This window comes from Xenorhabdus bharatensis (genome assembly GCF_037996705.1).
In the GTDB taxonomy this organism is placed as follows: domain Bacteria; phylum Pseudomonadota; class Gammaproteobacteria; order Enterobacterales; family Enterobacteriaceae; genus Xenorhabdus; species Xenorhabdus bharatensis.
On record NZ_JBBMXG010000002.1, the window covers coordinates 173015 to 227260 of the forward strand.

General features: G+C 46.4%; 73 protein-coding genes (1 of these 73 running past the window's edge). 62 read left to right on the forward strand and 11 right to left on the reverse strand.

What is annotated here, in order from left to right:
* Window positions 1–65: 65 nt before the first annotated feature.
* Window positions 66–542: a helix-turn-helix domain-containing protein gene (locus AAC855_RS02510; protein ID WP_340608052.1), complete on the reverse strand. Its 477-nt coding sequence runs from the start codon at window positions 540–542 to the stop codon at window positions 66–68.
* 103 nt (window positions 543–645) lie between these two features.
* Between AAC855_RS02510 and AAC855_RS02515 the strand changes: the two genes are divergently transcribed.
* The 13 genes from AAC855_RS02515 to AAC855_RS02575 all read left to right on the forward strand — a co-directional run bounded on the left by AAC855_RS02515 (window position 646) and on the right by AAC855_RS02575 (window position 8165).
* Entirely contained in the window at window positions 646–837 is a 192-nt protein-coding gene (locus AAC855_RS02515; RefSeq protein WP_340608053.1) for a Cro/CI family transcriptional regulator, read from the forward strand.
* A 141-nt stretch (window positions 838–978) separates the two neighbouring features.
* On the forward strand, window positions 979–1377 hold the full coding sequence (locus AAC855_RS02520) for a hypothetical protein (protein ID WP_340608054.1): 399 nt from the start codon (window positions 979–981) through the stop codon (window positions 1375–1377).
* A 166-nt stretch (window positions 1378–1543) separates the two neighbouring features.
* Window positions 1544–2461, forward strand: a complete 918-nt coding sequence (locus tag AAC855_RS02525) for a replication protein (protein WP_340608055.1) — start codon at window positions 1544–1546, stop codon at window positions 2459–2461.
* Window positions 2458–3183, forward strand: a complete 726-nt coding sequence (locus AAC855_RS02530) for a replication protein P (RefSeq protein WP_340608056.1) — start codon at window positions 2458–2460, stop codon at window positions 3181–3183. The genes AAC855_RS02525 and AAC855_RS02530 overlap by 4 nt, the downstream gene beginning before the upstream one ends.
* A 23-nt stretch (window positions 3184–3206) precedes the next feature.
* Window positions 3207–3452 (forward strand): hypothetical protein, encoded by a 246-nt coding sequence (locus AAC855_RS02535; protein WP_340608057.1) that lies wholly within the window; start codon window positions 3207–3209, stop codon window positions 3450–3452.
* Between the two features lie 20 nt (window positions 3453–3472).
* On the forward strand, window positions 3473–3670 hold the full coding sequence (locus AAC855_RS02540) for a hypothetical protein (protein ID WP_340608058.1): 198 nt from the start codon (window positions 3473–3475) through the stop codon (window positions 3668–3670).
* Between the two features lie 207 nt (window positions 3671–3877).
* On the forward strand, window positions 3878–4324 hold the full coding sequence (locus tag AAC855_RS02545) for a DUF1367 family protein (RefSeq protein WP_340608059.1): 447 nt from the start codon (window positions 3878–3880) through the stop codon (window positions 4322–4324).
* Between the two features lie 20 nt (window positions 4325–4344).
* Entirely contained in the window at window positions 4345–4632 is a 288-nt protein-coding gene (locus tag AAC855_RS02550) for a hypothetical protein (protein ID WP_340608060.1), read from the forward strand.
* On the forward strand, window positions 4619–4978 hold the full coding sequence (locus tag AAC855_RS02555; protein WP_340608061.1) for a RusA family crossover junction endodeoxyribonuclease: 360 nt from the start codon (window positions 4619–4621) through the stop codon (window positions 4976–4978). The genes AAC855_RS02550 and AAC855_RS02555 overlap by 14 nt, the downstream gene beginning before the upstream one ends.
* Window positions 4979–5170: 192 nt before the next feature.
* Window positions 5171–5665 (forward strand): antiterminator Q family protein, encoded by a 495-nt coding sequence (locus AAC855_RS02560; protein WP_340608062.1) that lies wholly within the window; start codon window positions 5171–5173, stop codon window positions 5663–5665.
* 199 nt (window positions 5666–5864) lie between these two features.
* A complete protein-coding gene (locus tag AAC855_RS02565) occupies window positions 5865–6065 on the forward strand; it encodes a hypothetical protein (RefSeq protein WP_340608063.1) in 201 nt (66 codons plus the stop codon).
* A gap of 107 nt (window positions 6066–6172) precedes the next feature.
* The gene (locus tag AAC855_RS02570) at window positions 6173–7222 is read left to right on the forward strand and encodes a DNA-methyltransferase (protein ID WP_340608064.1); all 1050 of its coding nucleotides are present in this window, start codon (window positions 6173–6175) and stop codon (window positions 7220–7222) included.
* A gap of 187 nt (window positions 7223–7409) precedes the next feature.
* On the forward strand, window positions 7410–8165 hold the full coding sequence (locus AAC855_RS02575) for a Thoeris anti-defense Tad2 family protein (protein ID WP_340608065.1): 756 nt from the start codon (window positions 7410–7412) through the stop codon (window positions 8163–8165).
* Window positions 8166–8255: 90 nt separating this feature from the next.
* On the opposite strand, the gene AAC855_RS02580 is transcribed toward AAC855_RS02575, so the two are convergent.
* Both AAC855_RS02580 and AAC855_RS02585 read right to left on the reverse strand, forming a co-directional pair.
* Entirely contained in the window at window positions 8256–8615 is a 360-nt protein-coding gene (locus AAC855_RS02580) for a helix-turn-helix domain-containing protein (RefSeq protein WP_340608066.1), read from the reverse strand.
* A gap of 65 nt (window positions 8616–8680) precedes the next feature.
* Window positions 8681–8941, reverse strand: coding sequence for a type II toxin-antitoxin system RelE family toxin (locus AAC855_RS02585; protein ID WP_099122580.1), 261 nt, complete (start codon window positions 8939–8941; stop codon window positions 8681–8683).
* Between the two features lie 217 nt (window positions 8942–9158).
* On the opposite strand from AAC855_RS02585, the gene AAC855_RS02590 reads away from it, so the two are divergent.
* From AAC855_RS02590 to AAC855_RS02600, 3 genes are read left to right on the forward strand one after another with little or no spacing between them, the layout of a single operon-like run.
* Entirely contained in the window at window positions 9159–9455 is a 297-nt protein-coding gene (locus AAC855_RS02590; RefSeq protein WP_340608067.1) for a hypothetical protein, read from the forward strand.
* 46 nt (window positions 9456–9501) lie between these two features.
* Window positions 9502–9810 (forward strand): hypothetical protein, encoded by a 309-nt coding sequence (locus AAC855_RS02595; protein ID WP_340608068.1) that lies wholly within the window; start codon window positions 9502–9504, stop codon window positions 9808–9810.
* A gap of 11 nt (window positions 9811–9821) precedes the next feature.
* A complete protein-coding gene (locus tag AAC855_RS02600) occupies window positions 9822–9968 on the forward strand; it encodes a hypothetical protein (protein ID WP_340608069.1) in 147 nt (48 codons plus the stop codon).
* On the opposite strand, the gene AAC855_RS02605 is transcribed toward AAC855_RS02600, so the two are convergent.
* On the reverse strand, window positions 9965–10201 hold the full coding sequence (locus AAC855_RS02605; RefSeq protein ID WP_340608070.1) for a hypothetical protein: 237 nt from the start codon (window positions 10199–10201) through the stop codon (window positions 9965–9967). The two genes, AAC855_RS02600 and AAC855_RS02605, sit on opposite strands and share 4 nt — an antisense overlap.
* A gap of 160 nt (window positions 10202–10361) precedes the next feature.
* Here AAC855_RS02605 and AAC855_RS02610 point away from each other — a divergent pair, with 160 nt between their 5' ends.
* The 3 genes from AAC855_RS02610 to AAC855_RS02620 are packed head-to-tail and all read left to right on the forward strand — an operon-like array spanning window position 10362 to window position 11519.
* Complete coding sequence (locus AAC855_RS02610) at window positions 10362–10694, forward strand: phage holin, lambda family (RefSeq protein WP_340608071.1); 333 nt, start codon at window positions 10362–10364, stop codon at window positions 10692–10694.
* Entirely contained in the window at window positions 10675–11076 is a 402-nt protein-coding gene (locus tag AAC855_RS02615) for a structural protein (RefSeq protein WP_340608072.1), read from the forward strand. Before AAC855_RS02610 ends, AAC855_RS02615 begins: the two co-directional genes overlap by 20 nt.
* Window positions 11073–11519 carry a lysis protein gene (locus AAC855_RS02620; RefSeq protein WP_422824339.1) on the forward strand — a complete coding sequence of 149 codons (447 nt, stop codon included), beginning with the start codon at window positions 11073–11075 and terminating at the stop codon, window positions 11517–11519. The genes AAC855_RS02615 and AAC855_RS02620 overlap by 4 nt, the downstream gene beginning before the upstream one ends.
* Window positions 11520–12044: 525 nt before the next feature.
* Here the strand turns inward: AAC855_RS02620 and AAC855_RS02625 are convergent.
* Window positions 12045–12191 (reverse strand): hypothetical protein, encoded by a 147-nt coding sequence (locus AAC855_RS02625; protein ID WP_340608074.1) that lies wholly within the window; start codon window positions 12189–12191, stop codon window positions 12045–12047.
* A 123-nt stretch (window positions 12192–12314) separates the two neighbouring features.
* Here AAC855_RS02625 and AAC855_RS02630 point away from each other — a divergent pair, with 123 nt between their 5' ends.
* The 33 genes from AAC855_RS02630 (at window position 12315) to AAC855_RS02790 (ending at window position 42196) form a co-directional block, all read left to right on the forward strand.
* Complete coding sequence (locus tag AAC855_RS02630; protein ID WP_340608075.1) at window positions 12315–12857, forward strand: KilA-N domain-containing protein; 543 nt, start codon at window positions 12315–12317, stop codon at window positions 12855–12857.
* A gap of 185 nt (window positions 12858–13042) precedes the next feature.
* Entirely contained in the window at window positions 13043–13642 is a 600-nt protein-coding gene (locus AAC855_RS02635; RefSeq protein WP_340608076.1) for a hypothetical protein, read from the forward strand.
* 1 nt (window position 13643) lies between these two features.
* Entirely contained in the window at window positions 13644–15116 is a 1473-nt protein-coding gene (locus AAC855_RS02640; RefSeq protein ID WP_340608077.1) for a terminase, read from the forward strand.
* Window positions 15117–15128: 12 nt separating this feature from the next.
* On the forward strand, window positions 15129–16556 hold the full coding sequence (locus tag AAC855_RS02645) for an anti-CBASS protein Acb1 family protein (protein ID WP_422824340.1): 1428 nt from the start codon (window positions 15129–15131) through the stop codon (window positions 16554–16556).
* Entirely contained in the window at window positions 16513–17481 is a 969-nt protein-coding gene (locus AAC855_RS02650) for a phage minor head protein (protein ID WP_340608078.1), read from the forward strand. The genes AAC855_RS02645 and AAC855_RS02650 overlap by 44 nt, the downstream gene beginning before the upstream one ends.
* A gap of 20 nt (window positions 17482–17501) precedes the next feature.
* Window positions 17502–18875, forward strand: coding sequence for a DUF2213 domain-containing protein (locus AAC855_RS02655; protein ID WP_340608079.1), 1374 nt, complete (start codon window positions 17502–17504; stop codon window positions 18873–18875).
* A gap of 5 nt (window positions 18876–18880) precedes the next feature.
* Window positions 18881–19309, forward strand: a complete 429-nt coding sequence (locus tag AAC855_RS02660) for a hypothetical protein (RefSeq protein WP_340608080.1) — start codon at window positions 18881–18883, stop codon at window positions 19307–19309.
* Between the two features lie 11 nt (window positions 19310–19320).
* Window positions 19321–20412 (forward strand): major capsid protein, encoded by a 1092-nt coding sequence (locus AAC855_RS02665; protein WP_340608081.1) that lies wholly within the window; start codon window positions 19321–19323, stop codon window positions 20410–20412.
* Between the two features lie 9 nt (window positions 20413–20421).
* On the forward strand, window positions 20422–20673 hold the full coding sequence (locus tag AAC855_RS02670; RefSeq protein WP_340608082.1) for a hypothetical protein: 252 nt from the start codon (window positions 20422–20424) through the stop codon (window positions 20671–20673).
* Window positions 20651–21019 carry a DUF7370 family protein gene (locus AAC855_RS02675; RefSeq protein WP_340608083.1) on the forward strand — a complete coding sequence of 123 codons (369 nt, stop codon included), beginning with the start codon at window positions 20651–20653 and terminating at the stop codon, window positions 21017–21019. Before AAC855_RS02670 ends, AAC855_RS02675 begins: the two co-directional genes overlap by 23 nt.
* 2 nt (window positions 21020–21021) lie before the next feature.
* Entirely contained in the window at window positions 21022–21369 is a 348-nt protein-coding gene (locus AAC855_RS02680; protein WP_340608084.1) for a hypothetical protein, read from the forward strand.
* 1 nt (window position 21370) lies between these two features.
* A complete protein-coding gene (locus AAC855_RS02685; protein WP_340608085.1) occupies window positions 21371–21739 on the forward strand; it encodes an HK97 gp10 family phage protein in 369 nt (122 codons plus the stop codon).
* Window positions 21739–22110, forward strand: coding sequence for a phage tail termination protein (locus tag AAC855_RS02690; protein ID WP_340608086.1), 372 nt, complete (start codon window positions 21739–21741; stop codon window positions 22108–22110). Before AAC855_RS02685 ends, AAC855_RS02690 begins: the two co-directional genes overlap by 1 nt.
* Window positions 22111–22159: 49 nt before the next feature.
* Window positions 22160–22678: a hypothetical protein gene (locus tag AAC855_RS02695; protein ID WP_340608087.1), complete on the forward strand. Its 519-nt coding sequence runs from the start codon at window positions 22160–22162 to the stop codon at window positions 22676–22678.
* 64 nt (window positions 22679–22742) lie between these two features.
* Complete coding sequence (locus AAC855_RS02700) at window positions 22743–23429, forward strand: DUF6246 family protein (RefSeq protein ID WP_340608088.1); 687 nt, start codon at window positions 22743–22745, stop codon at window positions 23427–23429.
* A gap of 297 nt (window positions 23430–23726) precedes the next feature.
* Window positions 23727–24536, forward strand: a complete 810-nt coding sequence (locus AAC855_RS02705) for a phage antirepressor N-terminal domain-containing protein (protein ID WP_340608089.1) — start codon at window positions 23727–23729, stop codon at window positions 24534–24536.
* A gap of 178 nt (window positions 24537–24714) precedes the next feature.
* Complete coding sequence (locus tag AAC855_RS02710; protein WP_340608090.1) at window positions 24715–25347, forward strand: hypothetical protein; 633 nt, start codon at window positions 24715–24717, stop codon at window positions 25345–25347.
* Window positions 25348–25390: 43 nt separating this feature from the next.
* On the forward strand, window positions 25391–25564 hold the full coding sequence (locus tag AAC855_RS02715) for a hypothetical protein (protein ID WP_422824341.1): 174 nt from the start codon (window positions 25391–25393) through the stop codon (window positions 25562–25564).
* Between the two features lie 14 nt (window positions 25565–25578).
* Window positions 25579–25830: a hypothetical protein gene (locus tag AAC855_RS02720; RefSeq protein ID WP_340608091.1), complete on the forward strand. Its 252-nt coding sequence runs from the start codon at window positions 25579–25581 to the stop codon at window positions 25828–25830.
* 507 nt (window positions 25831–26337) lie between these two features.
* Complete coding sequence (locus tag AAC855_RS02725; RefSeq protein ID WP_340608092.1) at window positions 26338–27126, forward strand: ORF6N domain-containing protein; 789 nt, start codon at window positions 26338–26340, stop codon at window positions 27124–27126.
* A gap of 178 nt (window positions 27127–27304) precedes the next feature.
* A complete protein-coding gene (locus tag AAC855_RS02730) occupies window positions 27305–27616 on the forward strand; it encodes a hypothetical protein (RefSeq protein WP_340608093.1) in 312 nt (103 codons plus the stop codon).
* Between the two features lie 12 nt (window positions 27617–27628).
* On the forward strand, window positions 27629–28456 hold the full coding sequence (locus AAC855_RS02735; protein ID WP_340608094.1) for an AI-2E family transporter: 828 nt from the start codon (window positions 27629–27631) through the stop codon (window positions 28454–28456).
* A 108-nt stretch (window positions 28457–28564) separates the two neighbouring features.
* Window positions 28565–31852, forward strand: a complete 3288-nt coding sequence (locus tag AAC855_RS02740) for a tape measure protein (protein ID WP_340608095.1) — start codon at window positions 28565–28567, stop codon at window positions 31850–31852.
* Between the two features lie 56 nt (window positions 31853–31908).
* The gene (locus AAC855_RS02745; RefSeq protein ID WP_340608096.1) at window positions 31909–32283 is read left to right on the forward strand and encodes a helix-turn-helix domain-containing protein; all 375 of its coding nucleotides are present in this window, start codon (window positions 31909–31911) and stop codon (window positions 32281–32283) included.
* A gap of 162 nt (window positions 32284–32445) precedes the next feature.
* Window positions 32446–32709, forward strand: a complete 264-nt coding sequence (locus AAC855_RS02750; RefSeq protein ID WP_099122554.1) for a type II toxin-antitoxin system RelB/DinJ family antitoxin — start codon at window positions 32446–32448, stop codon at window positions 32707–32709.
* Window positions 32696–32977, forward strand: a complete 282-nt coding sequence (locus AAC855_RS02755) for a type II toxin-antitoxin system YafQ family toxin (protein ID WP_340608097.1) — start codon at window positions 32696–32698, stop codon at window positions 32975–32977. Before AAC855_RS02750 ends, AAC855_RS02755 begins: the two co-directional genes overlap by 14 nt.
* Before the next feature lie 54 nt (window positions 32978–33031).
* Complete coding sequence (locus AAC855_RS02760) at window positions 33032–33367, forward strand: phage tail protein (protein ID WP_340608098.1); 336 nt, start codon at window positions 33032–33034, stop codon at window positions 33365–33367.
* Window positions 33364–34068 (forward strand): phage minor tail protein L, encoded by a 705-nt coding sequence (locus AAC855_RS02765; protein WP_340608099.1) that lies wholly within the window; start codon window positions 33364–33366, stop codon window positions 34066–34068. Before AAC855_RS02760 ends, AAC855_RS02765 begins: the two co-directional genes overlap by 4 nt.
* A 2-nt stretch (window positions 34069–34070) precedes the next feature.
* Window positions 34071–34784 carry a C40 family peptidase gene (locus AAC855_RS02770; RefSeq protein ID WP_340608100.1) on the forward strand — a complete coding sequence of 238 codons (714 nt, stop codon included), beginning with the start codon at window positions 34071–34073 and terminating at the stop codon, window positions 34782–34784.
* On the forward strand, window positions 34727–35305 hold the full coding sequence (locus tag AAC855_RS02775; protein WP_340608101.1) for a tail assembly protein: 579 nt from the start codon (window positions 34727–34729) through the stop codon (window positions 35303–35305). Before AAC855_RS02770 ends, AAC855_RS02775 begins: the two co-directional genes overlap by 58 nt.
* Window positions 35305–39918, forward strand: coding sequence for a TipJ family phage tail tip protein (locus AAC855_RS02780; protein WP_340608102.1), 4614 nt, complete (start codon window positions 35305–35307; stop codon window positions 39916–39918). The genes AAC855_RS02775 and AAC855_RS02780 overlap by 1 nt, the downstream gene beginning before the upstream one ends.
* Window positions 39918–40952 carry a DUF6453 family protein gene (locus AAC855_RS02785; protein WP_340608103.1) on the forward strand — a complete coding sequence of 345 codons (1035 nt, stop codon included), beginning with the start codon at window positions 39918–39920 and terminating at the stop codon, window positions 40950–40952. Before AAC855_RS02780 ends, AAC855_RS02785 begins: the two co-directional genes overlap by 1 nt.
* A 23-nt stretch (window positions 40953–40975) precedes the next feature.
* Window positions 40976–42196 carry a phage tail fiber protein gene (locus tag AAC855_RS02790; protein WP_340608104.1) on the forward strand — a complete coding sequence of 407 codons (1221 nt, stop codon included), beginning with the start codon at window positions 40976–40978 and terminating at the stop codon, window positions 42194–42196.
* A 49-nt stretch (window positions 42197–42245) separates the two neighbouring features.
* On the opposite strand, the gene AAC855_RS02795 is transcribed toward AAC855_RS02790, so the two are convergent.
* Window positions 42246–43094 (reverse strand): phage tail protein, encoded by an 849-nt coding sequence (locus AAC855_RS02795; RefSeq protein ID WP_340608105.1) that lies wholly within the window; start codon window positions 43092–43094, stop codon window positions 42246–42248.
* A 413-nt stretch (window positions 43095–43507) separates the two neighbouring features.
* On the opposite strand from AAC855_RS02795, the gene AAC855_RS02800 reads away from it, so the two are divergent.
* Window positions 43508–45451 (forward strand): right-handed parallel beta-helix repeat-containing protein, encoded by a 1944-nt coding sequence (locus AAC855_RS02800; RefSeq protein WP_340608106.1) that lies wholly within the window; start codon window positions 43508–43510, stop codon window positions 45449–45451.
* A gap of 110 nt (window positions 45452–45561) precedes the next feature.
* Here the strand turns inward: AAC855_RS02800 and AAC855_RS02805 are convergent, their stop codons facing one another.
* The 5 genes from AAC855_RS02805 to AAC855_RS02825 form a co-directional block, all read right to left on the reverse strand.
* Entirely contained in the window at window positions 45562–45843 is a 282-nt protein-coding gene (locus AAC855_RS02805; protein WP_340608107.1) for a helix-turn-helix domain-containing protein, read from the reverse strand.
* The gene (locus tag AAC855_RS02810) at window positions 45840–46160 is read right to left on the reverse strand and encodes a type II toxin-antitoxin system RelE/ParE family toxin (protein WP_340608108.1); all 321 of its coding nucleotides are present in this window, start codon (window positions 46158–46160) and stop codon (window positions 45840–45842) included. The genes AAC855_RS02805 and AAC855_RS02810 overlap by 4 nt, the downstream gene beginning before the upstream one ends.
* A gap of 425 nt (window positions 46161–46585) precedes the next feature.
* Window positions 46586–46768: a helix-turn-helix transcriptional regulator gene (locus AAC855_RS02815; protein ID WP_340608109.1), complete on the reverse strand. Its 183-nt coding sequence runs from the start codon at window positions 46766–46768 to the stop codon at window positions 46586–46588.
* Between the two features lie 255 nt (window positions 46769–47023).
* Window positions 47024–47422 (reverse strand): hypothetical protein, encoded by a 399-nt coding sequence (locus tag AAC855_RS02820; RefSeq protein WP_340608110.1) that lies wholly within the window; start codon window positions 47420–47422, stop codon window positions 47024–47026.
* Window positions 47423–47698: 276 nt separating this feature from the next.
* On the reverse strand, window positions 47699–48310 hold the full coding sequence (locus AAC855_RS02825) for a helix-turn-helix domain-containing protein (RefSeq protein WP_099111676.1): 612 nt from the start codon (window positions 48308–48310) through the stop codon (window positions 47699–47701).
* 182 nt (window positions 48311–48492) lie between these two features.
* On the opposite strand from AAC855_RS02825, the gene AAC855_RS02830 reads away from it, so the two are divergent.
* From AAC855_RS02830 to AAC855_RS02870, 9 genes are all read left to right on the forward strand, one after another.
* The gene (locus tag AAC855_RS02830) at window positions 48493–48729 is read left to right on the forward strand and encodes a helix-turn-helix domain-containing protein (RefSeq protein WP_340608111.1); all 237 of its coding nucleotides are present in this window, start codon (window positions 48493–48495) and stop codon (window positions 48727–48729) included.
* 46 nt (window positions 48730–48775) lie between these two features.
* Window positions 48776–49558 (forward strand): helix-turn-helix domain-containing protein, encoded by a 783-nt coding sequence (locus AAC855_RS02835; protein WP_340608112.1) that lies wholly within the window; start codon window positions 48776–48778, stop codon window positions 49556–49558.
* Window positions 49559–49573: 15 nt separating this feature from the next.
* Window positions 49574–50158 carry an ATP-binding protein gene (locus AAC855_RS02840; RefSeq protein ID WP_340608265.1) on the forward strand — a complete coding sequence of 195 codons (585 nt, stop codon included), beginning with the start codon at window positions 49574–49576 and terminating at the stop codon, window positions 50156–50158.
* Window positions 50155–51516, forward strand: coding sequence for a replicative DNA helicase (locus AAC855_RS02845; protein ID WP_340608113.1), 1362 nt, complete (start codon window positions 50155–50157; stop codon window positions 51514–51516). The genes AAC855_RS02840 and AAC855_RS02845 overlap by 4 nt, the downstream gene beginning before the upstream one ends.
* An 18-nt stretch (window positions 51517–51534) precedes the next feature.
* Complete coding sequence (locus AAC855_RS02850; RefSeq protein WP_340608114.1) at window positions 51535–51972, forward strand: antiterminator Q family protein; 438 nt, start codon at window positions 51535–51537, stop codon at window positions 51970–51972.
* Window positions 51973–52128: 156 nt separating this feature from the next.
* Window positions 52129–52557 (forward strand): DUF7832 domain-containing protein, encoded by a 429-nt coding sequence (locus AAC855_RS02855; RefSeq protein WP_340608115.1) that lies wholly within the window; start codon window positions 52129–52131, stop codon window positions 52555–52557.
* A gap of 158 nt (window positions 52558–52715) precedes the next feature.
* Window positions 52716–52916, forward strand: coding sequence for a hypothetical protein (locus tag AAC855_RS02860; protein ID WP_099111682.1), 201 nt, complete (start codon window positions 52716–52718; stop codon window positions 52914–52916).
* Between the two features lie 99 nt (window positions 52917–53015).
* Window positions 53016–54053, forward strand: coding sequence for a DNA-methyltransferase (locus AAC855_RS02865; protein WP_340608116.1), 1038 nt, complete (start codon window positions 53016–53018; stop codon window positions 54051–54053).
* 152 nt (window positions 54054–54205) lie between these two features.
* A protein-coding gene (locus AAC855_RS02870; protein WP_340608117.1) for a DUF2829 domain-containing protein crosses the window boundary here: on the forward strand, window positions 54206–54246 show its 5' portion. Its footprint extends 784 nt past the window's final position; the window shows 41 of its 825 coding nt (coding positions 1–41); its start codon is at window positions 54206–54208; the stop codon falls past the right edge of the window.

Consider the following 54246-nt stretch of genomic DNA (forward strand, 5'->3'; position numbering starts at 1 on the left):
GGCAGCCTATAGTTGAAATTTTTGGTGGGTTATTATCTTGGCTGGTTGTTTTTTTGCACTTTTAACTAATTTGTTTTTTTGCTACGTCTTGCTAATAGTTCGGCAAAAATGGCATCAAAATGCGCTGATTTTATTTTCAGCTCACGCAAAAACCTATCTGCTTCTTCTGAAGGAAGACTGTCAAATAAGTCCAATATTTCCTTCTGTTTTTTTGTTAGCTTATCACCATTGCTGGATAAATTTAAAGATTCGACATCTTTGCTTGATGCGCGTGTATACTTAGCCATTTCCGCGATTTCTGCTGCTAATGCTGGGCTAAAGTCATCGACTGTAATCTCTAAAATTTTTGCAAATCTAGCGGCATGCAAAACTCCAATAGCGTTCTTTGCATTTAATAACTGCGCAACAGCACTCTGCCCCATGCTTAGCTTTTCTGCCAGCACTTCTTGGGACAGACCTAATTCTTTTTTCTTTGCCTCATATATTGCTTTAAGGCGTCCAGCGTCCGATATTTGTTCGTCGCTCAGTGGGATTTTCTTCATCACTCGATTCTATAACTTAAAGTCATATTTACCAATCACCGTTAGTGTTGACTATTTTATTACTATAGGTGATACTTCATGCCAAATCTAACAGGAGAATTGCATGGAAAGAATTCCGTTATCAGATTTTGTATCCCAAAAAGGGCAGGAGGAAACAGCCTCTCTATTTGGGGTCAATCAAAGTGCTATTAGCAAGGCTCTGGCAATTGGACGGAAAATTACTGTCATCGTCCATAGAGATGGACGAATTGAAGCTGAAGAACTCCGGCCTTTTCCGTCTCACCGCCGAATTTAAATATTAGTTTGCATTGCTCTTTAACAATCTGTCAGTAACCGCCCTGAATATGTGTTAGGGCAATTTACCGTCATCTATCTCAAGGTAGCTGATTTATCTGTTTAACACTTAAATCAAATTTAACTATAGGTAATTTAACTTATGGAACACGCAATCACACGCAATACACGTAATGAGAGTAAAAAATTTATAAGTAATCATTTGCTCTCTTCGATATTGCAGCCCATCAGAGATGTGACGCAAAAGGTTATAGCTAATAAATTAGACGTAGCTACTTCAACCATCACTCGACGAATTGTTCATCTCCAACATACAACTGAAATCATGGCTCACGCTGGAATAATCGATGTAGTGAAAGATGGTGAGCGAAAGATTGGCGAGGAAGAATATCGATACTGGCTTATTCGGATGATGCAAGCCTCTGTCCAGAACTTGGAATTTAATTTCAATGGAGAGGTAAAGATATCTTACGAGGAATATCGGTATTTGCTTAAGCAGCAAATTGAGTTATCAGAAATAAAACTTAGGGATGTTATATGAAAAAGCCCCATCTAGTGCGAATAGATGAGGCCGTGTAAAACATTCATAGAGTGGAAAATTTTACGGAGCAATTATACATGAAAACCAAATTTAATGGTAGGGAAGCCGTATGAATACAGCAGAGATTTATGATTTTAATACGGCTCGAAAAACTAGGAGCAACAGGGTGGAAAACCAAAAATCTGGTTTTGTCCCTTTGTACCGGAGCATCAGAAATAAACCGTGGGCTAAAGACGTGTTTCTCAGAACGTTGTGGGACAATTTGCTTATGGAGGCAGCCAGACAACCGCGTGTATCTAATTTCAAAGGAAAGGCATGGCCTTTACAACCCGGTCAATTAGTCGTAACGGCGGCTGATCTGGGGCTATCTCTGTGTGACCGCAATGGGAAGCCAACCAGCCGTGATGCAGTAGAACGGATGCTAGCATTTTTTGTAAAAGAGGGAATGATTTCCATCGAGGGGGAGAAGCGGAAAGGCCGCGTGATCACCATCACAAATTATACCGAATATGCTCAAATTTCACACGATTTACCCGCACATAAGACCGCACATATAGCCGCACATGACAAACCCAGTAATAACGCGGCCTCAGAGCACACCCCCGCACATGGAGGCGCACATAAGCCCGCACATCATGAACAAGAATATATATCTAATAATAAATTATTAGATGATCGTCCGAGAAAATCTAAATCGTCTGGCAGGGCGAATTCGGATGCTGCGGTCAGTTCTCCCAAAGGTGACAAATGGGGAACAGCCGAAGACCTGACTGCTGCTGAGTGGATTTTCCAGAAAGTCCTGATAGCCAAACCAAACGCTAAGCAGCCCAACTGGGCTGCATGGGCCAATGATATTCGGCTGATGAGGCAATCTGATAACCGAACCCATGCGGAGATCTGCCATCTGTTCAAATGGGCGAATCGAGACCCGTTCTGGTACTGCAACATCTTGTCGCCTGCCAAACTACGAGAAAAATGGGACACACTCGAAGCCCAGAGCACGCAGCAAAACCGGAAGCAAAGAGCGCCAGAATCAACAGGAGACTGGAATAACCGCGAAGAGTGGGAGGACGAATTTATATGAATACTCACCTTGCCAGAGTGATTCAGGATCGGAATGGGGCGGCATTGGCAAAGATGGCTGGAGCGGTGAAATCGCCGGATAAAGTTGTCAACAATGAAGCCGAAAAACTGGTCGATAACCTGTTCAAAAACCTTAAGCAAGTCTTCCCCGCTGCTGTATTTACGATATTCAAAGACTCCAGTGATGAAGGTGCTGCCAAGCGTCAATGGATCGCGGCATTCGCTGAAAATGGTATTCGTACCAAAGAGCAATTGTCTGTGGGAATGCGTCAGGCTCGTGCCAGTGAATCCCCGTTCTGGCCTTCGCCCGGACTGTTCGTGAAATGGTGCAAACAGGGAGAGGCCATCGCAGTTGGTCTACCCACTGAAGATGAGTTGTATGACATGTTCTGCGATTACTGTAAGCGTCGTGGTTGGGGAGATTATCAATGGCAATCCAATGCATGTTATTGGATGGTGACAAAAATTCATTCTGACATGATGCGTCAGAATCTCACTGATTCAGAAGTGAAAAAATTGTTTAGCCGTGAGTTGAAGGCGATGACGAAGCGGATTCTGGCAGGCGAAAAGATACCTGAACCCGTTGTTCAGATAGAGAAAAAATATGCCCCTGTTGATCACTGCAGGGCATTGGAAAGGATCAGAGGGCTCAAGAAAATGCTGGCAAGAGACATACAGGATGATATTGATTCATATCGCAGAAGAGAATGGCGCAGAGGCTGAATAACACGATAGGAAATGTTGAGATGACAACCATTTTTCACAAAGAGAATGATTGGTTCCAAACGCCCAATGTAGAGCAACAGCATCGTTTGATGACTAGTAAAAACAGAGCATTTTGTTTTATTGATCAGCATTGCTTAGACCGCAAAATCAGGCGGTGTTACCCCAGAGGGCGAGCTTATCTAAAATTCGAACGTTTGGAGTACAGAGCCAGTAGCCGATGTAAACAGATTGATTATTCACCTGAGAAGCTACGGGCATTCGCTTAACCCCACCAGAAGAACTTTAGATGACACAGCAAGAAACACCAGACACCAAACAGCTAATCGAACGTACCAACCACGTATTCCTGAAAATTATCTCGCAAATTTGTTTGATCATGACATTGGATGAATCGGACGAATCTGACCGACTGGAGGCATTGCGTCTGGCGAAACATCAGAATGCTGAAATCGAAAAATGGTTATTGAAAGAAAATGCGGGATGAAAATCAAAATAATCTCGTTGAATTGATTAATGCCGTTATTTCGCTGTGAGATTAATACAGGGAGGATTAAATACTATAAGTCATAACATTGGGTTAGTTGAAGTTAAAACTCATTAGAGTTAATTACAGGCCGCTTTATGGGTATGGTTGAACAATGGTCAGATTAATGTATTCAGGCATGAAATCAGAGGACAACATGGAGACCAAATGGAAATACAGGTGGTCAAATCGCCGGGAGGGATATTTGTTCCCGCATTCGAACACGACTTACCCCGGTTAACCAAATTCAAAAATGGCGAGATGTACACCGCCGATATCAAACTCACCAGAAACCCCGCTTTTCACCGCAAAATGTTCGTCTTTTTCAAGTTCTGCTTTGAGCACTGGTCTGCTGATAAGGCGGGATTGGATTGCATGGATGAACATAGCCAGTTTACCCGATTCAGAAAGGATTTAACCATTCTGGCGGGGTTCTATGAACAAACAGTCAGGCTCAATGGCGAGATACGGACAGAGGCCAAGAGTCTGTCTTACGCCAACATGGAACCGGATGAATTTGAACGGTGTTACAGCGCCATGATAAACGCTGCCCTCAGACATATTTTCAGGGGCTGCAATCAGATAACCGAGAATCGGTTGTTGTCATTTTTTTAATTTAAGCAGGAGCAAAACAGGTGAAGCAACAAACTTACCGTAGCAGAAAATGGCTGGCAGCCGTTGGTCAGATTGAATGTTGTGTCCGATGTGGACAATATGGCATTCAGGTCGCTCACAGAAACGAAGGGAAAGGCATGGGGCTAAAGGTTGATGATAGTCTCACGGCGGCTCTGTGTCCTGAATGTCATTATGCGATCGATAATGGCCCAGAGATGAGTAAAGCAGAGCGCCGACACGAGATGGACAGGTCTATTGTTCTGACCGTTAAGGAGCTGACCAGGAGGGGATTGGTTGGGGTACTATGAATTAAAGCTACCGTGGCCACCAACAGTTAACCATTACTGGAAACACTCAAAATGGGGTCACTACATAACCGATAAGGGCAAAGCGTACCGACAACAAATAATAAAACTCATCGAGCAGCAGAACTTAGACATCCTCACAGCATCCCGCATCAAAATAAAAATAATCGCCCATCCTCCAGATAGACGCCGAAGAGACATCGATAATCTGCCAAAAGCAGTCTTCGATTCGCTGACTCATGCCAATTTCTGGGTCGATGATAATCAGATTGATGATATGCAGATCATGTGGGGTGATCTGGTTAAGGGCGGCTGTCTCGATGTCCAGATATGGGAACTGGAGACATGATATTTACAGACTTACATATAGCAATAGAAGAAGCCAGATCCCTACACGGAGCGACAAAGAGGCATCACATGGTCATTCAGTGTGACCACGCACGGATGAAAATAATACAGGAACGAAAAATAAGAATGACAGGCAAGTCAATTATGTACTCAACGAAGTACGACAGATTTCACTCAGTAATGGAGAATTAAGATGAGCTATGTAGGCTGCAAAGAGCTAACGGATAAACAACGAAGCTGGGTTGATAATTGGATGCAGTTATTCGGTGCGTGGGTTCATTCCGGGAGATTGGATGTCCGCCAAGTGAACATGATCTACAAGTTCATGGCGAGCGTGGAGCCTATTAGCACTAAGAGTAGGCCCATGTGCAGTGATGATGAAGGTATGCTGATTTCGCAGGTTGTCGATACCGTCATAGCCATTGACAAAGAAGCATACTCAATATTACTCAGCTACTACGTTCATAGGGCGTCAAAACTATCAATTTCTAAGTTTTTACACAAGCATGCAAAACCAAGATTAATGCAGTCAAAGGGAGGTAGTAAATTAAGAAGCCCCTCCCTTAGGTCAATTAGAAGAGAGGTAAGTGAAAAGATAGAAGCCAGCCTGTATCTTTTGCATGAACCTCTTCGAAATGCATTTAATTGCTACGAACGCGCATCAAAAATCAAGAAAATTACAAAATAGCGTTGACAAACTTGGCCAACTAATTGATACTTTCTGGTAAGGTCGCCTTAGTTACGTCTTAGGGTGTTCCAACAGATTGAATAGCCTCGCCCTTGCGAGGTTTTTTTATACCTGAAATAAACATAAGACTTGCTGTTGTGATTGGTCAGAGTTACATGTGTGTTCACGCCGAATAACTGACCAAAGGTTTAAAATTATCATGCTAAAACATGAAGATATGACAACAGCAGCTTCCTGCGTTTTAGAAACAGTGCCTCTGTATGACTGGGCGTCTGTTTCAGATATTTCTACCTTAACGGGGCTAACAAGGCCACGTTGCCAATTGCTTTTAACTCAATTTTGTCTGGCTGGTCTGATGGAAAGCCGGGACAATGAGACGTTTTTCAAACGTTGCCCTTGATGGGGCAATGTCTTAAGCGGTGAAATGTTGGCTGGTGATGCAATAACGCCAGCCTTCACCCTGTGGCTTTCCTGAGAACCCGTCAGCGTCGATGTATGGAATAGCCAGTGAATTTAAGTAGTACCACATTAATTAACGACGACTCTCTGAAATTTATCAAAACCCTGCCGGATAACTGTATTGACCTGATTGCGACTGACCCGCCTTACTTTCGGGTCAAAGACTGCAGTTGGGATAATCAGTGGAACGATGTGACGGCTTACCTTGCGTGGCTGGATGAACTACTGGCTGAGTTCTGGCGGGTGCTGAAACCCAACGGCAGCCTGTATATGTTCTGTGGTTCACGTTTGGCCTCCGATACTGAGCTGCTCGTGCGTGAACGCTTTAATGTGTTGAACCATATTATTTGGGCGAAACCATCTGGCCCGTGGCGCAGGCAGAATAAAGAAAGCCTGCGGATGTATTTTCCGGCCACGGAACGCATTATTTTTGCCGAACATTATCAAGGCCCTTATCACCCGAAAGGCGATGGCTATTCCCGCCAATGCCGGGAACTGAAACAGTCGGTATTTAAGCCGCTAATCGATTATTTTCGTGATGCCCGGAAAGCGTTAGGCGTCACGGCAAAAGAAATTAATACCACCACCGGGAAGCAAATGGCCAGTCACTGGTTCAGCGACAGCCAGTGGCAGTTACCCAATGAAGCGGATTATCAAAAACTGCAGGTGTTATTTGACAGTATCGCTAAAGAAAAGCATCAGCGTGGCGAACTGAACAAGCCATACCCTGAGTTGGTTGAATCTCATCTTACCCTGTCGCGTCAGTGTGACGAATTACGGCAGGAGTACGGCTTAATGCGCCGTTCGTTCTCAGTCACAGCAGAAGTGCCTTATACCGATGTCTGGCAGTTTGCGCCTGTGCAGTATTATCCGGGCAAACATCCCTGCGAAAAACCTGCTGATTTGATGACGCACATTATTCAGTCCAGTAGCCGGGAAGGGGATCTGGTCGCCGATTTCTTTATGGGTTCCGGGGCGACACTGAAAGCCGCGTTGAAACTGAATCGCCGCGTGTTGGGTGTGGAATTGGAAGAGGAACGGTTTAAGCAGACCGAGCAAGAGATAAGCGAAATATTTTCTGTCAGTAGTAAACTTTGAGTTTACAACTCACTGAATCACGCACTCGACTAACCGACAGATATTTGTAATATGCGACCCTATTTTAAGGCGTATTGATTTTGTTACAGGTTATTCAATTGAGATAAAAAACCGACCTCAGTAATATTAACTGGCTAGTTAGCAGTAGGATGAAATGACCTTTAACGAATAATAAAGTGAGGGATTTATGTCTGACGTTAATAAGCCAGAGAAAACGAATACTAATCAAAATTGCTTTATCAATCCTGAACAATACAAAAATCATGATGCAGTTGCACCTGTTGGCTCATATCCTTGGGCGATGATTCAATTGTATTTAGGAAATCTTATGTATCGCAATGATTGGGATTATCCTAATGAATATATAGGACTTATTCCTAAATCAGAAAAAACTGATGATAAGTTGGATTATCTTATTAAAAAACGTAAACACAACAGCTTTGATAGTTGGCAACCGCTCCAAGAAGATATGATGGCGTGTGATTGGGGACAGATAGATTATATGTTGTCTTTTGATCTTGAAATAGAGGGAAGCACATATGAAGGTGGGCAGGATTGGGGATACCTTGCTGATGGTGAATTTGAAGGTCTAAATGAGCGTGCTTTCGGTACGTTGACCAGAGTCCAAAATAAAACAGATATTGAAAAAATTTCGCTCTTTTATTGGGAGGAGAGAGTAAAGGACACCAAGGGATTATGGTGGAAAGTATCTTCTGAAAATAGTAAAGACGGTTATCAGAAGATGAACGAATTATTTAGCAAGAATCTTTCTATAACTGTTGACGGTATAACTTATAATCTAGGCACTACAACCCCTCAAGAACTAAAAGGCAAGGGTGAGTTTGAATACGTTGGCGCTTACTTTACTGCTGAAGCGCAAGAGTTAAGTGTCATATTAAAACAAATAGGCCAAATTAAACGTTTTTACTGCAATTGGGCTTAACCGCAAAAACACACTGAATTCAAAGCTGCGCATTGCCTGGCTTTTTTGCATTTCAGCCAAAGTAAACGGCCCCTGAGTGGGGCCGTTGGGTTATGGAATGAGTTGTTCTGGCGTGCAGTCGTATAGTGCAGCCAGTTTTTCCCGTGTGCGCTTCTGGGGTCGCTCTGATGCCTCCCACTGAGATACGGTGGATTGAGCTGTGTTGAGCTTTTCAGCGACTTCATACTGAGACAGCCCACGATAGATGCGCCAAGCCGCCAGAATAGAAACATCCTGGTCAACCATGATAGACACAACACCGTTAGGCACGGTCACATCATCGTATTTTGACGGAGTGTAGGGCACATCCTCCCAATCTCCCTTTGCGCTGATAAGTTTTTCGTATTCAGCTACTGGCAGGACAACATACAGTGGTTTTCCTGCTTCATCGTTTATGTATTGCATTGTCATATATTCATCCGAGTGGCTAAGAGTCGCGGTGAATTTAATAATGAGGAAATGGCGGGTTACCCCGCCTAGTACGTTGTCGATGTTCTCCGTTTGACTGCCATTATCGAGCAGATAACCGGTTCGCCGTCAGTGATTTCGAAGATTATCCTGTAGTCACCGACCCTCAGTCTGTACTGGTTATCAAGGTCATGAAGCTTCTTGATGTCCAATGTTACTGCAGGAAAGGTTTCAAGTTGGTTAACCTTCTCATTGATAGCTTTCCGGTATCTGGTATCGATTGAAAGCAACTGTTTTCGTGCTTTCCTCGTCCATTGAACCGTAACCATCGTTTCCTCATTTGTTAAAGAACATATCCGCTTGGGATGATTAGATAATAAGATTTAAATCGTATTCGATCAACTAAAAATGCGATTTAAATGCGATATTGTTTTCAGGGCTACGCTATTTGCGTGGTCTTTTTAATTATGCCACCGCAATCACTCACAGAACCTCAGTATTTCTTATTGCGGCTGGCACCCTATTAACTTACTAGTGAGGTTTATCATGACATTATTTTTTGAAGTTGGGATGCCAACAACAACGACTAGCCTCATGTCTGCTGGTTGTCATCGTGATGTCGGAATTGGCTCTTTTACTGTCAATATGCTGACGGAAAAGCAATTAGCCGCTGATGTCAAAGTATCAGGGTTTTGCGGACATGAAGATTATGAAAATAAACTTATCGTAAAGTATAAAGAAACCTTTGATCCTGAAAGCACATTTGCTGAGTTTTTTGAGCGCGCTGAAAATTACGCAAAACAATACTGCAACCAAATTGGGCTGGCAGAAAAAGCGGCCTAGAGGCCATGTTGTTGGATCTTTCGTTAAGGCAATAGCGAGGTGAATAATGAAGATTGAAGTGGCTTTTCCTAAGATGAATTCTAGGGCGAAATTTAAGAATAATGAAGGCATAACACAGCAAAGTATATTGTCTTTTTCGTCTGAGCGAGTCGCAGTGCTAGAAGCTGATGTGTATGTTTATCCGCAAGAAAACGATGAAATGCCTTCTAATAAAATCCCGCACGTAAAACTCTTTTATGTTGAGCAATACAATGAAAAATCGACGTTTTCAGAATTTGAGCTTAGAGCAACAGAATGGGCTAAGAGTAAGTCATTAGAATTTGCTAACCATATGATGATGCAAATAACTCACTAGTGAGGTAAATAATGGAAAAGCGAATTGAAGAACTGGAAAGAAAGGTTGTTGAGTTGGAAAAACAGCTCGCTGATATTCAAAAATCAGTGAGCTGCGATATTGATGCTCTAAAAACAGGTTCAGCTGTAATTAGACACGCAATAATTAGCAAATCTTAAGACAATTCTTTTATGGTTACGTTTAGCTTATTAATACTGTTGGCTAACTCAGTATAGACTTGCTTTACTGTTGAGTTTTGATGTTGATCGGCAAATTGCTTGAGATTGACTATCACATCATTTTTAACTGACGGAATAGCTGTATCCAAGCTAGCTAGTGTAATAGACAAAGCAGATTCAAGTGCTTCAACTTTTAAAATTAAAGCTGTTAAATCAATAGATTGATAAGACATTTAAAATTCTCATTTTGAAGCTAATCAGCCATCACTTCGGTCAGTTAATATTCGGCTGATACAGTAGCATACCTTAATTATTAACTTATTACATTTCTCACAGGGGCGAACCTATTTCACCCCACGGACACCCATTGTTCTGATGGGGTGGAATATGAAAATGAAAGAAAATCCTGATATCTGGGTGCATCTCGGTGACTGGCTCATCTCGATAAGAGAGCAAGGTATCGGAGCAACCCTCGCGGGGACAATGGCATTTCTTCGCGGTCGTTATCAAGGCGGTGGGTGGTTAAAGGTGTCAATTGATGCCTTTATGTGTGCCATGTTCGCCTGGTTCATTCGTGATGTATTAAATCTGTGTGGTCTGAATCCTGACTTAGCCTACATCGGTAGTGTAGTGATTGGTTATTTGGGGACAGACTTTATTGGTCAATGGCTGCGTAAGGCGGCGGAGAAGAAAGCGGGAGGCAATAATGACGAGAGGCATTCGTAACAATAATCCCGGCAATATTGATCACAATCCCGCGAATAAGTGGCAAGGTCAATTGCAGCATGATCCGAATCTTGAAAAGCGGTTCTGCCGGTTCGAGTCTCCTGAATATGGCATTCGGGCACTGATGAAGTTGCTGTGTAATTATCACAAGGGCGGGCACAACAGCATATCTAAGATGATCAACCGCTGGGCACCTTCCAATGAGAACAATACTACGGCTTACATTAATGGTGTTGCTAAGGCGCTTAATGTTGACCAGTTCGAGAGAATTGAAATCAACAGATCCACACTGATTGCACTGGCTAAGTCGATTATCCGGCACGAGAACGGCAGGCAACCTTATTCCGATGATATTTTCATACGGGCATTTGAGATGCTATGAAAGCCTACGAAAAGATAGTGTTCATTATTATAGTTGGGCTAATTGTTTGGGTTAGTTGGTTAATGGCACTGTCAAACAAATTGAATCAGTTAAATGAAAAACTCACAACTGACCTTAATGAACAAGTCGCCATCAACACCCAGCAGCAAGAGCGCATCAAGTACCTTGCAGAACTGGACAAGATCCACACTCAGGAACTCGCCAATGCCAAGACTGAAATTGACAGGCTGCACGTTGCTTCTCTTGCTCATCCTGAGCGGGTGTACATCAAAGCCAAGTGTCCCGTGCCTGAAACCACTGCCACCTCCGGCATGGATGATGCAACCACTGCCCGACCTACAGACTCCGCTGTCCGAAATTATTGGTTACTCAGAGAGCGAGTTGCAACCTTAGAGCAAATGATTCTGGGATTGCAGGAGTATGTTAGGACGCAGTGTGGGTGAGGCATATTGATTGCTTTCTGCAATTGAATAGTCAATAAGGTTCGACTAGCCTCCCTCTAAATCGTACCGGTCGAGCTGTTGTAAGATTTCTCCGCGGTGGCTGAGTAAGATATTCAAAATCGGCATGAGAGCCTATATATGGCAATATGAACTTGAGATAATACTCCAAATCTATATCAAACGAATGATATCTCAGTATAAACGAAAGAGAACCTTCTGGAGTAAAACCTAACATACGTATTTTACGGGTAACTCCGGCTGATGTGCTACTGTTCGAGGGCTTCCTTAGGTCAAGAATATTTGTGTGTCCGCTAATCCTTAATGATGTAAGCCCATTAACCCGGGAAAATTCTGACACGTATCGTGAATTATGAAACCGACCAATCAAATACCGGGGATGAAAACATATCAAATATCGAGGATCTACATTAGCGAAATAGCAAAAGGATTCAATCATTCCCATAGTACCTAGCATGATGATCTCCAGCAGGAACAAAATAATTACGATAACTTCATATCCTTATTTTACTCCAACAACAAGCGAATAATGCTTAACCATTTGTTACTATCTGGAACTAAAGCCAATATTTCTTTACCCATTCCCTGAGTGGTTAAAGGAATACCCCAGGCCATCACATCCCGTGGTGGTTTTTTTATCTGAATTCCGCGCATTCGTACGCGCACATCTAATCTGAGAACCTTCCAGAAAGTGAGCTTGAGAAAACCGCTAATAGCGTAGTTGTCTCGGGGTGGTCTTTCTGTACGAACAGGTTCACTTTCTATAAGGGACTACGCATGAAAACACTGACTTTGTTTAATACCCCAGTTCGCATTAATGACGATGGAATGATTTGTTTAACTGACATGTGGCGTATTGCTAAAGCCAGAGTAGAGGCGGGTGATAGTGAGTTCTTAGGTGGCCGGGACATTGAAAACCTTCGTCCGGGCAAATTTAAACGACTCGAATCGACCCGATTAATTATCAACGAGTTATCTAAATGGGATTCAAAAGCCCATTTAGAAACGGCTAAAGGAAAGCACGGCGGTACATTCGGAAGTCGGTTTGTTGCCTATGAATTTGCTGGTCATATTGATCCGGCATTCAAAATCGGTGTGTATGCCGTTCTCGATAAATATTTTTCGGGTGAGTTGATCTCAGTGGCGAGTTACATGGCAGAGGCCAATATGGCGGCGCATACCTACATCCAAGAAGCTGCCGTTGTTAGCGATTGTGCTCGTACATTGCATTATTGGGGGCGAGGTGGCCGTAAGGCTCATCTTCTCAGTAATAAGCAACAGGCTGAAAACAGGTTACAAATTGCCATGCAATACAAATAACGAGCTGTATCTGCAGTTTGAACCGAGGGTGGTATTTGAAATGTGATCCTTTGACGTGATCAGTAGTGGATATTGCCGAGGGCGTCACTTTAATCTGTCGAGCAGAGGACGTTTTTGTCCTCTGGCGCTGAAATCGAACGAAGTAAATAAAATCAAGTGATTGTAATTAATGGTGAGGAACAAAAATGGCTAAACCAGATTGGGAGGCTATCGAATCGGCTTACCGGGCTGGTTTGCTGTCTCTTCGGGAAATTGCCTCTCAGCATGGCATATCAGAAGGTGCAATCCGCAAAAGAGCTAAGCGTGACGAATGGACAAGAGACTTAGCCGCAAAAGTCAAATCCCGCTCTGATGACATGGTACGCAAAGAAGAGGTACGCAATCAGGTACGCAATGAAATAACACTCTCTGAACGCGTACTGATTGAAGCCTCTGCGGAGGTGATTACTAAGGTTCGCATGGAGCATCGCGGTGATATCCGTCGAGCCAGAGAGATTGCCAATGCGCTGTTTGATGAACTGGGTGCGGAATGTGCCGATATCGATGCGTTGAGGCAATTAGGGCAACTGATGCAAGAACCGGATGATAACGGGCGAGACAGGCTCAATGAACTCTATCACGCCATTATCAGTCTGCCTGAACGGGTGAAATCGATGAAAGCCTTGAGCGAGACACTCAAGAATTTAGTTGGACTGGAGCGTCAGGCCTACGGGCTGGATGATATACAGACGAATAAAGCGGTTGATCAGTTATCGAATTTAATGGACGAACTCGCTAAGGGATAACATGAAGCCGGCACATTTAGCGTTACTGCGCGATAAGCTCTGGCGACTCAACAATCTCTACTGGATAACCAACAAAGAAGGCCGTCCGGTCAGATTCAACATGACCCCAGAGCAGTTGGAGTACTTCGAAGGTATTCATACCCGTAACATCATTCTCAAGGCTCGTCAGCTGGGGTTTACCACCGAAGTCTGCATTATTCAGCTCGATGCCGCCTTATTCGAATCCGCCCGATGCGCCCTGATTGCGCATACCTTAAATGATGCCAAGCGCCTGTTTCGGGAAAAGGTCAAATATGCTTACGACCGATTGCCTGACGAGATTAAGGCGGCGAATCCGGCCAGTAATGATGCGGCAGGAGAGCTGGTCTTTCAAAAAGGCGGATCGCTGTATGTCTCCACGTCGTTTCGTGGCGGCACATTACGTTATCTGCATGTGTCTGAGTTCGGCAAGATTTGCGCCAAGTTCCCCGACAAGGCGCGTGAGATTGTCACCGGGGCGTTTGAGGCGGTATCAACCGATTGTTTCACCACGATAGAAAGCACGGCAGAGGGGCGAGCAGGTTATTTCTTTGACTATTGCCAGACGGCGGAGAAAGCCCTGATACAAGGCAAACGACTCTCTAACCTCGACTGGAAATTCTTTTTCTTCTCATGGTGGAAGAATCCACTGTATGCCATTGATCCGGTAGAACCCACACCACAGCGATTGTCTGATTACTTCGCTGAACTGAGAATAAAGCACGGCATCACCCTGACCGAACGCCAGCAGGCATGGTATCTCGCCAAAGAGAAAACGCTGGGCGATGACATGAAGCGGGAATATCCCTCGATCCCCGCAGAAGCCTTCCAGCAATCGGTCGAGGGTGCTTATTACGCCAGACAATTCCGCTGGCTGTACGAAAACAAACGCATTGGCAAATTACCGGATAATTCCCATCTGCCTGTCCATACGTTCTGGGATATCGGTGTCGGGGATTCCACGGCGATCTGGTTTGTGCGTGAAGTCGGGGGAGAGTTTCACGTTATCGACTACTACGAGAATTCAGGTGAAGGGCTGCGGCACTATATGAAGGTGCTGAAAGACAAAGGTTACACCTACGGCGAACACTGGGGACCCCATGATATCGATAACCGGGAGTTCGGTGCAGATGCGAAATCACGCCGGGAACTGGCGCGGGAAGGGTATGAAATCGACGGTCAGCGTTATTCGCTTATCTTTAAGGTCGTACCCAAAGTGGCGGTAGATACCGGTATCGAATCTGTGCGTGAAATACTGCCTAAGTGTGTCTTTGACGAGGAGAAATGCAGTGAAGGCATCTCCCATCTGGAAAGCTACCGTAAAGAGTGGGATGACAAACGCGGCTGCTGGAAAGACAAGCCCTTGCATGACTTCACGTCACATGGCGCTGATAGTTTCCGTTATTTTGCGGTGGCTAAGAATAACCGTAAGGCAGTCGGTGCCTTTTTCTTTTAAGGAGCGTCTTTCGTGAGTGAAAGCAAAACAGAATTTCTGGTCAACAGTCTGGCGGATACACTGGCTAAGCGGAGGCTGTATGTCTCCGGTGGTGTCAGTGGTAATACCAAACGCACCAATATCTATGCGGAGTTTGGCTATCCCGAACGACTCACCTTTCGTGAGTATTACAACGCCTATGAACGTCATGCGGTGGCACATGCGGCAGTACATCGTCTGCTGGATGGCTGCTGGCAGGATAATCCGACTCTGATTGAGGGCGAGGAGCAGAAAGAATCCAGCGTTACCAGTGCATGGGAAAGGGAAGTGACTAAGCTGCTCAAACCGTTCTGGGCGAAAATTAAAGATGCCGATCGCCGTAATATGATTGGGCATTACTCCGCCCTGTTGATTCAGGTGAAGGACAATCAGGCATGGCATGAGCCGATTGATACAGCAGTAGTGTCCCGCTTAAGAATGGAAGCGCTGGTGAACCTGATCCCAGTCTGGGAATCGCAGCTTACCGTGGCGGAATGGGATTCGGATATCAACTCAGAGACCTACGGACAACCGACGATGTTTAACTTTGATGAACGTCCGGTCGGGCAGGTGGATGTTCAGGGGCCCGCCAAGCAACTGGCGATCCATCCCTCCCGTGTCATTATCCTGTGTGAAGGGGCCGAGGATGGCGATATCTTTTCCGGTACGCCGTTACTTCGGGCAGGCTATAACAAGCTGCTGGATATTGAAAAAGTGTCCGGGGGCAGCTCAGAAGGTTTTCTGAAGAATGCTTCCCGTCAGATTGGGGTGGAGTTTGATAAAGAGACAAACTTACACGATATCACTACGGCAGCGATTAAGGCGGGTTATCCCGATTTGGGCGCCGCACTGGAAGATAAAATCAGTAAGCTCAACCGGGGAACGGATTCTGCTGCGGTCATGCAGGCCGGCAAGCTGAATGTCTTGTCAGTCACACCGGGTGACCCCACACCCACATGGGAAGTGACGACCCGTGAGTTTTGCGCCTCGGTGCAAGTGCCATTTACGGTGCTGTTTGGCACACAAACCGGAAAGCTCGCCGGTGATAAAGACGATACCACATGGAAAGTGCGTCTGAATGGTCGTCGCTGGGGATTTCTGACCCAGTATATTACCCGGTTGCTACGACGGTTGTGGGAGATTGGTGTGATCACTCCGCCCGGCTCTGGGGAAGTCACTATTGCATGGTCTGACATGCTCGCCGCCAGTGAGCAGGAGAAGATCGACAATATGATCAAGATGGCAGAAGCGGCCCTGAAAACCCAGCAGGCATTTGGCACTCCGATATTTACCGCCAATGAAATTCGCACTGTGGGTGAGCTGGAGCCATTAGAAGACGAACCGGAACCCCAGGGCGCAGCAGGAGATCCGCTGACTGATGAAAAAGAGCAGAATCGGCACCCCGATCATACCGAGAAATAAGCGCGACCCCACTCAGTCATACCGCCCCGTCAATAAGCTGTTCCGGACTATTGAACAGCGGTACTACGGCATCAAACACGCCCTCAGACAGCTATTCGATCGGCAATTAACCGGCAGAATGCAGGCAAACAATGCCACGCTATCACATACCCTGCATGGCAACACACTCTATCAGGTCAATGCGGGGCGTTTTATCTATGACCTGTCAGCCCCTGAACTGGCCTTATTGCTTGAGCAGATACAAACCATTCTGGACGACTATCTGTTGGCAGGCGGTCAGGACCAGCTCTGGGTTTTTGACTATGTGGCACAGGCGTACCAGCGTGGTACTGTAAACGCGTATACCAATCTGTCGGCGCAGTCCGCCGTTTATGCCCAGCACACCACGCTTTCAGCGCTGTTATCCATGCCTGCTTATCAGAATCAGGTGGCGGTGGCGCTCGTAGCCACTTACAGCGACTGGAAAGGGCTATCTGATGCGGCAAGGGCAGATTTATCCCATGTGATTGCGGAGGCGATTGCGCGAGGGATTAATCCCAGAGAAACCGCGAGGATTATCAGCAAACGCCTTGATGTGTCGATGAGTCGGGCGAAAAACATTGCCCAGACAGAACAGGTCGGCGCATTGCGGCAGGCTAACTGGAACGAAATGGCATGGGCCAAAGAGCGGTTAGGGTTAAATACCCGGCTGCTGTGGTTATCAGCCCTGAAACCGACGACCCGACAATGGCATGCAGTCCGGCACGGAAAACTCTACACCCAACAGGAAGTCGAGGAATTCTATGCCAAAAACGGTAATCGCTACCGCTGCTACTGTGCGCAACAGCCCGTGGTGCTGGACGAGGACGACACATTATATAACACCGGCCTGACCGCGCGGCTGGACGAAGAGCGCCAAAGCTGGCAAGGCAATTCAACTCAGTAACCATTCAACAAGGTGACAGCATGGGATCCTTTGGAATTCATATTAAGTCACTGGCCTTAAACTCCGCCAATATCGCAACAGAGACCCTTGATGGGGATGTGCATATCGTCATTCGTGGCGTGGTGCCTGTCGTGGATGATGTGGTGATGAACGGAGGGTTATATCCCGCCAGTGAAATTAACAAAAGTTATCAGTCAATGGAGGGGAAACAAGTGCCTTACGGCCACCCCAACATTGATGGTCAGTATATTTCGGCTGATATGCCCCGTGCGGTAAATCAGTTTCATATCGGTGCCTGGGCGGAGAATGTCCGCAAAGACGGTGACCGGGTCATGATGGATGTGAAGGTTAACCGGCGATTTGCCGAATCCTCGGATAAGGGAAAGGAATTCTTATCCCGTGTGGATGACATTATCGCCGGGAACAGTACCGACCCTATCCATGTGTCCACCGGACTATTGCTCCAGCGGGAACAGAATAAGGGGAAATCAAAAGGTAAGGCGTATAGCTGGATTGCCCGGAATATGCACTTTGACCATATCGCCGTGCTCCCCGCCAGTGAGCCGGGGGCCGCGACACCGGAAGAAGGCGTGGGGATGTTTGTGAACGCTGACGGTGAGCGCCTTGAAGTCGAACAGGTCAATCTGTCTGATGCCGCCAATTGCACGCAGGAGAGGCTGATTGATAAGACGAAGTTCTTCTTCAGCAATGCCGCCAATTTCTCCTTCGACGACATTTATGCTGCCCTGAGAGCGCAGTTAAAAACGACTTACACCGAGGATGACTGGCCTTACCCGGAGACAGTCTGGCCGGACAAATTCATCTATTACCACACCGGTAAAACCTACCAGCAAAAATACCTCATGAACGACGACGGCACCGCCGAATTCGTGGGGGAGTCGGTGGAAGTGGTACGCAAACCCACGGAATACGAAGCAGTCAAAACCAATAAGGAACACAACCCGATGAAAGAGATGATCATCAATGCGCTGAAAGCGGCAAATCAAGTCACAGACGGCAAATCCGACGAGGAACTGCTGTCTGCTTATAACGCTCTTAAAGAGAAAGAAAAACAGGCGCAGGACAGCAAAAAGAAAGAAGACGATGAGAAGGCGAGGCAAGCCGCCAATAACGCGGCTCAGCCCCCGGAATGGTTTAAACCTTTTGTGGAGAAACTCACGGCGATTGAGTCTGGTCTGACCGCCAATGCGGACAAAGAAAAAGCCGACAAACGTGCGGCAGTCAAAGCCAAATTCGGTCTGGATGATCTGGCGGTTAACGCGCTGGATGGCGCAGCCCTCGATGGCCTGTATGCCCAGTGTCAGTTCTCAATGGGGCTGAATGCCGCCTTTACCCACACCCCGACTGAATCCTTCACCTCAATGCCGGAGTAATCAACATGGCAAAAAATGGAAAACGCGTTATTCATGCGGGCGGTTTATTCCCTAACCCGATGCTGAACAGAGAAGGGGCGGCAGCCGTCGATACGCTGCCCGGCACGATTGGTTATTTTGACAAAGGCAAATTTCACGCCTCAGCGGACGGCAAAGAAGCGGCCTTGCTGTATGTTGCCAATATCGATTACCTGCGCTGCCAGACGGTGGATGATCCCATCAAGGCAGGCGAAGTGGTCGTGAGTATGCAGCCGATGGCGGGGATGTTCCTGAATCTCCGGGCCACTGCCGGAACGTACAAAAAGGGGCAGGCCGTGGCCGTCGCAGAAGGCCAAATCACAACGGCAAGTGAAGGTCTTACTGCCTTTGCCTATATCGAAGAAGACACCATCACAGCAAAAGCGGACGATCTGGTTCGCGTGGTTTTTAAATAAGGAGAGAGTCAATGCTGGTATTTTCAACTAAAAAGGCCACCGAAACCGGAAACCTTGACGTCAACCAAATGCAGTTCCGTGAACTCGAAGCGGCCCGTAATGCTTCGGCACAGGCCGTGGCTGATTTCGTTGCCCGTACCCGCTGGCGAGGGGATGCGGCTAACACGCCAACACTGGATGCAGTTAATGCTATCGACGATATCCGCCGCCTGTATCGCACCTATGACCAGACCGTATTGGCCGAATTTGAGCCGAACACTGAATGCACGCTGTTGAATGACCTGATGCCGCTGTCCCGTTCGGTGCGTCTGGAAGAGTCGGTGTATGAGTACGCCCGCACCGGAGGTAAAGGCTGGGCGCATACCTCTATGAGCGGTCAGATTGGTGCGGCACTGGATGCGCGGACGTATTCCTTTGATGGCACGATGGTACCTATCCATGATTCCGGCTTCAAATTCCAGTGGCGCGACCCGATTTTCAACAAAGGTTCGGCGCTGGCATCACTGGCGGATGCGCAACGCGGTTCGGTTGAGAATGTGCGTCGTCAGTACATGGATTACGTCTTTAACGGCTTCCGTGATGAAGAGGGCAACTACATTCAGTTTGACGGCAAGACGTGGAAGGGCCTGAAAGCCGATGAACGTGTGGGTATGGTGGATTTGGGCGCAGGTGGCCTGAATATCGACTTTACCCAAGCCGAGGCAAAATCGATCCGCGAAGGGGCCATTGCCTTGCGTGACACTTTGCGCCTGAAAAACAACATGTACGCCGAACAGACGTGGTATGTCTCCGGTGACATCCTGTCTCACTGGGAGAAGATTTACTTTGATGTGAATGCGACCCGTACCGTACTGGAAGAAGTGCAGAAGCTGACCGGCATCAAAGCCATCAAAGAAGATTTCGAGCTGAAAGGCAATGAAATCATGGTGGTGCCGCTGGGCGCGGGGGTGATTGCTCCTATCGTCGGGCAGGCGTTCGGTACCGTTGCCGATCCGCGTCCACACTACAACTCTGACTACGTGTGGCGCACATGGGGTGCGGCAGGCCTGATGGTCAAGACCGATATCAACAACCAGCACGGTATCTTGTTCGCGAAAGGCTAAGGAGCAGTTATGGCACGGGTTAAAGTGATTGCGGGTAATCTGTTTTCGGGGGCCAGTCTCCAGAATCTGGCAGTGGGGGATGTGGTTGAGGTGGATCAGGCGACGGCGCAGCGTTGGGCACAGATTGGGTTGGTCGAATTCATTGAGGACAGTGTATTTGAAGTGGCTACACCCCATCATCCTCCTGAGTCTGACCCAGAAAAGCCCCCCAAAGGCAAAGGGAAGAAGGATAAACCCGATGGTGACGATAACGCTGAATGACATCAGGCCGATGATCGCCGAGCTGGGGTTTACCCTGCCTGATCCCGTACTCGAACTGCTGTTGGATCAGGTTAATGCAACCGCCGGATGCATGGCGACTCAGGGTTATGCTGAACAATTGCAAAAGTTACTGCTTATCTATGCTGCTGTGCGTCTGGCCTCCCTGTCCGGGGCCAGAAAAACTGCCTCGCAAAGTGCGTCGTCGGGCGCGTCCCGCTCATTTGTTTATGACTCATCCGGCACGGATTACCTGCTTAAACAGATGAGAACGTGGGATACGTCCGGTTGTTTGTCTGGCCTGCCGCTGGAGAGTCAATCGGTCGGCTTCTTTGATGTGGTGGGGTGAGGATGAGCAGCATTGCTAACTGGGCGTATACCGCCCCGTGTACCTTCTGGAAGCTGTTGGGCAATGATGAATACGGAAGCCCGCTCGGTTATGACGCGCCGAAAATCATCTGGTGTGATTATCAGGGCGGACTCGCCAGCAAGCTATCCGGTGTCGGGACTGAACTGATTGCCAAAAACACCTTCTGGACGGAGTTTGCGGATGCATCTATCGGGGATTATATCCTGATTGGGGAATCTTCCCAGTCAGACCCGATAGCAGCCGGGGCCAGTGCCATTCAATATGTCACGTTTGATGCCGACACCTTCGAGCGCCTTGCCGATGACTATATCTTAGTGACAGGCGTCTGATATGGGCGTCAAAGTCACGGGGATCCGTGAAGCCCAGTCCCGCCTCAATGCCTTAATTGGTGATATCCGCGGGCGCAAGGTGGTTCGCGCTGTGTATAAGGCGCTGTATATTGGCAGTACACAGGCGGCCCTCTATACCCCGATTGATACTGCCACGCTGATTAACTCCCAGTTCCGTGATGTGCGCTTTGATGGCGTACGGCTCACAGGGCGTGTGGGCTATTCGGCAAACTATGCCATCTATGTCCATGATCCGGCTGTGAGGCAGGATTTTCGCCGGGCTACGGCGAAGAAAGCCTTTCTGAAATCCGGCTTTGATGAGATGCGGAGGGAAATCGATAACGCGGTCGCACAGGAGCTGAAACTCTGATGGTCTTTGAACAATTCCGCCATTATCTGTCAAAAGCAAACCTGACTGACGGTTTTAAAATCCAGATGCTGAACTGGATTGAGCAAAAAGGGGATGGCGGCCAGACCCCATATATGGTCTTTCAACCCGCGGGCGGCACAGGTCGGCTGGATGATTTAGGCGCGGATGACCATGTGCAGGTCATTCTGGTGAGTGGGCAGAACAATCCCCAGCCCGTTATCCAGCGCGCACAGGACATTCTGAATTATGTCGCGGCCCACCCTGATGATGCGTGTCTGAACGGCGTCTTTAATCTGGGTGGCCTGACCACCCCCATTCCTACCCAGGAGAACCGGTATGTCATCCGGCTACTCTTTCGCTGTACATCCTAATCAGGTCGCTTCTCGCGGCCTTTTATTTTTATCATAAGAGGTTATTCACATGGCTAATTGCCCGGTAGAGACCAATAAACTGATTGGTCGTCATGCCATTATTCGTATTGCTAAAGGGTGCCCTGACACCGCGCCGAAACAATCTGATTTTTTACGACTTGGGGCGCTGACCACCAAATCCTTCGACCTGTCACCCAATACCCTGACTTCTGAAGCCGATGATTCAAAAGGGCTGGTCGAAAGTGTCGTCACCAGTATGGACTTAACCATCAGCTTTGACGGGGAGTACCGCAAACAGGATAAGAAAGACGATTTTGGCCCGTTGCGTCTGTTGAAGGAAATCCCGCAGGAAGTGCAGGCCGGTCGCCAGCCCGCTTACTGGGTGCAGATGGACTTCACCGGCGATCATGCTTTCGTGCTACAGGGCTATATGGTGTTTACCTCTTGGTCATCGCAGTTTGGTGCGAATGAGATTGCCACCTATTCCGGTGAGTTAAAAGTCAGTGATGCCGACTCGGTGGACTGGCTGATTGAAGAAGTGCCGGCAAAACTCCCCAAAGTGGGATAACCGTCGTTCCTTGATATCACAAAGGGTACTGATGCAGTGCCCTTGATCATATTCAGGAGGCTTTATGACACCCATGCTTGAAATCGGGGAGATGGTGATCTCCACAGAGAAAAAAGATTTTTCACTCAGTCCCTCATTCGCTGCCATGACCCGTCTGGGCACCCCCCGGCAAATCGTGGAAGCCTATACGGTGCTGAACGGGGCAAAGGCACAGGCACTCATTCAACGGGCAATGCTGGCTTACGGCACGCTCCCTGACTGGTTAATCACCCTGATGGGAAAACCGGTATTTGGTCGCCCGGTGTTGTCTACGGCGATGTCCGTGATACAGGCGTGTTGTGAAGAAGAGATCGACGCACTCATCGGTGAATGGCGACCCGGGCAAAAAGGCATGGTGTACCGTCCGGGCAGTATGCCGGTTAAGGACATTATCCCCATAGCCAAAGAGCTGATCACCCACGGAGTGATGGGCAAAGTGAAGCTGCGAAAACTCCAGCGCCATGAAGGCACGGAGGCGTATTCTGACCAATTTAACGCGATGGAATATATCAATGCGGCGCGGACGCATTTTGGTATGTCACGTCAGGAAGCGGAACGGTTAACCATGACGGAGTTCCAGATGATGCTGAAAGCCAAGTTTCCGGAAGAAAAAGGCTTCACCCGTGAAGAATACGATGCCGTGATTGCGGCGGATGATAAACGCACCCGTGATCTGCTCAGTGGTAAACGCAGACTGGTGAGTATGAAATAATCAAAAAGAGCTATGACCTATAACGCCTTGAAAAATAATTATTATTGAAAGGCGAATGACGGGGATTTGATAGAATTCGCTAACTTATTAATGGTTTTTAGTGATAACAATCGGTAAATACCTACTATTTGTGTACAAATAGTTGATTATTCGAGGTGTATCCCAATTTAAAGTGAACTTTCTTTACAAAATGTGACAATCACGCAATTAATAGCGTCCTATCGAAATGACGAAGCCCCTAACTATAGCCGTAGTCAGGGGCTTCTGAATTGTCCAGTATGAATTAGGAACCCAGACGTGAGCATTGTAACAGTTAAGGAAAGCAGTCCAATCATCAACGTTCCATTTTATGGCGCAGATCTCTTTATCGTGAATTATAACGGTGAGCCGTATGTCCCCATGAAGCTGATTGTTGAGGGAATTGGAATGGACTGGAAAAGCCAGCTAGCCAAGCTAAACAAGCGGTTTAAATCAACTATGGTGGAAATCACCATAGTTGCCGCAGATGGTAAAAATAGGGATATGGCTTGCCTTGCTCTCCGTAAACTTGCCGGTTGGCTAGCCACTATTAATCCAAATAAAGTCAAAGTATCCATCAGAGATAAAGTCATCCGGTATCAGGAAAAGTGTGACGATGTGCTTTACGAATACTGGACAACGGGAGAGATTAAGGCGAAGAAAAGTACAACCCAAGATCGCACGCCTCTTCGTGGGTTGGTTAATAAGTTGATGGGTAAATATGGGGTAAATAGTAAAAAGTTATTCCAAATGGTTCATCATGAATTCGGGGTAAAGCATATCAATGAGCTGACAGGTGAGCAGCTACCTTCTGCAATTGAGTATCTGGCTGCTAAAGCCGTTGACGGTGAGTTTTTAGGGAAAGAGGAAACACCAATTCCTCATGGCTATTCAGGTTTCACTGGTCGCTTGCTCGTGGAACTGGAGAACGGCGAGGTGCATTACACTCAGGTGCTGACGCCGAAACATCACGTTTCTACATTAGATGACTTCATGGAGGTCGCTCAACGTGCTGGCTATCTGATGATACATAAAGAAGATATGAGGCCAATGATGAGAGCATTGGAAGGTTACAAGTCCAGCATGTAACGCTAAGCCAAGGATGGCTAAAACCTGAAATAAATTGATACTTTTTAATGCAATTCGATGGTTAAACAAACAATCCTCATATAGCCTCGGCTATTGAACCATCGGTTCAAAGAGTCTAATATTACCTCAGTTATATTTATCTATGGGCTGAGTTTGAATCTTTGGGTTGGGAGGCTAAATGCCATTGCATCTTAAAAATATAGATAAAATTGCTGCTGACTTCAGTCACCTGAATGAGTCTAAGCGCAATAGCGATCTGTATGATGCTCTTGCTCCACTGGCTCATGAGATCGTAAAAGACGTTGATGAATTAATTCTACCTCCAGGCTATCGTCTCATTCGAATCGATAAGCGATTGAATATAAATAAGCCTCATTTTGAGTTAGCTTTATTGTGTGACGTTACACATGAAGTCGTTTATTACAACAAAGTCATAATAACTGATGATGTAGAGTTGAAGTGCAGGCCAGTATCTCAAGTGTTACTTTGGCGCACAAAGAAACCTAAGCATAATGGAGCGCTTAACGGTTTCGCTTCAAAAGTATTTTTCCATTACCTGATTAAAAGTTATGACGTGATAATTTCTGATGTTAATCAGACGCATGAAGGAATGTCATTCTGGCAAGGTAGGATGTATGAAGCGCTGGAATACAAGCTATATGTCTACGGTTATGATGTGATGAGTGGTGAGGTCAGGCAAATAGTTAATCAAGATGAAGTTGGTGACTACCAATCTTGGTTATGGGGAAGTGAAGAGCATCACCCACACCGATTAGCCATCATATCGAAAATAGTACTACCGAATAATTAACCCGTCACTGAACGGGTTTTTCGTGCTTAAAATAGGTGTAACAATGGATAAAAATTTATTTTCCAGACTCACTGAAAGCATGATCCAGATGAATGAAATCATTGAAGGTAAACGGGTTCCCTCGCGTGAGGCGGCTGTTGAAGCAGTGAAAATAAAAAGCATTAGCCACCAAGCAACCTATTATGAGAAAAACAACTCATTCAGAACTCCCGATTAAGCGGCTGCATAACCATGCGGTCGCGCAACAATTACGAGGGTTCATTTATGGAAGTAAGAAATCGTTCTATCAGACGACATCATATGTATCGCTTAAAAGCAAAGCGTCAGCAATATCATAATGCTGCTGGAAATTCAGATAAGGTATCGGCGGGTATTTGCTATGTAACGCCTTGCTTATGCTCCTGCTGGATGTGTGGGAATAGCCGTGATGTATTCGGTATGAGCATCAAGGAAATTCGTGATAGAGCCAAATATACAGATTAGTATACCAACCCGCCTAGCGCGGGTTTTTTATTTCTAATGCTGTCTAATTGTAGATTTTTGCGATTGAAATGTTATTTATAGATGTGATAATTTATTGTCTGATTAAACACATAAAATATATACTGCTCTTTAAAATATGATGAGTACCAAGCCCTGAATATGTGTTGGGGCATCCTCTTACGCAAGAGATTATCACTGTTCGTCAGAGTCGTGATATGACAATTTAACCTATTCTTTAAAAATCATGGTGTACGGATTAAGTACACACCTTCACAGAAGTAATGTTTCTATTATTGTTTTAAATAGAAATTATAATGTGAGGTAGCAAATCTATTGCTTGAAAAAACGCTGATCTCATTCATTTTATAATCTGAACTTTATGCTTAAGCCTATGCAAATTTTTGCATTGGGCGTTTTTGCATGGATTTTTCTTACCCAATTAACCAAATAAAAAAGCCAGTATTTCGCTACTGGCTTTTGGCATCCTTTTGAAAGGAGAAAACAAATATGTTGGATATGAATTTAGCAAACCAAGCTGCTATTGTCACGTATCAGAATAGCCATGTTCCTGTTATCGTTTATCGAGACCAACGAGTGATTACAACTGAGCAATTGGCTAACGGGTATGGAGCTGAAATAAAAAGTATTCAGAACAATTTCAACCGTAATCAATCTCGCTTTGCGGAAGGGAGGCATTTTTTTAAAATTGAAGGGCAAGAACTCACTAATTTGCGGACCTCTTTTAGTGGAGCACAAATTTCGAACAAAGCACGAGTCCTTTATCTCTGGACTGAGCGCGGTGCGTCACGCCATGCAAAGATGCTTGAAACCGATCAGGCTTGGGATTACTACGAGTTACTGGAAGAAACCTATTTTCGTGTTCGCAGTGAAATGCCACGCGCGATTTTACCCGGTAACTATATTGAGGCACTAGAATCGCTTTTAAAATCCGAAAAAGAGAAAGCAACAATTGCAGCGGAGCGTGACGAGGCGATTGAAACCAAAGCATGGATTGGTCACAGGCGTGAAGCCACCGCAATGGCGACAGCTTCAGCGGCAGTTCGTGAGAAAAATAAACTGGCAGAGCGTCTAGGTGAAAGTAAAAATCGTGCAACAGTATTGGCCGTTGAAAGAGCAACGGAAAGAAAGTTTCAATGGCAACCCCTGAAGAAATGGTGCAAGGAAAACAACATGGAACCTCATACTGTACCCGATGAACGATTTGGTAAGGTCAGATCATGGCCTGCCGCAGCTTGGTTGGCGGTATATGATATCGATTTGTCAAAACTGCTTTAATACATAAGACTACTTTACTCGTTTTTTTCATTCCTAATGCCACTTAACTGCGGATTTTTGCGTTCTTTTGCTCTAATCACTTGGTATCATGAGTAAAATTTAATGATGAGGGATTATGATGAGGAAGTTATTGCTAGCGACTGTTTCTCTGTCAGTGCTGATGCTGACAGGATGTAGTATGTCCACACCTAATGAAGTCCGAAACGAAGGCCCAATTTTTGAGGGGCATAGTAATAGAACGGCAAAAGAATTAGCTGGATGCATATATAATGGCTGGACTAATACGAGAGTTCTATTTGAAAGAGATAACACAACTCACACTGAATCTTTTAATGACATCATAACTGTATTTACTTGGAAGGACTCTATGTTTGCAGATGTAAAAAACTCTGCCAGCGGATCGAGTGTGAAATTCTATAAGACAATCATTGGCGCCGTTCCTGTTGAGGAAAACAGAAAAGAGATTGTAGAGAAATGCTTAGCGAAATAATGGTAAATAATAATGCAGAATGACAATAGCAATGACTTTATGATTGAGGTGTTCAAATTTTGCTTAGAGAAAGGCAAGTTCAAACTATCCGATTTCAATGAAAAATTTGACCTAAACACTGGCTCATCGATAGATCTTATTGGAAGACTTATCTATGAGGGTGCGGTAGATGAAACTAATGAAGTAGCTGTTTATTGTGTAACAGAAGGAGTTACTCTGGAGGAGTATATAAAATTCAAGAACAGCAATAATTCCAAAATAAAAGAGACAAAAGCTAATACTTCAAAAATAAAAATAGTCAAAGAAAACACGCCAACTTCTCAGAGAGTGTTAGCATTAGTAACTATTGCTGTTGTTCTTATCTCGTTTTATTTCCTTTCCAGATCGATTATCTGGATGATAGTAATGGCTGTATTGACATTCTTTGCTTATTACTTCTCCCCTACCGTAGAAAAAAAATTTCCGCATGCACTCATATTGAGTATTTACATCGTAGGGATGCCGATCATCAACTTTATTACTCCGATAGTTGGTGAAAAATATGAACAGAGAGTGGCGTTAGAAAAGGCTAATAGGATACTCAAAGATATGGAATATGAAAGTTTCCAAAAAGTATCTATGGCTGAATATTCAGTAAAAAAAATGCTGAAGGATCCCTCTTCGGCTGAATTCTCTAATGGTAGATTAGGTAACAAAGGAGCTGTATGTGGGCATGTTAACGCTAAAAACAGTTTTGGGGCTTATGCAGGTAAGCAGCGTTACGTTTCCAGCAATGGATTAAATATGATAGATAATGGAGAGTCTGATTTTGAGTCAGTATGGGAAAAATTTTGCCAATAACTTTGCTTTGACGTGATCATCGGCAGAAGCCCCATTTCCAATCAACATATTATAAGAATTGACCATAACCTCGCTTCGGCGGGGTTTTCTTTTTTCAGGAGCTAGAAAATGGCAGAAGTTCGTGTAGGTAATATTGTTTATCAGGTACAAATGGACGTAGCTCAACTACTGACCGCGCAGCATCAGGTTGATTCTCGGCTGGGACAGTTGGAACAACGTTTCAATCAGACGAGTCGATCAGTTCATGGGGCAGAACAGGCATTACTGAGCTTATCAAAGGCGGCTACTGCAGTAACTGCAGCATTGTCTGTTGAGAAAATTGCCCATTATGCCGATGCATGGGTTGTAGTGAATAACAAACTGGTTAACTCAATTAAAACGCATGAATCTCTGGCAGAAGTGACTGAACGTGTATTCAACATCGCCCAGAATTCCCGTGCGAGTTTGGATGCTACGGCTGCTTTGTATGGCAGACTTGAAAGAGCGACCCGTAGTTATGGTATGTCGGCTGATGATGTGGCGAAATTAACTGAAACGGTGGCAAAAGGTCTGGTGGTTTCAGGTGCGACTGCGGCGGAGTCATCCAGTGTCATGATCCAGTTTTCTCAGGCTATGGCCTCTGGCGTTCTGCGCGGTGAAGAATTTAACTCCATGTCTGAGAATGGCAGTCGTTTGATTTCAGCATTGAGTGATCACCTCGGCGTTAATATCGGTCAGCTAAGGAAAATGGCGGCAGAAGGTAAATTAACGGCTAAGGTGGTGTCCGAGGCTTTTCTTGCTCAGGCTGGAACTATCGCGAAAGAATTTGATAAAACGTCAGCGACAATGAGCCAGTCGATAGAAATGGCAGCGAACAATATGACCAAGTTCTTTGGTCAATCCACTACGGTTCAGACAGCACTTAAAACATTTAATAGTACGTTGGTTACAGTCAGTGAAAATATGGATCTTGTTGCGGGTGCTGCAACTGCTTTAGCTGTTGTGATGGGTTCAAGGATGGTGGGTGCAATGACATTAGCGGCGAGCCAAAAGATAACAAACACAAGGGCAGCTATAGCGTTAGCGCAAGCTAATAAAGCAGAAGCAGAGAGTGCCTTGTATGCCGCCAATATGACATTGCGCAAGGCCGAAATGGATAAAATCGCTGCGATTGAGGCAGTGCGCCACGCAGAGGCTGAATATGCAGTGGTAAAAGGAACTGATGCGGCCACAGCAGCACTAGCCAGACTCACTGCCACCCGTGCTACAGCAGCCTCAGCAACAGCCACATACAAAAATGCACAAGATGCCGCTACCGCCGCCCAAACAAGGCTTACAGCAGCTACCAGAGCTGCAAACGTTGCAATGAATGGACTCAAGAGCGTTGTTTCCTTTTTAGGTGGGCCGCTTGGTGTGGTTATGCTCGCAGCAACAGCCATTTATTATTTTAAACAGAGTTCAGAAGAAGCGGCAGAGAAAGCTGCCGATTTATCTGACTCAGTGAAAGATCTTACCCAAAATCTGGAGAAAATGACTAAGACTCAGTTGAAGGCGGCTAAAGCTAAGTTGCTAAACGACATGGATGAACAGGATGAGCAGATAAAAAGACAAAGGGTCAGGGTAGGCAGTAAAAAATGGGATGTTGAACGTAATGCTGGTAAATTTTATTCAACAGCTAGCGCCAAAGAAATAGAGAAGAAACAGCGTGAATATGATATTGAAAATGGCAAACTCGCTGACATGCAAGAGAAGCGAAAAAGACAAGATGAAGCACTTAAACAGATAACTACGCAACTTGCTATTGCAACAGACGGTGAAACCAAATCCGTTAAAGATAGTGCGGATGCTCATAAAAATAGAAGCGATGCTCTTGGGGAATCTTCTGAAAAGGCGGCTGATTTCATTAAGCAGTTGAAACAAAGCAATGAATTGCTCAAGACTCAAAAGGGATTGCAACGAGACTGGAAAGCCGCAGAACACAGAGCTGATAACATGGGAGCAAGCTCTGATCAAAAAGAAGAGATACAGGCTTTAATCAAAGAAAATAACCAGCTTGAGGAAGCCGAAAAACAACGTGAAGATGCTGCCAGAGAAGCAGAAAATGCCGCTCAAAAGGCTGCTGATGATGCCAAAAGACGCGCCGAAGATATTATTGCCGCACTTTCCAGACAGCGTGACGAAATAGACCGCATCAGAACAGGCTACAAAGAAGCCAGTCTTGAGATGGCTCAATATGATGCCGCAAAAGCCATGCCGGAAGGTTCCAGCAAGGAACAGATCGAACAAGCCAAAAGAAATGCTGCGGAAAGATACGAGCTTGAAAAAGATGCGGCAGCCAGAACGTGGGCACTTGAGCAGGATGCTTTAGCGAAATCCAAACAGGCAATGGATGAAGAACTTGAGCATTTAAGGCGCGTCAAAGCTCAAGGTTTGATTGAAAAAGAAGACTTTTATCAACGCGAGCAAGAGATAAGAGAACGCTATAAGAATAAGCAAACGGAAGATGAAATTAACAAAAATGTGGATTCATCCGTGGGCTTTAATGAGAAATTGTTGGGTAAAGCCGATCCTATCCAGCAACTCCAAAATGAATATACGCAGAAAATGGCCTTGCTGGATGAATATAATGCTCATGATATCGGTGAGCATGAAAGAATACTGCAGCTCAAATCCGATCTCACCCGCAAATTCAACGATGACATGACTAACGCCCAATGGGAGCAATGGAAGACTCAGAATGAAATGTATCAATTTCTGGGGAATTCGGTTGAAGCATTAGGCCAACGTTCCGCCAATGCCATCACCGGGTTGTTAACCGGCACCCAGACCGCCGATGAAGCTATGCGCAATCTGGCGCTAACTATCACTAATGAGGCCGTCTCTGCACTGGTTCAGATGGGGATGCAGCAAATCAAAAATATGATGATGGGGGTAGCTGCTAACAAAGTTGCGGCGGCATCGTCTGTCGCTACGGGTGCGACCATCACCACGGCAATGGCACCGGCTGCTGCGGCAACCAGTGTGGCGACAATGGGTACAGCCGCGACTGTCGGGATGGCAGCTATGACAGCCGCAGTGCCTGCTATGATTTCTTTATTGGGAGCGCGTAAAAATGGTGGGCCAGTCAGTCCGAACGGCGCTTATAGGGTTGGGGAGAACAATAAGCCGGAGATATTCAAAGCCAATAACGGTCATCAGTACATGATACCGGGCGACAGAGGCAAGGTGGTCAGCAACCGGGAGATGGGCAAGGGCGGTGGTGGTACTTCTGTGGGTAGCATCAATATTGCCTTTCATGTCCAGACGCAGGGTAACTTCTCTGAGCAGGATGCACGGATGATGTCGGGCATGGTCAGAAAGACCATCTATGATGTACTGACCGATGAGAGCAGGCCGGGTGGTATGCTGAATCAGTAGCACGATCTCAATAACCCGTTGTTTAATGTCAGGGTTAACACACTATTGGAGATAATATGGCTGGTATCCAGTTTATTGTAGATGAGAACGGCAACAAGCAAGCGGTAGTATTGCCTATTGCGGAGTATGAACGCTTATTGGCTGCGGCAGATCGTGATGAAGATTATGTCAGCATCCCTTACACCAAAGGCCCTCATGACGATGAAACCATCCCTCATGAAGTCATTAGTATCATGGTGGATGAGGAAATTACCCTTCATGCGGCATGGCGTATCTATCGTGGTTTGTCACAAACCGAAGTGGCGGAAAAATTGGGCGTAAAGCAAGCTGCCGTTTCCCAGTTTGAAAAAGCAGAACGCCCCCGTCAGGTGACATTGGAAAAACTGGCGGCATTGTATGAATGCAGGCCAACACAATTAACACCGGATTAACTGCAATCCCTTTCTATGAATACGTAATGACACAAACCCGTTTCGGCGGGTTTTTTGTGTCAACAAGATAACAATTTGTCTGATTTTTGTTCATTAAAGTTGAGGGTAAGCCTTCATTGAAATACAATTGAATTACATTGTAATTCAATAAGGGGGTTTATTATGGCGACAAATCGATTAGTGCAAGCCCGTATTGACGGTGAGATTAAAGAAGAGGCGGCGGCTGTTTTGGCAGCAATGGGATTGACGGTATCAGATGCGGTTCGCATGATGTTAACGCGAGTGGCGCGGGAAAAGACATTGCCATTCGAACCCTTAGTGCCAAACGAAACGACGATTGCAGCCATGCGGGATGCGCGTGCGGGCAATGTCACAAAGGCGGCTGATCTCGATACCCTGTTCCGTGATCTCAATGCGGACGCCTGAATACACGAGTCAGTTCAGACGCGACTATAAGCGCGAGAAGAAAGGTCGGCACAGTGCAACACTGGATGCTGACCTTCAGGCTGTCTTATCTCTGCTTCTGGCGGATATGCCTCTGGAGCCACGACATCGGGATCATCCGTTAACGGGTGACATGAAAGGCTTCCGGGATTGTCACGTAAAACCCGATTTGGTGTTGATTTACGAAAAACCGGATAAAGAAACGTTAACCCTCGTCCGCCTTGGTTCTCATTCAGAACTGGGTTTGTAATCTCTTTTAGAACATAGCAAAAGCCCCTAGCGGGGCTTTTTTTATAGGTGAAATATGACAAAACCAGAATTTATCTGGCGACCGCAGGATAACTATGAGGTCAGCCATGAACCGCGGGTCAAAGTGATTAAGTTTGGCGATGGCTACGAGCAGCGCATCAAAGACGGCATCAATAACCAGTTAAAACGTTATCAACTCAACTTTACCGGGAGTGCCGAAACCGGGCGTTCAATTGATGCGTTCTTACGCGCACGGGGTGCGGTGGAATCGTTTGTCTGGCTAACCAGTGACGATAATCAGTTACGCACATTTGTGTGTCGTTCGTGGACGGTCAATCGCCATCGGGTGCGCTGGTCAGTCAATTGTGTGTTTGAGGAGGTCGTGGCATGAGGGACATCCCGAAAGCAATGCGGGTGGCCGTCACTGAACTGGGCCAGAACGCTATTCTGAATCTGTATGAAATCGATTTAACGATGTTTGGGGGCGATGTCTACCGTTTCCATGATGGCATGAACGGCAAATTACAGCCGGTCATCTGGCAGGGGCTGCGCTATGAGCCGTATCCGGTGGAAGTGACCGGGTTTGAGATGAGCGGTAAAGGCCCCAGCTCCCGTCCGAAAATGGTGTTTGCCAATATCAATGGCTTATTGACTGCTATCAATCAGGATTTCAATGATGCGCTGGGCGCGGTGGTCACCCGCCGTCAGGTGCCGGAGTTGTATCTGTATGCGGTGAATTTTCCGAATGGCAACCCACAGGCCGATCCGACCCGTGAGGCAGTGAGCAAATACCTGATAGAACAGAAGCAGGATGCGAACGCGGATTTCGTGACCTACATCCTGGCCTTACCCAGTGAAACCGACGGGGCGCTCATTCCGGCGCGGGTGATTCAGGCGGATATCTGTTGTTGGCAGTACCGCTCTGCCGACTGTGGCTATGACGGCCCACCGGTAGCCGATGAAAAAGACCAACCCACCACTCATCCCTTGAAAGACCGCTGCTCAAAGAAATACAGCGGTTGCACGCTGCGCTATCCCCGCCCTTTGTCTATGCCCTTTGGCGGCTTTTTAGGCGCGAACAGGTTAGGTTAATCATGATTGAACACCACATTATCGCCCACGCGAAAGCGGAAGGGGTGAGGGAAGCGTGCGGCCTGATTGCCGGGGGGCGCTATTTCCCGTGCCGCAATATTTCACCGGATCCTGAGCACTATTTTGACATTAACCCCGATGACTGGATAACGGCAGAGTGCTTTGCTGATATCGAGGCCATTGTGCACAGTCACCCCAAGGGCAAGCTGCGATTAAGTACCGCCGACCGCACACAGCAACTCAAGACGGGCCTGCCGTGGTGGTTGGCTTGTGGTGATCGGGTGCACCAATTTCGCCCGGTGCCGCGTTTATTAGGCCGGGCATTTCTCCACGGGACACAGGACTGCTATTCGTTGATCCGCGATGCCTATCATCTGGCAGGCATCGAATTAGACGATATTCCTCGTGACGATGCGTGGTGGAACGCGGGGCAGAACCTTTATCTCGATAACAGCTTAAGTCAGGGCTTTGAACAGGTGGATGAAATCCAGCCCGGCGACATCATTCTCATTTGTCTGGGGAGTCAGACGCCCTGCCACGGGGCGATTTACCTCGGCAATCAGCAAATTCTGCATCACAGGCCAGATCGCATCAGCAAGCGCGATGTTTACGGTGGTTACTGGCTCAAATACACACATTCAGTCTGGAGACATCCACAATGGTCAAGTTACAGCTTGGAGGCCATCTTAGAAGATTTGGCCGTCGTTATGAGTTAGAGGTGCGTGACGCAGCAGAAGCGGTTAGGTGCCTGTGTTATCAGTTAAAAGGGTTCCAGCAGGCGCTGGCTGACGGGCAGTTCCGTATTCGCATTGCCGGGCGGGATATGACAGATCAATCCATTCCGGCAGGCATGAATCACCCGCTAAAGGATGGCGATACCGTGACGATTGTGCCGGTAGTCAGTGGGGCAGGCGGGAATAGCGCGGGGATAGGGATGGCGGTGTTGGGTGTGGTGGCGATTGCTGCGGCATTCTGGACAGGCGGTGCGTCAATTGCCATGTGGAGTGCTTACACAGCAGGGCTGGCGATGGCGGGGGTGGCACTGCTCGCGGCAGGGATGGCAACCATGCTGACCAAAATGCCGGAGAGTCCGTCGATGGGGTCCAGCAAAACCGAGGGCAACCGCTATTTCAGTTCACTGGAAAACCGTATCGGGCAGGGTTATCCGGTGCCGATTGCTTACGGTGAGCTGGTGGTGGGGTCGAACGTGATTTCTCAGGGGCTGGAGACAGAATAATGGCAAAAGGTGGCGGCAAGGGCAGTACCCCGAAACTGCTGGATGATAATCTGAAGAATAAGCAGTTTCTGAACATTGTTGATCTGATTAGTGAAGGGCAGATTGAAGGGCCGGTCGGCGGCTTGCAGGGATTCAGGATTAACGGCACGCCGGTTGTGGATAAGAGCGGTAATCCCAATATTCACGGCGTCACGGTTCAGTGGCGGGCGGGGACGCAATCGCAGGAGCCGTTAAGCGAGTATCCGTTTGTTGAAAGTGAAATTCCGGTCAGTGTTGAAGTCAAGAAAGACATGCCGATACTCCGATCGGTATCGAACCGCGATGTGGACAGGGTCAGGTTTACCGTGGGCGTCAGCCAGCTCGTGAAGACCGATGATAAGGGCAATCAGGAAAACAGTTCGGTACAACTGTCTATCGATGTGAATGACGGCGCTGGCTGGTACAACGCCAAGTTTGTGCATATCGGCCCGGCAAAAATCAGCGGGCAATATCTGGAATCCCACACCATTGATGCGCCGAAGAAAAAGCCGTTCCAAATCCGGGTGTCGCGTTTAACCGAGGACAGCAAAAGCGACCGGCTGCGTAATGGCACGGTCTGGGCCAGTTATACCGAAATTACTGATACCCTGATGAGCTACCCCAACAGTGCGGTGGTGGGGATGCGGATTGACCGCTCACTGTTTGCCGATACGCCTAAGCGGACTTATCACATCAAAGGCATGATTGTGCAGGTACCGGATAATTATTCCCCTGAGACGCGGGAATATAAAGGGGTCTGGACAGGGCGTTTTAAGCCTGCTTACACCAATAATCCGGCATGGATATTCTACGATTTGGTGACTAACACCCGTTATGGCATCGGGAAGCTGATGGGGTCGTTTGGCTGTGACAAATTCGCCCTGTATGCCATTGCGCAGTATTGTGATCAGTTGGTGCCGGATGGCTTTGGGGGAATGGAACCCCGATTTACCTGTAATGCCTATATTGCAAACCAGCGTAAAGCACGGGATGTGCTGGATGATCTGGCTTCGGTTTTTCGCGGGATGCAGGTCTGGAACGGGCTGCAACTGACCTGCTTTCAGGACAGGCCCACGGATCCGGTCTGGACATTCACGAATGCCAACGTGGTCGAGGGCAAATTTAACTACAGTGCGGCGGCAAAGAAAGCCCGACATACGATTATTGAAGTCACCTGGGTGAACCCGGAAAACGGCTGGAAAGAAGAGCGGGAACTGATTCAGGATGATGCCTTGGTTGACCGTCTGGGCCTGAATGTCAAAAAGGTGACGGCCTTTGGGTGTACCAGCCGGGGTCAGGCACATCGGGTCGGCCGATGGATCATCGAAACCGAAAAGCTCGAAACGGATTCCGTGACATTCAGTACCGGTCGTGAAGGGATTAACTGCATACCGGGTGACATTGTGGAAATTGCCGATAACACCTTCGCCACTGCGCGTATCGGTGGGCGGGTGCTGGATTTCTCCGATAAAACCGTGCGTCTTGATGCGCCAGCCGAGTTCGCCTCCGGTGAGTCCGGTTATTTCTCTTATATGGGCAATGAAGGGACGTTTGTCCGGGTGGAGATTGAATCCGTCAGTGGCGATGTGGTCACTCTGAAAGACGTGCCTGCGGGATTGCGGCAATGGGGCGTGTTCTCCATCGCTAAGCGATCACTGGTCACCCGTTTGTTCCGGGTTATGAGCATTGCCGAAGACACCAAAACAGGCCATTACAATTTTACCTGTATTCAGCATGAACCCCAGAAAGAAGCGGTTGTTGAGAACGGGGTGGATTTTCAGGGTACACCTGCCACGCAGAATGTGATCCGTATTCCCAATATTGAACGCCTGAGCATGGCGTACATTCAGGACAGTACGCAGGTGCAGGCCCGTGCGATGTGGGCGACGACGACGTTCAACCGCGCTGTCACCTTTGATGTGGCGCTTTATCGTGACAATAAAGTGGTTTCACACGGTAATACTCAAGAGCTGGAGTACTACTTCAGTGGGTTAGACGCGGGAGTGTATACGGTCGGTGTCCGTGCCCGTGACGACAGCGGCATGCTGGGTGATGAAGCCAAAGTGCCGATGGTGATTGGCGCGCCGGCGGCCCCTTCGGTTATCACGATTGAGCCGGGCTTTTTTGAGCTGAAAGCCCTCCCTTATATCAGTGCCCCCAAAACGCTGGATACGCAATTTGAGTTCTGGTTCTCAGACAGGCCAATCCCCGATATCAACGAGATTGAGACCAAAGCCGATTTTCTGGGTATTGCGAAATTCTGGACAAAAGGGAGACTGAAAGCTGGGACGTCCTACTGGTTCTATGTTCGCAGCGTGAATGAGTTCGGTAAATCGCACTTTGTCGAAGCACAAGGCAAGCCGGATGATCGGGCCAAAGAGATATTAGACATTGCGGGTAAGCAATTTCTGTCTTCTGAGAGCGGGAAGCGTCTGGCGGAAGACATCAGGCACAATGCAGACAAGGTTGAGGAGATAGAGAAGGTCACACAGGCGCTGGGTGATAAGACGATTGAACTGGAATCCACCACTCACCAACTGGGCAACAAAACGGTCAACCTTGAGGAACAGCTGGTGTATGTCGCTGAGGGGACGTTAGAAAATACCCACTTCACCACAGAGGTTAGTCAAAGGGTCACAGAGGAGTCCACTGATCGCAAAGCTGAAATTTATCGGCTTGAACAGGTTCAGGCCAACGACAGAGAAGCTCACACCAAATTCCAAGAGCAAATCAGTGCGAAGGTTGCGGATAATACCGCAGCGGCTCTGGAAGTTAAGGAAGCACAAGCGACACAAGAAGCGGCTTTCTCTCAAGCACTGAATCAGGTTAAGGCTTCCCTTAAGGAGACTGAGGAGGGGGTACAGGACGTTGCAGGGCGTGTCACTCATCACTCGGAAGCGATAGCCAATCTCGCTGAGGCGCAGGCGAAATTCGAGCAGACGACAACATCCCAGTTTGCCTCACAAAAAAGTGACCTCAGCCGGATTGAGACCTCTGTCACCAATACCGAGAAGGCGCTGGCCGAATCAATACTGCAAACATCGGCTGAATTCAATGAGTTTAATGAACGTCAGTTGACTTCTGAAGCCAAAATCATCAAGAACGAGAAGGCCATCGCCACAGAGTCGGCAGCGCGCGCTGAGATGGGGATTCAGATCGCGGCTAAGCTAGAAGCGTCAGAGGCTGCCATTGTTGAGATTAAGCACGCGCAATCTGAGACCGACAAGGCTTTTGCGGGATCCACCTCGCAACTGCGGGCTGAGATTCAGTCAGGTGATAAAAGGCTACAAGGTGAAATCGACAAGCAGGCCGGTGAGTTAGCATCAATCAGCAGTGCATTCACCGAGCAGCAAACGGCGATAGCGGATCTTGAGAAAACATCGACAGAACTGCAGGAAAAACAACACAGTCAGTACGAAGAACAGAAAGCGAGTCTCGGACGGGTCGAAAGCACGTTGACGACGGTTGAGAAATCATTGGCTGAATCTGTCTCGCAGACATCTGCAGAGTTCAATGGGGTTAACGAAAGACAGTTGATGTCCGAGGCTAAGATTGCCAGAACCGAGAAAGCCCTCGCGGAAGAGTCTAAAGCCCGTGCTGAGCTGGGATTGCAACTATCCGCGCGGTTTGATGACAACGAGGCCGCGATAGTCGAAGTCAAAAAGGCCCAATCCGCAACCGATAAATCTTTAGTGGAAACGAGCAGTCAGTTAAGGGCCGAGATTCAGAAAGGGGATGACGCGTTACAGGATGGGATCACTAAACAGAACGGTAAGCTCGCTTCCATTAGCAGTAAGGTTGATGGTCAGAATACCCTCATAGCGGATCTTGAAAAAGCCTCCTCTGAAATCCTCGCGTTACAAAAAAGCCAGTATGACGCCCAGCAGGCTCAGATAGCCCGATTAAACCAAACCGTCACCACGCAGGAACACGCACAGGCGGAATCTGCCCTGCAACTGGCGGCACAAGCCAGTCATTCAGCAGGCGAACAGCGGCAAATCCGGGCGGAAATCAGCCGGGTCGATAAGGCGCGGGCGGATGATCGTCAGGCGTTTGCCCAGTCGATTGACACTCTGACCGCCAAGGTGGGCGATAACGCAGCGGTGCTGGAAGAAAAAGCCACTGCCGTGTTTGATATCGACGGTAACGGTCATGCCATCAAGGATATCGGGGCCGGGGTCTGGTTCAAAGGTCAATTCTATAAAGCCGGGATGGTTATCGGGGCTGAGGTCAAAAACGGCAAGGTGGAAACGCACTTCGGGGTACGGGCCAACCAGTTTACGGTAGTCAATCCCACCAACGGCAAGCTGGAATCGGTTTTTATGATTAAAGACGGTCAGGTGTTTATCAAGGAAGCCTTTTTGGGTACGGCGGTGATTGACGGCGCCAAAATCAACGATGCCTCTATCACAATGGCAAAAATTGCCGATGGGCTGCGTTCAGATAACTGGCCGCAGGGTGGCTGGAATTTACCGAAGAACGGGGCGTTTGAGATGAAAGGCACGTCAGGTGGGGTACGGATCGCCCTCGATAACACCGGACTGGCGGTGTTTGATGGTAAAGGTGTGTTAAGGGTCAAGGTAGGACAAATTTAATGAGTGACATCGGATTATTAGTGCACCCCGGTGACGGGGGGAAACCTTACCGGCTGGATTCAGAACGCGCACAGACCCTGAGTCTGATACGCACAATAGCGGTCGATTTACACGGCGATTACCGTAAGCAGGGCTGGCAACAATCCCGTCATATTCCGGAAGCCAAGGATTTTAATATTGTCCTGATACCGACAAAAACGGTAATGGTGGGTCAGGATGGCAACGTCTCTGCCATTGTCGATATTCGGATCACTAACATCCGCATGGAGGGGGAATATCTGCGCTTTGAATACAGTGACAGCCCCAATGGTAAACCCGACTGGTATGGCAATGTCACCGGCTGGTTTTCCCCCTTTTTTGAACACGAGCAGAATTTTTATATTCAGGTGTGTGGTTATCCCAAGCATCGAGAGTCATTTGGCATTCAACTGGCGGGCATGAATGGGATTGCTACCCTGTCCAATCAGAACAGGATGGGCTATTGCGTTTACCGGGGAAAAATTAATTTAGGCCGTTTTGGACAATGGCGGGTGCCGGATGCTATCCCGAACCGCGAACAGTGTCTGGTGTTTGCCCGGACGGAAACGCCGGGGGCCGCTGTTGGCATGAATCACGATAAAGTCATAATGAACAATGACGTGCCCTGCGAGGTCTATGTCGTGATTTTCTCCAGCGGGTTCTCTCTCAAGAAACCCGATGTGGGTGTGGCGGTGTATAACGCCTCCGGGGAGATGACTTACTCATCTTATTATTCGCCGTTTTTTTTAGGCGAAATGATCCCCGTTCGAAACGGGAGCGGTTCTGCCAAAAGCATTGCCCGCCCGATGATACATCTTAACCGGCTGGCAAAACTGGCTAAGAATATCCGGGGAAACAGCTGGCGCTTTGCCGATTCCGGTTTCAGCTTCTCAGGCCACACTATTTCGGTGAATGAAGCAGGGAACATGGATTTTGAATATTTTCAGGCGAACAGCTTCAGCTATAAACCTATCAACTACGACATCTACGCGATTAACTTCGACGACTATTTCTAATTTTATTTTTTCAGGAATGCATCATGATTTACACACAAGGCACCCTTTCCACAGTGTTCGGCTCGGCTATTGTCCGCGGTACGGGCACGAAATTTAAAGATAACCTGAACGGTATTGCTCCGGGGCAGATGATACTCATCCAGTCCGGCAGCAGTAATTTGCTGCATATGATACAGGCAGTGAATTCCGATACAGAGCTGGTACTGGCAGATAAAGCTAAAACCACGCTGAATAACGTCACTTACCAGATCCAGACGACCGTGCCCAATTCTATCTCCGATGGCGTCCGGCATATGTGCGCCATTAACAGTAATATCATCCAGTTCTTGCAGAATATGGATCAGTGGATGACGCAGAATGGGTCAGTGAATGTGACGCTGCCGAATGGACAGACGGTGTCACTGCAATCTATACGAACATTGCAGGCGGCGATGGATGACAAACTGAATAAATCCCAGAATGGGACGGATATTCCGAATAAAGCGGCGTTTGTGAGGAATATTGGGTTAGAGGGTGCAGTCATTCAGAATGCTTCTGGGGTTCAATTCGCTGGTCAAGTGATAGCGGTTGGCGATGGGTATACTAATTTTTTGGCAAAACACGCGGGAACCGGACTAGCAGTTAATTTTGGGACGCAAGGTGAGTATGGATACGTCATTATCCAAAAGGGAAGAGAAACGTTGAGTAATTATCTTTTCCCTGAAGGCGTTCATGGAAATGTTTTAGCAATGGGGTGGGGAGGGAATGTTTATGCAGGTCAGGATGGTATTATCAGAAAATCCTCCCCTATCATTCAAATCCATCCCGATGGTAAATTCGAAACTAACGACGAATCCGAAGGCGCAATCGTCTCTAAACTCGGCCTCGGTCATTATCAGGTGACAGGTGTGCTGGGCTATAACGCGGATGGCGCTTGGGGTGTGCATGGCGGTATCTCCTCACCGAAGAACAACAACGGGCTGGAACTCATCTACATTGATGACAAGGTGAACAAGGACGGCAGCATCACGATTGAAACCTTCCACCGTCAGCATTCCCATTTACCGGAACGCTTTCAGAACAAGCGGATAAAAGCCATTGTCAACGGAGAAAAGGTTTATTATCAGGACGGCGAACCGTGCGATATTCCCGAAGGCTGTCGCTTGGATGTTCGTGTCCAGATGCCGGAGAATTCGGTGTGGAATGTGAAGCAGAAGGCGGCAGAGGTTGCCACTGATAGTGATCAGGCTGAACCGGTGGGGTAAAGGGGTGATTAACCCGCAGAAAGTTGCGGGTTATATCGTTAACTCAGAATTAAGCGGCTCTGACTATGTAATTGAAGGCTATGTTACGGGGGCGGGTTTCGTCCGCAACAGAAAATCCACCATAGACATTTGAGCTGTAGGTCCTGAAAAGGTTATCCGTCCATAAGGTTACATTATTTCCGACTGGGTCTTTTGTTTTTTCTATATTCACAGCGAAATTATTCCTTGTACCATCACTAAAAACAGTAGTGATCCCTTTTTCCGCCATTTCGTCATTACCATTACTTGTTGGTAATGCATGAAAATGGTTCTGAAATGCTGAATCCTGGAAGCTGAGGAGAGTACGCCCAGTATCAACCTTCTCCCTTTTATCACTCCACCCACGGATAAATTCCCCTCTCAAATCTGGCAATCTTCCAGATGGGTAAGCAAGAGCAAGCTTAGGGTATCTTACTCTATCAAATGAATCACCATTGCATATCAGCCAACCTTCAGGTGGGTTTTCTGTCGGCCAAGGAACGGGGACGCCAACAGGTAAGGCTGATCCTTCTGCTAACCCAAGGTTCTTTACAAACGCTTCCTTATTAGGAATATCAGCTCCGTTCAGGTCTTTTGCTAAGCGAGTATTGGCATTGTCATTCGCATTATCGGCGCTCTCGTTTGCATTATTGGCATTTTGATTGGCTGTATTGGCGAGGTCATATGCCATTTTTACGGCTTTAGATGTTGAAACGGTTAATTGACTGTCGCTATCAACTTCATTACTTAAAGTGACAAATCCCGGCTCTACCTGAGTTGCATATGGATGATTACGGCTCTCGGCATGCTCTTCAATTGCCTTTTTGACATCGTCCATTGTTGGAACTACTACGGAGCTATTACTGTCTTGAGTACTCATATTCATTCCCTCATCTAATCAACAATACACATTGCTAAATAACATGAAGGCGGTGGGAGACTTCTCCGCCGGTGAACATCAATAAAAGGGTTCATCAATACGGGAAAGTACGGCTTGATTACTATTTGATAGGGAGCATGTTTTGTTGGCAGGATGACATAAAATAACAGGTAGATAATTAATGAAATTTGTATGTCCACTGATAAAAATTAATGTATGGCAATTTATACAGCACCAATCAATTTAAAAATAATTTAATTAGATTAATTTTATTATTGATTGGTGTTTTAGTTATATGCTTTACATGGATTTTTATAGTAATTAATAAGTACCGTTCATTAATAATATTGTCTTTTCTGCAAAGACTAAAATAAATGTGTGCGAATATCAACATTTTATTTGGAGTAATATATATGCCAGAATTAAAAAATTATATTTTAGATTCATCAAGGCTTGAACAGAGATTATTGCTCGGTGATGGCAGTGGAGTAGGGGTTAATCCAAGTGGAACATTAAAGGATGCCATGTTCTGGGTGACTCCTCAAATGTTTGGAGCTAAAGCAGATGGTGTTACTGATGACTATTTAGCAATACACAAAGCCAATAGATATTTGATGTCCATTGGTGGTGGTGTTTTATTTTATCCAGCTGGTGTTTACGCCGTATCAAGGGCTATTCGTCTAGATTCGTTTGATTACATTGCTGATAAATATGTTGGTAATATACCTAAGGGCATCATTCACCGTGGTGCCGGAGCTGGAGCTACCACCATCAAGGCTATAAGTTACAATAATTGCTTTTCATCATTCCCTGAGCCTTATGTTCATAGTTCAACTGTTGAACCAACTTTGCGAGGTTCTGACTTATATATATGCGACATGACAATTGATTGTAATTATGAAGATCTACCAGACTATGGAACCGCTAGATTTTCAAATTCATCACACCAATATGAGGTTTCTAAATTAGGTGGAAAGTGGGGAAATGGAAAGGAAGAGCCAAAGGTAGCGATTTATGCGTGCGATAACTACCAGTTCCCAATTTACATGGAAAGAAATGAAAGGGTTTATATAGAACGATGTCAAATAAAAAGCTCTTGGTATAATGGAATTGAGTTGTACAAGTGTAAGAAGGTATTTGTTAATAACAATCATATAATTAATTGCGGTGATAAAAAGAACGTATATGGTTTTTATTCTGCCGTTGAACCAGATAATGGTTGTATAGACATTCATATAACCGAAAACCATATTGAATTTTGCGGTAATGGAGTCATGTCAAACGGTGATTCGCTTAGTTATGCAACAGACCCAGTATCATCAGTGTATATATCAAACAACAAAATTAAAAATATAAATGGGAATGGAATTTATGGATTCGGATGGGTTCAGAATTGGCATATAAATGGGAATGAATTTGATAATATAGGAAGAAGTCCAATATACATTTTTGAGGATAACAATCCCAAAAAGGCTACAAGTAGAAATCCAGATAAAATCAATGTAATTGGTAATATTATCAACTCATTTAATATTGAGAATACTGATGCAACAGGCATACGAGTTGAGGCTATAACTGCTAACATTAATAGCAATACAGTTATTAATAGGAATTCAACAACGTCAAACACTAGAGCTATTTTGGTATCTGATTCAAATATAGATTTAAAGTCAGATGAGTTTTTTAGCGTTATTGTTTCAGATAATATAATTAAAGGCCGATTCTTTACTGATGAAAACAATGGAGTGATTTACGTATCTCAAGAGAATGTATATGTGCACGGTAACTTAATTCATTCTCATGGTAAGGTCGCTGAGGTTCCTGTTGTGGTATATAAGGCTGGATGTAAAATTGCAGATAACAAAATTATAGGTAAATATAAATACAGATTACCTTACAGGATATTAAACTCATCCAGTAGCATTGTAGATAATGACTATAACCCTTATTTTGAGGCCAAGATAACATCAACTCAGGTTAACCTCTCATCAAAATACTATATTATAGACTGGAATTCTTGGGGTGAAATTGCGATGGATACTCTATCAATTTATAACACCTCAAGCTGTCAAATGAGGGCACCTTATGATGGATATTACTCAATTACACTAAGTGGAAAAATGCAGCAAGCCAGTAATTACATTGTTGGTATAGAAGTTAACGGAGTAATGGTAGATCAGGTCAGTGGGGCAGCTTCAGACGGTGTTGTGGATGTTCAAGTTACTTCAACAGTAAAATTAAAATCCGGAGAGGTCGCCTTAGCTAAAGTGTACAACAACGCCTCAGACTGGAACTTAAGGGCTGGAACAAGAATTACCTTTAATTATGTTGGCAGCTTCAGCAAGTTTAATCAGTAGTGTTTAATCATGATTGATGAAGACATTATACTGTATGGCGTATGTATCGAGGATTGTCACAAACAGAATTAAAACGAATCAATTCAGATAAGCCGCTTAATGCGGCTTTTTTAACTGTTGCGTCGATAGCTGAAATCAAGCTGGAAACCACAGGCTTTTGCATAATTTACTAGTGTGCTTAAAGTCGGGTTGCTTTTTCCTTTTTCCAATCGGGAAATGTTACTTTCTTTAGTTCCCATTCGATCAGCCACTTGTTGTTGAGTTAACTTCGCTTCAGTACGCATACTGAGCAATGTATTGATGAGTTCAAACTCATCATTTAACTCATCATAAGCCTGTTTCACTTCTGGATTTTGTAATGCTTTAGCTTTAAGGGCTTGCAGTTGACTCATTTTTTCACCTCTTTCATACGGCTTTTGGCTAAGTCTAAATCTTTCTTAGGTGTTTTTTGGCTCTTCTTAACAAAAGCATGGAGAATGTAGATATGCGAGCCATCAAGGTAACAGAATAAGCCTCGACCAATTCCTTCCTGCGCTTTTGCTCGTACCTCAAACAAGCCATTACCCATAGGTTCAGTATGTGGGAATCCAAGATTAGCACCATGCTGTTCCATTAATTCGAGCAGTTTTAGCATTCTTGCTTGAATCTTAGGGGGCATATCCAGAATGCTATCCATTACTCCGTGGTAAAAATCAATATTCCAGCTCATGTCTGCCTTTTGTATTTATCATATATGATAGATGTTCAGGGTTCAATATTGGCTTATCATTTATGATAAGATTTAACTTATCGTATATGATAGGTTTGATTGAGTCAACTGAGTGATGAAAACACTTGGTATGAAAAGAGGAGCCACTGCATTATGTTGTTTATAGGCTGGCTTAAATCACTGTGTCGTTTTTGTGTCTCTGCTAACGACACATGAACTACAACCAAAGACACCGAAAAGCGATGAACGACACAAAACGGGATGCGAGCAAGGATAAATCTTTATATTTCAATGTGATATTTAGTGGTCTACTTTCTTCTAAGCCGTAGGTCACAGGTTCGAATCCTGTAGGGCGTACCATAAAATCAATAAGTTACCAGTATTTTTCAAGTATATCAAAAAGTGCAGGTGCTCTAACGGGTGTTTTAAGGATTTTTATCTTTAACCCACTTTTCATAAACTTCTTCAGTCCAGCCTAAAAAAATCCCGCTTTCCGTCTTTGAGGGTTTTGGAAACTCATTTCTCTTTGCCCACATCCGCCACAAAGTAGGATGGCTCTTTCCTACCAATTTACACATTTCTTTAAGACTAATGTATCTCGTTGCCATTATTGACTACTTCCTTTCTGATAATTGCTGACCAAAGCCACCCTAACCACTTTTTCAGTGGCTATCTTCCCATCTATCACAAAAATGATGTATTCCAGATCGGTACTTAGGCATGTCATTTGAATTTTTTAATCTTTCGTTGTCGGGCACCATATCTGGTACCCGCTCTGAATTTAGAGTAAAGCATTCCCCAGCGCAGGCGCTGTCATTCAGTTTGAATATTGATTGAAATTTATAGATTGTATTTATCGTCGTTTATTGTGTGGCTATTTTTATGACTGAGCGTGTTTTCTTACCTGATTTAATCAGAGGAATGATATCAACTAAATTCATATATCGTCCTTTCCGCCTATAGAGTGCATAACCGTAATCGACAATCAGTTCTAAATGATAGCAAGGTACTGGCTCGGTATGTTTTGGGCTGACCCGATACGTCGCTAAAATATGATATTTAAATTCATTGTTATTCTTTATATCCATGCCGTGATGCTGGGTTTTGCCCTGATGATATTGATCTGCCAAAAAGGTGATATGTGTTGTTTCTGCATGCAGGCTGTTTTTTTGTGCGATATTGGCAACAATGCCTTTAATGTTGATAGCCTTTTTTTGTTGTGGTGCCGGTTTTTTGATGATGGCAGAAATGAAGGTACGCATAAATCCTCTCGCTTATTAGGGTAGTGATTATTCCTATCACTTTGATGCCACTAACATTATCACTTAAATTTCATTGAATCCATACCTAAAGTGATATAAATTAAATTTTTTAATTATCTTATTGATATCTAATAATTTTAATTTGATATTATTTGAATGATTTTAGATCTTGATGGGGATTATTATTTCAGTGAAAAGGAAGATACTGCATTAAAAACAGTATCTTATTGCAGATAGAGGCAGGGGTTGGTGGTGTTTAAAGTCGGGAGAGGAAGGTTATCGTTTTCGCTTCATGTGACGAAATAAATACACAATCACACCGACGATTTCCATGTCGGGAGAAAGGGTTATCAAGGGGATACGTGAGTCATCCACAGATAAAAAGCTGACCGCTCCCCCTTGTTTATAACGATAAACGGAATAGTGTTCTCCGATGCGGGCATAGACTAAATCATCATTGGCGATCTCTTCCTGTGTATCTACCACGATCACCGTCCCTTCCGGCGCTTCAGCACAGCCGGTATTTTGGGTGATGCGATAAGCCCGACAGGATTCAAAGGCGGTTTGCTGTTCAGAAAAGGCCGGCACCATGAAGCACTCCGGGGTTTCTTGTTCTGCTTCATAAATTTTTACCGGTGCATAACGGTTGTCATGCTTGACAGCAAAATCAGTATCACCGGACTGTGATTTATGACCACTGCCATCACTCAGCCACTCTGGTCGAACGTCAAGCGCCTTGGCTAAATCAACGAGCCGGCCTGTTTTGGTTGCGTTCCCGGAAAGTAATTTCCATATCATGGATTGCGCCATGCCGGCTTTTTTTGCCAGCGCAGATTGGGTTAGCCCCTTATCTGCCATAGCTTCTTTTAATCTATCAGCAAGAGTCATAAGTGCCTCATGAGTGGTTCCCGCATTTACGTCGAATACCGGGGATAAACCCAAGAACCGCTGTCTTGGAACATTTTTTTCTTATTCTATCTCTAGAGTGATATCTTTACAAATACTCCAATAGTGATTTATATTGACCGTTAGTGATATTAAAATTGCCGTGGTGTTGGAGAAAGGGAAGGATGAAAAACAGTGTAATAAAAAAAGTGATAGATATCGCAGGCAGTCAGGCCAAATTGGCTCAGGTACTGGGGTGTGCGCAATCGCTCGTCAGTGCATGGTTGTACGGAAAAAAACGGGTTTCGGTATCACGAGTCCCCGATATTGTGATGTTTTCAAACGGGGCGGTTCAGGCGCATGAATTGCGTCCTGATCTGCCTACCGTTTTCCCGCCGCCTGAAGCGAAAACCCCGCAATAAATTTCCAATTCCCGCTGGTGGCGGATCGATAACAGGGAGAAATGGCATGAGTATGAGTCTGATGGCGAAGGCAATGAGTATCCGGGTGGGTAATCCCCTGAGAAAACTGGTGCTGATTAAACTGGCCGATAATGCAAACGACAAAGGGGAGTGCTGGCCCTCGTATCAGCATATTGCAGATCACTGTGAATGCAGCAAAAGCGCCGTGCGAAATCACATTGATGCCCTGATTAAGATGGGTTTGCTGACCAAGGAGAATCGGCTGGGTAATCACAACGGGAAAGGGAATGCCTCGAATGTCTATTACCTGAATTTATCTGCTGGCCCTGTGTCACCCAAAAGCATACCCCCTGTGCCACCGGCTGGCAGCCCTATGCCATCTGCTGACACCCCTGTGCCGCCCAATGGCAGACCCCCTATGCCGTCAGATGGCACCAGAATCAGTCACTCTTTTGAACCTGTCAAGGAACCAGTCAAAGAACCTATAAAACCCCAAGGGGCTGGGCAGGAAAAACAGGCAGAAAAGCCAGCATTCGATCCCCTGACGGCCAAACCCGAGAATGTCAGTGCCGAAATATGGGCGGACTGGGTGACGTTTCGGCAGGAAATCAGGAAACCCCTGACCGAAACCAGTTGCCGCCAGCAGGCCAAACAACTGGCCGCCTGTCCCAATCCTGACGCGGTAATTTGCACTTCCATTGCCAACAGTTGGCAAGGGTTATTTCCTGACAAGCAGAAATCCGGTCGGCAGCCCCAAGTCAACACCCATAGCGGATTTGAGCACAAGTGTTATGAATCACACGGCGCGAGCTGGACAAAAAATCTTTAAGGAGCAGCAGACGTGATGGAAACAACGGAACCGGGAATATTGAACATCGTCCCCCGCTTTGCGCAGGCCAGCTTTGCCACCTACCAGCCACAGAATCGCAGGGCAGAAACTAATCTGAAAACCTGTCAGGGCTACGTCCAGACATGGGCGGAACGCAAGCGGGCAGGGGAAGGCATGATCCTGTGCGGGCGTCAGGGCTCGGGCAAAACCCACCTTGCTGTCGCTTTGTGCCGGGAAATTGCCGCAGGCGGGGATGAAGCCGTGTTTATCACCACCGCCTCACGCATCATCCGGGCATTTCGTCGCTCATGGAACAGCGAGGGTGAAATGAGTGAATTTAATACCCTGAAATTTTACAGCGAGCGGGATTTGCTGGTGATTGACGAAATCGGCATGCAGTACGGCACGGAGTCTGAACGCCATATTCTGTTTGAGGTACTGAATAATCGTTATGAAGATCTGCTGCCCACCATTCTGATCAGTAACTTGCCCGTGACTGAGTTGGCGCAGTTTTTGGGTGATCGGACGCTGGACCGAGTGCTTCAGGGCGGCACGGTACTGGCCTTTGACTGGGAAAGCTACCGGAGGGAAATCGCATGAATGTCTATGATTTGGAAATGGCCGTTATCAGTGGCTTGTTATCCGGCGGGGCGACACCGGATGCCTACGACGTATTAGCGGTGTTACCGGATGAGGCGTTCAGCTCTGTTCATCTGCGCCGGGTGTACGGCGAAATCAAAAAGCAGGCTCTGGGCAGTGCGATTATCGATCCCTTTTTCATTGCGGATGCGATGGGCGAAGAACGGGGTATTCTGGCTAACTTGCTGGAATTAGCCAAAACGCCGGTCTGGCGGGCCAATTTAAAAGGCTATGCGGAAAAAGTCATGCGTTACTGGCGGGTACGTCAGGTCACTGAGCTGATTAACCGCTACCAGCAAGAGATTCAGACCTGTGGCAATCACACGCAAGCAGAAGCCCTGATTGAGGCATTTGCCTCCCAGTTTAATGGGATATCCCAGAACGAAAGTAGCTTACAGCCGGTGGTCATCGGCGACTTGCTGGACAGGTACGTTGAAACACTGGAAGCGCGCAATCAGGGCAAGACCGGCATGATCCTGACAGGCATTGAGCCACTGGACGAACTGACCGGCGGATTTAACCCGACTGATCTGATTTTACTGGGCGGACGTCCGGGCATGGGAAAAACGGAACTGGCCCTGTGCATGATTGAAGGCATGACCCGCAACGGGGGCGGGGCGTTGTTGTTTACCATGGAAATGGCAGCGCAACAAATTGCCGAGCGCATGGTGGCAGGTTCGGCGGCGATGCCGGTGTCTAAACTCCGAAACTGCGAACTGTATGATGAGGACTGGGGGCGTATTGGCAATGCACTGGGTTCGCTTATCGACCGGAATATCCATGTGCTGGATGCCAGCGATCTGAGTGTCGAACAAATTTGCGCTATCAGTGAAACTCATAAGCGTCGTCACCCGAACTTAAAGGGGATTTTCGTCGACTACCTTGGGTTGATTAGAAAACTCCGGGCTGACCGTCATGACTTAGCGGTGGCAGAAATATCGAAGGCACTGAAAGGCCTGGCGAAACGGCTGCATACCCCGGTCACGGCCTTGAGCCAGCTCTCAAGGGACGTGGATAAACGCCCCCTGCATCAGCGTCGCCCGATAGCGGCAGACTTACGTGATTCCGGCTCACTGGAGCAGGATGCAGATCGCATCATTTTTACCTATCGGGATGGGGTGTATAACCCACTCAGCCCTGCCAGCCCGTACGCGGAAATTATTCTGGAGAAGAACCGTCACGGGCAAACCGGCACAGTTTATCAGGCATTCCGGCACGGTCATTACCTGCCGACTGATCAGGTATTGGCCGCCGAAATGTGCCGCAGGTCGCAACAAGACAAACAAAAACAACGCCGTTATGCCGACAGGGCGCTTTGATCACAGGGGAGTGTATGAATGCGTGATATTCAGTTAGTGATGGAGCGCTGGGGCGCATGGGTGGCGGATAATCGTGACGGAGTTTACTGGTCCTCCATTGCGGCGGGCTTCAAAGGGTTAATCCCGAACCGGGTGAAATCCCGCGTACAGTGTTGTGATGACGATGCCCTGATTATCGCCAGTTGCATGGCAAAACTGAATCAGCAGAATAGCGAGGCGCATGACCTGCTCTTTGATTATTACGTCTTTGGTAAAACGTTTATGCAACTCGCCCATGATCACCACTGTTCTGACGGGCACATAGGGAAGAAACTACAGAAAGCCGAAGGTGTTATTGAAGGGATGTTAATGATGCTGGATATCTCACTGGACATGGATAAATACGTACAGTTAGAACCCACTGAAATGAATTCAAATCATTTATACAGCCATTTTAAAAACACTTTACGTACGTAAAAATAATGTTAATGTGATAAGAATCATAGTTATGCCACACAGCTTATTATTAGGCAGTTGACCTCACCACTTTGTGCGGGGTTTTTGTTATTAAAATAATATCCATTTTCCTTTTATAATTGGCACGTTATATCTACATCCGTTAAAGAGGGAAATATGTCTATTGATCGAATGGATTTCTATGATGACCAGAAAGAACGCCAAGAATTCCCTTGTGAAAATCGTGGTACACATATAGGTTTTTTTCTGGCATGGATTATTCACCATCACCTTGAGGGGGAAGAACCTCAACTTTTATTTAAAGGTGAACTGGACGCTGTTCGTAAACGTGAAATGACAGGAAGAGATTTTCTGATTGCGTGTTGTGATGAAAAACTCTCGATTATGGATTTAAACGAAGAGGGAGCGGCTTTTGCATCGGCTTATTATAATACAGAAGATGGTGGGTATTTTTTTGATTACAACGGTAACTTAGCTAAAGATTGGTCATTATTCTTTCATGTTGAAGACTCTTGGCAGAATTATGACATTATCGATACGGTAATAACAAAAGCCTATGAAAATTGGAAGAAATCTAAGTCCTAAATAGTTAAGACGTTATAGCAATATACATAGAATTAAAAAGCCCCTTGTTCATAAAGGGGCTTTTTATCGCCTGAAATAAACATAAGACTTGCTGTTGTCTTTGGTCAGAGTTACATGTGTGTTTAAGCATAAAAACTGCCCGGAGGGTTAAATTTATCATGTTAAAACATGAAGATATGACAATAACAGCCGCCTGTGTTTTAGATGCCGTGCCTTTGCATACGTGGTTTTCTGTTTCTGAAGTGTCTAAATTAATGGGGCTGCCTGAACCCCGTTGCCAACTATTGTTAACCCAATTTCGTCTGGCGGGTTTAATGGAAAGCCGGGACGATGACACGTTTTTCAAACGTTCTTCCTGATGGGGTTATTTCCCAGAACGTGAAAATACAGCCGGTGAATGCCGGCTTTTCGTGTTGTCGTTTTCCTGAGAACAGTCAGCGTCGAGAGGAAAAAAGCGGATGGATTTACGCCCTGTCACCTTAGTCAACGATGACTCCCTGAAATTTATCAAAACCCTGCCGGATAACTGCATTGACTTAATTGCCACAGACCCTCCGTACTTTCGCGTGAAAGACTGTCACTGGGATAACCAGTGGGAGGACGTCACGGCTTACCTTGCGTGGCTGGATGAACTGTTGGCAGAGTTCTGGCGGGTACTGAAACCGAACGGCAGCCTGTATATGTTCTGCGGTTCGCGCCTAGCCTCGGATACGGAACTGCTGGTACGGGAACGGTTTAATGTGCTGAACCAGATTATCTGGGCGAAACCGTCCGGCCCGTGGCGCAGGCAGCATAAAGAAAGTCTGCGTATGTATTTTCCGGCCACTGAACGTATTATTTTTGCTGAACATTACCAAGGGCCATACCAACCGAAAGGCGATGGCTATTTCAAACAATGCCGGGAACTGAAACAGTCGGTGTTTAAACCGCTGGTGGATTATTTTCGTGATGCCCGCAAAGCGTTAGGCATCACAGCAAAAGCCATACACAAAGCCACCGGAAAGCAGATGGCCAGTCACTGGTTCAGCGATAGCCAGTGGCAGTTACCCAGTGAAACGGACTATCAAAAGTTGCAGGGACTGTTTGACCGTATCGCCAAAGAAAAGCACCAGCGTGGCGAACTGAATACTCCGTATCCTGAGCTGGTGGACTCCCATTTAACCCTGTCGCGTCAGTATGACGAACTGCGGCAGGAATACGGTTTAATGCGCCGCTCGTTCACAGTGACGGCAGACGTGCCTTATACCGATGTCTGGCATTTTGCTCCTGTACAGTATTATCCGTGCAAGCATCCGTGCGAAAAACCGGCTGATTTAATGGCCCATATTATCCAGTCCAGCAGCCGGGAAGGTGAGCTGGTGGCCGATTTCTTTATGGGCTCTGGGGCGACACTGAAAGCGGCGTTGAAACTCAATCGTCGTGTGTTGGGCGTGGAACTGGAAGAGGAACGGTTTAAGCAGACGGAACAGGAAATCAAATTGTTTATAAATAAATGAAATGGATTTCAGTGGATTGTATAAATGACCATACAAGGCGAATAGATATATTCAATCATAAGAATTTATTAATATATTCATTCTGTTTAACAGCAGGTGGAAATTAAAGATTAAATTTAACTTCCCATTATTTATAAATATAAGGAAATAGTATGTCTGAATTTATTAAGCCTGAACATGAATGCCCCTTTGA

Bases quoted from the DNA above. Each gene is read 5' to 3' on its own strand.
- AAC855_RS02510 (WP_340608052.1), bottom strand. From the start codon at position 542: ATGAAGAAAATCCCACTGAGCGACGAACAAATATCGGACGCTGGACGC.
- AAC855_RS02515 (WP_340608053.1), top strand. From the start codon at position 646: ATGGAAAGAATTCCGTTATCAGATTTTGTATCCCAAAAAGGGCAGGAG.
- AAC855_RS02520 (WP_340608054.1), top strand. From the start codon at position 979: ATGGAACACGCAATCACACGCAATACACGTAATGAGAGTAAAAAATTT.
- AAC855_RS02530 (WP_340608056.1), top strand. From the start codon at position 2,458: ATGAATACTCACCTTGCCAGAGTGATTCAGGATCGGAATGGGGCGGCA.
- AAC855_RS02535 (WP_340608057.1), top strand. From the start codon at position 3,207: ATGACAACCATTTTTCACAAAGAGAATGATTGGTTCCAAACGCCCAAT.
- AAC855_RS02540 (WP_340608058.1), top strand. From the start codon at position 3,473: ATGACACAGCAAGAAACACCAGACACCAAACAGCTAATCGAACGTACC.
- AAC855_RS02545 (WP_340608059.1), top strand. From the start codon at position 3,878: ATGGAAATACAGGTGGTCAAATCGCCGGGAGGGATATTTGTTCCCGCA.
- AAC855_RS02560 (WP_340608062.1), top strand. From the start codon at position 5,171: ATGAGCTATGTAGGCTGCAAAGAGCTAACGGATAAACAACGAAGCTGG.
- AAC855_RS02565 (WP_340608063.1), top strand. From the start codon at position 5,865: ATGCTAAAACATGAAGATATGACAACAGCAGCTTCCTGCGTTTTAGAA.
- AAC855_RS02575 (WP_340608065.1), top strand. From the start codon at position 7,410: ATGTCTGACGTTAATAAGCCAGAGAAAACGAATACTAATCAAAATTGC.
- AAC855_RS02580 (WP_340608066.1), bottom strand. From the start codon at position 8,615: ATGACAATGCAATACATAAACGATGAAGCAGGAAAACCACTGTATGTT.
- AAC855_RS02585 (WP_099122580.1), bottom strand. From the start codon at position 8,941: ATGGTTACGGTTCAATGGACGAGGAAAGCACGAAAACAGTTGCTTTCA.
- AAC855_RS02590 (WP_340608067.1), top strand. From the start codon at position 9,159: ATGACATTATTTTTTGAAGTTGGGATGCCAACAACAACGACTAGCCTC.
- AAC855_RS02595 (WP_340608068.1), top strand. From the start codon at position 9,502: ATGAAGATTGAAGTGGCTTTTCCTAAGATGAATTCTAGGGCGAAATTT.
- AAC855_RS02600 (WP_340608069.1), top strand. From the start codon at position 9,822: ATGGAAAAGCGAATTGAAGAACTGGAAAGAAAGGTTGTTGAGTTGGAA.
- AAC855_RS02605 (WP_340608070.1), bottom strand. From the start codon at position 10,201: ATGTCTTATCAATCTATTGATTTAACAGCTTTAATTTTAAAAGTTGAA.
- AAC855_RS02610 (WP_340608071.1), top strand. From the start codon at position 10,362: ATGAAAGAAAATCCTGATATCTGGGTGCATCTCGGTGACTGGCTCATC.
- AAC855_RS02615 (WP_340608072.1), top strand. From the start codon at position 10,675: ATGACGAGAGGCATTCGTAACAATAATCCCGGCAATATTGATCACAAT.
- AAC855_RS02620 (WP_422824339.1), top strand. From the start codon at position 11,073: ATGAAAGCCTACGAAAAGATAGTGTTCATTATTATAGTTGGGCTAATT.
- AAC855_RS02625 (WP_340608074.1), bottom strand. From the start codon at position 12,191: ATGCGCGGAATTCAGATAAAAAAACCACCACGGGATGTGATGGCCTGG.
- AAC855_RS02630 (WP_340608075.1), top strand. From the start codon at position 12,315: ATGAAAACACTGACTTTGTTTAATACCCCAGTTCGCATTAATGACGAT.
- AAC855_RS02635 (WP_340608076.1), top strand. From the start codon at position 13,043: ATGGCTAAACCAGATTGGGAGGCTATCGAATCGGCTTACCGGGCTGGT.
- AAC855_RS02640 (WP_340608077.1), top strand. From the start codon at position 13,644: ATGAAGCCGGCACATTTAGCGTTACTGCGCGATAAGCTCTGGCGACTC.
- AAC855_RS02650 (WP_340608078.1), top strand. From the start codon at position 16,513: ATGAAAAAGAGCAGAATCGGCACCCCGATCATACCGAGAAATAAGCGC.
- AAC855_RS02655 (WP_340608079.1), top strand. From the start codon at position 17,502: ATGGGATCCTTTGGAATTCATATTAAGTCACTGGCCTTAAACTCCGCC.
- AAC855_RS02660 (WP_340608080.1), top strand. From the start codon at position 18,881: ATGGCAAAAAATGGAAAACGCGTTATTCATGCGGGCGGTTTATTCCCT.
- AAC855_RS02665 (WP_340608081.1), top strand. From the start codon at position 19,321: ATGCTGGTATTTTCAACTAAAAAGGCCACCGAAACCGGAAACCTTGAC.
- AAC855_RS02670 (WP_340608082.1), top strand. From the start codon at position 20,422: ATGGCACGGGTTAAAGTGATTGCGGGTAATCTGTTTTCGGGGGCCAGT.
- AAC855_RS02675 (WP_340608083.1), top strand. From the start codon at position 20,651: ATGGTGACGATAACGCTGAATGACATCAGGCCGATGATCGCCGAGCTG.
- AAC855_RS02680 (WP_340608084.1), top strand. From the start codon at position 21,022: ATGAGCAGCATTGCTAACTGGGCGTATACCGCCCCGTGTACCTTCTGG.
- AAC855_RS02685 (WP_340608085.1), top strand. From the start codon at position 21,371: ATGGGCGTCAAAGTCACGGGGATCCGTGAAGCCCAGTCCCGCCTCAAT.
- AAC855_RS02690 (WP_340608086.1), top strand. From the start codon at position 21,739: ATGGTCTTTGAACAATTCCGCCATTATCTGTCAAAAGCAAACCTGACT.
- AAC855_RS02695 (WP_340608087.1), top strand. From the start codon at position 22,160: ATGGCTAATTGCCCGGTAGAGACCAATAAACTGATTGGTCGTCATGCC.
- AAC855_RS02700 (WP_340608088.1), top strand. From the start codon at position 22,743: ATGACACCCATGCTTGAAATCGGGGAGATGGTGATCTCCACAGAGAAA.
- AAC855_RS02710 (WP_340608090.1), top strand. From the start codon at position 24,715: ATGCCATTGCATCTTAAAAATATAGATAAAATTGCTGCTGACTTCAGT.
- AAC855_RS02715 (WP_422824341.1), top strand. From the start codon at position 25,391: ATGGATAAAAATTTATTTTCCAGACTCACTGAAAGCATGATCCAGATG.
- AAC855_RS02720 (WP_340608091.1), top strand. From the start codon at position 25,579: ATGCGGTCGCGCAACAATTACGAGGGTTCATTTATGGAAGTAAGAAAT.
- AAC855_RS02725 (WP_340608092.1), top strand. From the start codon at position 26,338: ATGTTGGATATGAATTTAGCAAACCAAGCTGCTATTGTCACGTATCAG.
- AAC855_RS02730 (WP_340608093.1), top strand. From the start codon at position 27,305: ATGTCCACACCTAATGAAGTCCGAAACGAAGGCCCAATTTTTGAGGGG.
- AAC855_RS02735 (WP_340608094.1), top strand. From the start codon at position 27,629: ATGCAGAATGACAATAGCAATGACTTTATGATTGAGGTGTTCAAATTT.
- AAC855_RS02740 (WP_340608095.1), top strand. From the start codon at position 28,565: ATGGCAGAAGTTCGTGTAGGTAATATTGTTTATCAGGTACAAATGGAC.
- AAC855_RS02745 (WP_340608096.1), top strand. From the start codon at position 31,909: ATGGCTGGTATCCAGTTTATTGTAGATGAGAACGGCAACAAGCAAGCG.
- AAC855_RS02750 (WP_099122554.1), top strand. From the start codon at position 32,446: ATGGCGACAAATCGATTAGTGCAAGCCCGTATTGACGGTGAGATTAAA.
- AAC855_RS02755 (WP_340608097.1), top strand. From the start codon at position 32,696: ATGCGGACGCCTGAATACACGAGTCAGTTCAGACGCGACTATAAGCGC.
- AAC855_RS02760 (WP_340608098.1), top strand. From the start codon at position 33,032: ATGACAAAACCAGAATTTATCTGGCGACCGCAGGATAACTATGAGGTC.
- AAC855_RS02765 (WP_340608099.1), top strand. From the start codon at position 33,364: ATGAGGGACATCCCGAAAGCAATGCGGGTGGCCGTCACTGAACTGGGC.
- AAC855_RS02770 (WP_340608100.1), top strand. From the start codon at position 34,071: ATGATTGAACACCACATTATCGCCCACGCGAAAGCGGAAGGGGTGAGG.
- AAC855_RS02775 (WP_340608101.1), top strand. From the start codon at position 34,727: ATGGTCAAGTTACAGCTTGGAGGCCATCTTAGAAGATTTGGCCGTCGT.
- AAC855_RS02780 (WP_340608102.1), top strand. From the start codon at position 35,305: ATGGCAAAAGGTGGCGGCAAGGGCAGTACCCCGAAACTGCTGGATGAT.
- AAC855_RS02785 (WP_340608103.1), top strand. From the start codon at position 39,918: ATGAGTGACATCGGATTATTAGTGCACCCCGGTGACGGGGGGAAACCT.
- AAC855_RS02790 (WP_340608104.1), top strand. From the start codon at position 40,976: ATGATTTACACACAAGGCACCCTTTCCACAGTGTTCGGCTCGGCTATT.
- AAC855_RS02795 (WP_340608105.1), bottom strand. From the start codon at position 43,094: ATGAGTACTCAAGACAGTAATAGCTCCGTAGTAGTTCCAACAATGGAC.
- AAC855_RS02800 (WP_340608106.1), top strand. From the start codon at position 43,508: ATGCCAGAATTAAAAAATTATATTTTAGATTCATCAAGGCTTGAACAG.
- AAC855_RS02805 (WP_340608107.1), bottom strand. From the start codon at position 45,843: ATGAGTCAACTGCAAGCCCTTAAAGCTAAAGCATTACAAAATCCAGAA.
- AAC855_RS02810 (WP_340608108.1), bottom strand. From the start codon at position 46,160: ATGAGCTGGAATATTGATTTTTACCACGGAGTAATGGATAGCATTCTG.
- AAC855_RS02815 (WP_340608109.1), bottom strand. From the start codon at position 46,768: ATGGCAACGAGATACATTAGTCTTAAAGAAATGTGTAAATTGGTAGGA.
- AAC855_RS02820 (WP_340608110.1), bottom strand. From the start codon at position 47,422: ATGCGTACCTTCATTTCTGCCATCATCAAAAAACCGGCACCACAACAA.
- AAC855_RS02825 (WP_099111676.1), bottom strand. From the start codon at position 48,310: ATGACTCTTGCTGATAGATTAAAAGAAGCTATGGCAGATAAGGGGCTA.
- AAC855_RS02830 (WP_340608111.1), top strand. From the start codon at position 48,493: ATGAAAAACAGTGTAATAAAAAAAGTGATAGATATCGCAGGCAGTCAG.
- AAC855_RS02835 (WP_340608112.1), top strand. From the start codon at position 48,776: ATGAGTATGAGTCTGATGGCGAAGGCAATGAGTATCCGGGTGGGTAAT.
- AAC855_RS02840 (WP_340608265.1), top strand. From the start codon at position 49,574: ATGGAAACAACGGAACCGGGAATATTGAACATCGTCCCCCGCTTTGCG.
- AAC855_RS02845 (WP_340608113.1), top strand. From the start codon at position 50,155: ATGAATGTCTATGATTTGGAAATGGCCGTTATCAGTGGCTTGTTATCC.
- AAC855_RS02850 (WP_340608114.1), top strand. From the start codon at position 51,535: ATGCGTGATATTCAGTTAGTGATGGAGCGCTGGGGCGCATGGGTGGCG.
- AAC855_RS02855 (WP_340608115.1), top strand. From the start codon at position 52,129: ATGTCTATTGATCGAATGGATTTCTATGATGACCAGAAAGAACGCCAA.
- AAC855_RS02860 (WP_099111682.1), top strand. From the start codon at position 52,716: ATGTTAAAACATGAAGATATGACAATAACAGCCGCCTGTGTTTTAGAT.
- AAC855_RS02865 (WP_340608116.1), top strand. From the start codon at position 53,016: ATGGATTTACGCCCTGTCACCTTAGTCAACGATGACTCCCTGAAATTT.